Origin of the sequence: Sneathiella sp. (genome assembly GCF_047631475.1) — a bacterium.
Classification (GTDB): Bacteria; Pseudomonadota; Alphaproteobacteria; order Sneathiellales; family Sneathiellaceae; genus Sneathiella.
Genome location: NZ_JBLHZT010000001.1, coordinates 1 through 56,912, shown reverse-complemented (window position 1 = coordinate 56,912; position 56,912 = coordinate 1). Strand labels below are relative to the sequence as shown.

The 56,912-nt window shown below is 49.2% G+C and carries 57 protein-coding genes and 1 other RNA gene (1 of these 58 running past the window's edge); 22 read left to right on the top strand and 36 right to left on the bottom strand.

What is annotated here, in order from left to right:
- A protein-coding gene (astD, locus tag ACJAYR_RS00290) for a succinylglutamate-semialdehyde dehydrogenase (RefSeq protein ID WP_415234742.1) crosses the window boundary here: on the top strand, positions 1-1,364 show its 3' portion. It extends 106 nt beyond the left edge of the window; 1,364 of the gene's 1,470 nt are visible here — the last part of the coding sequence; its start codon lies beyond the left edge, outside the window; it ends in the stop codon at positions 1,362-1,364.
- Positions 1,361-2,710 (top strand): N-succinylarginine dihydrolase, encoded by a 1,350-nt coding sequence (astB, locus tag ACJAYR_RS00285; RefSeq protein WP_415234741.1) that lies wholly within the window; start codon positions 1,361-1,363, stop codon positions 2,708-2,710. Before astD ends, astB begins: the two co-directional genes overlap by 4 nt.
- On the opposite strand, the gene truA is transcribed toward astB, so the two are convergent.
- From truA to def, 3 genes are read right to left on the bottom strand one after another with little or no spacing between them, the layout of a single operon-like run.
- A complete protein-coding gene (gene truA, locus ACJAYR_RS00280; protein ID WP_415234740.1) occupies positions 2,698-3,441 on the bottom strand; it encodes a tRNA pseudouridine(38-40) synthase TruA in 744 nt (247 codons plus the stop codon). The genes astB and truA overlap by 13 nt on opposite strands.
- A complete protein-coding gene (gene fmt, locus ACJAYR_RS00275; RefSeq protein ID WP_415234850.1) occupies positions 3,441-4,355 on the bottom strand; it encodes a methionyl-tRNA formyltransferase in 915 nt (304 codons plus the stop codon). Before fmt ends, truA begins: the two co-directional genes overlap by 1 nt.
- A gap of 19 nt (positions 4,356-4,374) precedes the next feature.
- Complete coding sequence (def, locus tag ACJAYR_RS00270) at positions 4,375-4,896, bottom strand: peptide deformylase (protein ID WP_169543310.1); 522 nt, start codon at positions 4,894-4,896, stop codon at positions 4,375-4,377.
- Positions 4,897-5,018: 122 nt separating this feature from the next.
- Between def and ACJAYR_RS00265 the strand changes: the two genes are divergently transcribed.
- Positions 5,019-6,140, top strand: a complete 1,122-nt coding sequence (locus tag ACJAYR_RS00265) for a DNA recombination protein RmuC (RefSeq protein WP_415234739.1) — start codon at positions 5,019-5,021, stop codon at positions 6,138-6,140.
- On the opposite strand, the gene recR is transcribed toward ACJAYR_RS00265, so the two are convergent.
- From recR to ffs, 4 genes are all read right to left on the bottom strand, one after another.
- On the bottom strand, positions 6,137-6,739 hold the full coding sequence (gene recR / locus ACJAYR_RS00260; RefSeq protein WP_415234738.1) for a recombination mediator RecR: 603 nt from the start codon (positions 6,737-6,739) through the stop codon (positions 6,137-6,139). The genes ACJAYR_RS00265 and recR overlap by 4 nt on opposite strands.
- Before the next feature lie 15 nt (positions 6,740-6,754).
- Positions 6,755-7,078, bottom strand: coding sequence for a YbaB/EbfC family nucleoid-associated protein (locus tag ACJAYR_RS00255; RefSeq protein WP_169543312.1), 324 nt, complete (start codon positions 7,076-7,078; stop codon positions 6,755-6,757).
- A 12-nt stretch (positions 7,079-7,090) separates the two neighbouring features.
- Positions 7,091-8,929: a DNA polymerase III subunit gamma/tau gene (locus tag ACJAYR_RS00250; protein WP_415234737.1), complete on the bottom strand. Its 1,839-nt coding sequence runs from the start codon at positions 8,927-8,929 to the stop codon at positions 7,091-7,093.
- A 74-nt stretch (positions 8,930-9,003) separates the two neighbouring features.
- Positions 9,004-9,099: signal recognition particle sRNA small type (gene ffs / locus ACJAYR_RS00245), an RNA gene on the bottom strand.
- Positions 9,100-9,248: 149 nt separating this feature from the next.
- Between ffs and nudC the strand changes: the two genes are divergently transcribed.
- The gene (gene nudC / locus ACJAYR_RS00240) at positions 9,249-10,172 is read left to right on the top strand and encodes an NAD(+) diphosphatase (RefSeq protein WP_415234736.1); all 924 of its coding nucleotides are present in this window, start codon (positions 9,249-9,251) and stop codon (positions 10,170-10,172) included.
- A gap of 403 nt (positions 10,173-10,575) precedes the next feature.
- Here nudC and ACJAYR_RS00235 read toward each other — a convergent pair whose 3' ends face one another.
- The 3 genes from ACJAYR_RS00235 to ACJAYR_RS00225 form a co-directional block, all read right to left on the bottom strand.
- On the bottom strand, positions 10,576-11,136 hold the full coding sequence (locus tag ACJAYR_RS00235; protein WP_219821578.1) for a queuosine precursor transporter: 561 nt from the start codon (positions 11,134-11,136) through the stop codon (positions 10,576-10,578).
- Between the two features lie 101 nt (positions 11,137-11,237).
- Positions 11,238-12,104, bottom strand: a complete 867-nt coding sequence (locus ACJAYR_RS00230; protein ID WP_169543315.1) for a prephenate dehydratase — start codon at positions 12,102-12,104, stop codon at positions 11,238-11,240.
- Between the two features lie 53 nt (positions 12,105-12,157).
- The gene (locus tag ACJAYR_RS00225) at positions 12,158-12,913 is read right to left on the bottom strand and encodes a 3-deoxy-manno-octulosonate cytidylyltransferase (protein ID WP_415234735.1); all 756 of its coding nucleotides are present in this window, start codon (positions 12,911-12,913) and stop codon (positions 12,158-12,160) included.
- Positions 12,914-13,097: 184 nt separating this feature from the next.
- On the opposite strand from ACJAYR_RS00225, the gene ACJAYR_RS00220 reads away from it, so the two are divergent.
- The 8 genes from ACJAYR_RS00220 (at position 13,098) to ACJAYR_RS00185 (ending at position 22,984) form a co-directional block, all read left to right on the top strand.
- A complete protein-coding gene (locus ACJAYR_RS00220) occupies positions 13,098-13,646 on the top strand; it encodes a c-type cytochrome (RefSeq protein WP_415234734.1) in 549 nt (182 codons plus the stop codon).
- 23 nt (positions 13,647-13,669) lie between these two features.
- Positions 13,670-14,452 (top strand): inositol monophosphatase family protein, encoded by a 783-nt coding sequence (locus tag ACJAYR_RS00215; RefSeq protein WP_415234733.1) that lies wholly within the window; start codon positions 13,670-13,672, stop codon positions 14,450-14,452.
- 88 nt (positions 14,453-14,540) lie between these two features.
- Entirely contained in the window at positions 14,541-16,397 is a 1,857-nt protein-coding gene (locus ACJAYR_RS00210) for an extracellular solute-binding protein (RefSeq protein ID WP_415234732.1), read from the top strand.
- Positions 16,384-18,267, top strand: a complete 1,884-nt coding sequence (locus ACJAYR_RS00205; RefSeq protein WP_415234731.1) for an extracellular solute-binding protein — start codon at positions 16,384-16,386, stop codon at positions 18,265-18,267. Before ACJAYR_RS00210 ends, ACJAYR_RS00205 begins: the two co-directional genes overlap by 14 nt.
- A 9-nt stretch (positions 18,268-18,276) precedes the next feature.
- The gene (locus ACJAYR_RS00200; protein ID WP_415234730.1) at positions 18,277-19,386 is read left to right on the top strand and encodes a microcin C ABC transporter permease YejB; all 1,110 of its coding nucleotides are present in this window, start codon (positions 18,277-18,279) and stop codon (positions 19,384-19,386) included.
- The gene (locus ACJAYR_RS00195; RefSeq protein ID WP_415234729.1) at positions 19,386-20,417 is read left to right on the top strand and encodes an ABC transporter permease; all 1,032 of its coding nucleotides are present in this window, start codon (positions 19,386-19,388) and stop codon (positions 20,415-20,417) included. The genes ACJAYR_RS00200 and ACJAYR_RS00195 overlap by 1 nt, the downstream gene beginning before the upstream one ends.
- Positions 20,417-22,018 (top strand): ABC transporter ATP-binding protein, encoded by a 1,602-nt coding sequence (locus ACJAYR_RS00190; protein WP_415234728.1) that lies wholly within the window; start codon positions 20,417-20,419, stop codon positions 22,016-22,018. The genes ACJAYR_RS00195 and ACJAYR_RS00190 overlap by 1 nt, the downstream gene beginning before the upstream one ends.
- Positions 22,019-22,054: 36 nt before the next feature.
- A complete protein-coding gene (locus tag ACJAYR_RS00185; RefSeq protein ID WP_415234727.1) occupies positions 22,055-22,984 on the top strand; it encodes a 2-hydroxyacid dehydrogenase in 930 nt (309 codons plus the stop codon).
- Here the strand turns inward: ACJAYR_RS00185 and chrA are convergent.
- Entirely contained in the window at positions 22,981-24,348 is a 1,368-nt protein-coding gene (gene chrA, locus ACJAYR_RS00180) for a chromate efflux transporter (RefSeq protein ID WP_415234726.1), read from the bottom strand. The two genes, ACJAYR_RS00185 and chrA, sit on opposite strands and share 4 nt — an antisense overlap.
- 95 nt (positions 24,349-24,443) lie before the next feature.
- Positions 24,444-24,797, bottom strand: a complete 354-nt coding sequence (locus tag ACJAYR_RS00175; RefSeq protein WP_169543326.1) for a MarR family winged helix-turn-helix transcriptional regulator — start codon at positions 24,795-24,797, stop codon at positions 24,444-24,446.
- A gap of 108 nt (positions 24,798-24,905) precedes the next feature.
- Here ACJAYR_RS00175 and ACJAYR_RS00170 point away from each other — a divergent pair, with 108 nt between their 5' ends.
- On the top strand, positions 24,906-25,520 hold the full coding sequence (locus ACJAYR_RS00170) for a LysE family translocator (RefSeq protein ID WP_415234725.1): 615 nt from the start codon (positions 24,906-24,908) through the stop codon (positions 25,518-25,520).
- Positions 25,521-25,535: 15 nt separating this feature from the next.
- On the opposite strand, the gene ACJAYR_RS00165 is transcribed toward ACJAYR_RS00170, so the two are convergent.
- From ACJAYR_RS00165 to ACJAYR_RS00130, 8 genes are all read right to left on the bottom strand, one after another.
- Positions 25,536-26,915: a leucyl aminopeptidase family protein gene (locus ACJAYR_RS00165; protein ID WP_415234849.1), complete on the bottom strand. Its 1,380-nt coding sequence runs from the start codon at positions 26,913-26,915 to the stop codon at positions 25,536-25,538.
- Positions 26,916-27,032: 117 nt separating this feature from the next.
- Positions 27,033-28,085, bottom strand: a complete 1,053-nt coding sequence (locus tag ACJAYR_RS00160) for a TAXI family TRAP transporter solute-binding subunit (protein ID WP_415234724.1) — start codon at positions 28,083-28,085, stop codon at positions 27,033-27,035.
- Positions 28,086-28,211: 126 nt separating this feature from the next.
- Positions 28,212-29,150 (bottom strand): response regulator, encoded by a 939-nt coding sequence (locus ACJAYR_RS00155; RefSeq protein WP_415234723.1) that lies wholly within the window; start codon positions 29,148-29,150, stop codon positions 28,212-28,214.
- A 9-nt stretch (positions 29,151-29,159) separates the two neighbouring features.
- Complete coding sequence (locus ACJAYR_RS00150) at positions 29,160-29,558, bottom strand: PilZ domain-containing protein (RefSeq protein WP_415234722.1); 399 nt, start codon at positions 29,556-29,558, stop codon at positions 29,160-29,162.
- Between the two features lie 195 nt (positions 29,559-29,753).
- The gene (locus ACJAYR_RS00145; protein ID WP_415234721.1) at positions 29,754-30,242 is read right to left on the bottom strand and encodes a GFA family protein; all 489 of its coding nucleotides are present in this window, start codon (positions 30,240-30,242) and stop codon (positions 29,754-29,756) included.
- A gap of 178 nt (positions 30,243-30,420) precedes the next feature.
- Positions 30,421-31,125: a hypothetical protein gene (locus ACJAYR_RS00140; RefSeq protein WP_415234720.1), complete on the bottom strand. Its 705-nt coding sequence runs from the start codon at positions 31,123-31,125 to the stop codon at positions 30,421-30,423.
- A 17-nt stretch (positions 31,126-31,142) separates the two neighbouring features.
- Positions 31,143-31,760, bottom strand: a complete 618-nt coding sequence (locus tag ACJAYR_RS00135) for a hypothetical protein (RefSeq protein ID WP_415234719.1) — start codon at positions 31,758-31,760, stop codon at positions 31,143-31,145.
- A gap of 177 nt (positions 31,761-31,937) precedes the next feature.
- Positions 31,938-32,120 carry a hypothetical protein gene (locus ACJAYR_RS00130; protein WP_415234718.1) on the bottom strand — a complete coding sequence of 61 codons (183 nt, stop codon included), beginning with the start codon at positions 32,118-32,120 and terminating at the stop codon, positions 31,938-31,940.
- Between the two features lie 393 nt (positions 32,121-32,513).
- Here ACJAYR_RS00130 and ACJAYR_RS00125 point away from each other — a divergent pair, with 393 nt between their 5' ends.
- A complete protein-coding gene (locus ACJAYR_RS00125) occupies positions 32,514-33,116 on the top strand; it encodes a substrate-binding domain-containing protein (protein WP_415234717.1) in 603 nt (200 codons plus the stop codon).
- Here ACJAYR_RS00125 and ACJAYR_RS00120 read toward each other — a convergent pair.
- The gene (locus tag ACJAYR_RS00120; RefSeq protein WP_415234716.1) at positions 33,113-33,586 is read right to left on the bottom strand and encodes a MarR family winged helix-turn-helix transcriptional regulator; all 474 of its coding nucleotides are present in this window, start codon (positions 33,584-33,586) and stop codon (positions 33,113-33,115) included. The genes ACJAYR_RS00125 and ACJAYR_RS00120 overlap by 4 nt on opposite strands.
- Positions 33,587-33,791: 205 nt before the next feature.
- Positions 33,792-35,960 (bottom strand): malate synthase G, encoded by a 2,169-nt coding sequence (locus tag ACJAYR_RS00115; protein WP_415234715.1) that lies wholly within the window; start codon positions 35,958-35,960, stop codon positions 33,792-33,794.
- 131 nt (positions 35,961-36,091) lie between these two features.
- Between ACJAYR_RS00115 and ACJAYR_RS00110 the strand changes: the two genes are divergently transcribed.
- Positions 36,092-36,907 carry an IclR family transcriptional regulator gene (locus ACJAYR_RS00110; protein ID WP_415234714.1) on the top strand — a complete coding sequence of 272 codons (816 nt, stop codon included), beginning with the start codon at positions 36,092-36,094 and terminating at the stop codon, positions 36,905-36,907.
- On the opposite strand, the gene ACJAYR_RS00105 is transcribed toward ACJAYR_RS00110, so the two are convergent.
- Complete coding sequence (locus ACJAYR_RS00105) at positions 36,838-38,085, bottom strand: ATP-binding protein (RefSeq protein WP_415234713.1); 1,248 nt, start codon at positions 38,083-38,085, stop codon at positions 36,838-36,840. The genes ACJAYR_RS00110 and ACJAYR_RS00105 overlap by 70 nt on opposite strands.
- 157 nt (positions 38,086-38,242) lie before the next feature.
- On the bottom strand, positions 38,243-39,580 hold the full coding sequence (guaD, locus tag ACJAYR_RS00100; RefSeq protein ID WP_415234712.1) for a guanine deaminase: 1,338 nt from the start codon (positions 39,578-39,580) through the stop codon (positions 38,243-38,245).
- Between the two features lie 201 nt (positions 39,581-39,781).
- Between guaD and ACJAYR_RS00095 the strand changes: the two genes are divergently transcribed.
- Complete coding sequence (locus ACJAYR_RS00095; protein ID WP_415234711.1) at positions 39,782-40,900, top strand: acyl-CoA dehydrogenase family protein; 1,119 nt, start codon at positions 39,782-39,784, stop codon at positions 40,898-40,900.
- Between the two features lie 20 nt (positions 40,901-40,920).
- Here ACJAYR_RS00095 and ACJAYR_RS00090 read toward each other — a convergent pair whose 3' ends face one another.
- Both ACJAYR_RS00090 and ACJAYR_RS00085 read right to left on the bottom strand, forming a co-directional pair.
- Complete coding sequence (locus tag ACJAYR_RS00090; protein WP_415234710.1) at positions 40,921-41,844, bottom strand: DMT family transporter; 924 nt, start codon at positions 41,842-41,844, stop codon at positions 40,921-40,923.
- Positions 41,834-42,427: a nitroreductase family protein gene (locus ACJAYR_RS00085; protein WP_415234709.1), complete on the bottom strand. Its 594-nt coding sequence runs from the start codon at positions 42,425-42,427 to the stop codon at positions 41,834-41,836. The genes ACJAYR_RS00090 and ACJAYR_RS00085 overlap by 11 nt, the downstream gene beginning before the upstream one ends.
- A 114-nt stretch (positions 42,428-42,541) precedes the next feature.
- On the opposite strand from ACJAYR_RS00085, the gene ACJAYR_RS00080 reads away from it, so the two are divergent.
- The 4 genes from ACJAYR_RS00080 (at position 42,542) to ACJAYR_RS00065 (ending at position 46,683) form a co-directional block, all read left to right on the top strand.
- Positions 42,542-43,057, top strand: a complete 516-nt coding sequence (locus ACJAYR_RS00080; RefSeq protein ID WP_415234708.1) for a MarR family winged helix-turn-helix transcriptional regulator — start codon at positions 42,542-42,544, stop codon at positions 43,055-43,057.
- A gap of 489 nt (positions 43,058-43,546) precedes the next feature.
- Entirely contained in the window at positions 43,547-44,506 is a 960-nt protein-coding gene (locus ACJAYR_RS00075; RefSeq protein WP_415234848.1) for an ABC transporter substrate-binding protein, read from the top strand.
- 73 nt (positions 44,507-44,579) lie between these two features.
- Positions 44,580-45,479 carry an ABC transporter permease gene (locus tag ACJAYR_RS00070; RefSeq protein WP_415234707.1) on the top strand — a complete coding sequence of 300 codons (900 nt, stop codon included), beginning with the start codon at positions 44,580-44,582 and terminating at the stop codon, positions 45,477-45,479.
- Positions 45,472-46,683 (top strand): quaternary amine ABC transporter ATP-binding protein, encoded by a 1,212-nt coding sequence (locus tag ACJAYR_RS00065; RefSeq protein ID WP_415234706.1) that lies wholly within the window; start codon positions 45,472-45,474, stop codon positions 46,681-46,683. Before ACJAYR_RS00070 ends, ACJAYR_RS00065 begins: the two co-directional genes overlap by 8 nt.
- On the opposite strand, the gene ACJAYR_RS00060 is transcribed toward ACJAYR_RS00065, so the two are convergent.
- The 10 genes from ACJAYR_RS00060 to ACJAYR_RS00015 form a co-directional block, all read right to left on the bottom strand.
- Positions 46,680-47,519 (bottom strand): hypothetical protein, encoded by an 840-nt coding sequence (locus ACJAYR_RS00060; RefSeq protein ID WP_415234705.1) that lies wholly within the window; start codon positions 47,517-47,519, stop codon positions 46,680-46,682. The two genes, ACJAYR_RS00065 and ACJAYR_RS00060, sit on opposite strands and share 4 nt — an antisense overlap.
- A gap of 30 nt (positions 47,520-47,549) precedes the next feature.
- Positions 47,550-48,215, bottom strand: coding sequence for a class I SAM-dependent methyltransferase (locus ACJAYR_RS00055; protein ID WP_415234704.1), 666 nt, complete (start codon positions 48,213-48,215; stop codon positions 47,550-47,552).
- A gap of 101 nt (positions 48,216-48,316) precedes the next feature.
- Entirely contained in the window at positions 48,317-49,168 is an 852-nt protein-coding gene (locus ACJAYR_RS00050) for a glycosyltransferase family 2 protein (protein WP_415234703.1), read from the bottom strand.
- A gap of 32 nt (positions 49,169-49,200) precedes the next feature.
- Positions 49,201-50,100, bottom strand: coding sequence for an NAD-dependent epimerase/dehydratase family protein (locus ACJAYR_RS00045; RefSeq protein ID WP_415234702.1), 900 nt, complete (start codon positions 50,098-50,100; stop codon positions 49,201-49,203).
- 31 nt (positions 50,101-50,131) lie between these two features.
- The gene (gene rfbC / locus ACJAYR_RS00040) at positions 50,132-50,659 is read right to left on the bottom strand and encodes a dTDP-4-dehydrorhamnose 3,5-epimerase (RefSeq protein ID WP_415234701.1); all 528 of its coding nucleotides are present in this window, start codon (positions 50,657-50,659) and stop codon (positions 50,132-50,134) included.
- A complete protein-coding gene (locus ACJAYR_RS00035) occupies positions 50,656-51,894 on the bottom strand; it encodes a methyltransferase domain-containing protein (RefSeq protein WP_415234700.1) in 1,239 nt (412 codons plus the stop codon). Before ACJAYR_RS00035 ends, rfbC begins: the two co-directional genes overlap by 4 nt.
- On the bottom strand, positions 51,891-52,985 hold the full coding sequence (gene rfbG, locus ACJAYR_RS00030; protein ID WP_415234699.1) for a CDP-glucose 4,6-dehydratase: 1,095 nt from the start codon (positions 52,983-52,985) through the stop codon (positions 51,891-51,893). Before rfbG ends, ACJAYR_RS00035 begins: the two co-directional genes overlap by 4 nt.
- Positions 52,967-53,740 (bottom strand): glucose-1-phosphate cytidylyltransferase, encoded by a 774-nt coding sequence (rfbF, locus tag ACJAYR_RS00025; RefSeq protein ID WP_415234698.1) that lies wholly within the window; start codon positions 53,738-53,740, stop codon positions 52,967-52,969. The genes rfbG and rfbF overlap by 19 nt, the downstream gene beginning before the upstream one ends.
- Positions 53,741-53,808: 68 nt before the next feature.
- Positions 53,809-54,660 (bottom strand): glycosyltransferase family 25 protein, encoded by an 852-nt coding sequence (locus ACJAYR_RS00020; protein ID WP_415234697.1) that lies wholly within the window; start codon positions 54,658-54,660, stop codon positions 53,809-53,811.
- Between the two features lie 20 nt (positions 54,661-54,680).
- Positions 54,681-54,968, bottom strand: a complete 288-nt coding sequence (locus ACJAYR_RS00015) for a DUF1330 domain-containing protein (protein WP_415234696.1) — start codon at positions 54,966-54,968, stop codon at positions 54,681-54,683.
- A 141-nt stretch (positions 54,969-55,109) separates the two neighbouring features.
- Here ACJAYR_RS00015 and ACJAYR_RS00010 point away from each other — a divergent pair, with 141 nt between their 5' ends.
- The gene (locus tag ACJAYR_RS00010) at positions 55,110-56,426 is read left to right on the top strand and encodes an ArgE/DapE family deacylase (RefSeq protein ID WP_415234695.1); all 1,317 of its coding nucleotides are present in this window, start codon (positions 55,110-55,112) and stop codon (positions 56,424-56,426) included.
- A gap of 206 nt (positions 56,427-56,632) precedes the next feature.
- On the top strand, positions 56,633-56,912 hold a 280-nt coding region (locus tag ACJAYR_RS00005), incomplete at its 3' end, for a transporter substrate-binding protein (protein ID WP_415234694.1).

Sequence of the window (56,912 nt, the reverse complement as noted above, 5' to 3'; positions counted from 1 at the left end):
CGGGAACAGAGCAGGATGTTGATGATGCTGTAAAAGCCGCGTCACGGGCCTTTGAAAAATGGGCCCTGATGCCGCTTGCCGATCGCATAGAAATTATTCGCGCCTATCAAACAATTCTTAAGGAAAGAAAAGAAGAAATCGCCTCGCTGATCGCTTCTGAAACCGGCAAACCTCTTTGGGAATCCCTGACCGAAACTGCCACTATGATCGGAAAGGTCGATCTGTCTCTTTCTGCCTACGATGCCCGTACGGGCCAAAAAGAAACACCGATCCCCGGCGCTACCGCACGCCTTCGGCACAAACCGCATGGCGTTATCGCTGTTTTCGGTCCCTATAATTTCCCCGGACATCTCCCCAATGGTCACATCGTGCCTGCATTACTTGCAGGAAATTGCGTCATCTTTAAACCAAGTGAGCTTACGCCCGCTGTCGCCGAAAAAATGGTTCAATGTTGGGAAGAAGCCAAATTACCAAACGGTGTCCTGAACCTTGTACAAGGCGGTGCCGATACCGGAATAGCCCTCAGCAGCCATGAGGGCATCGACGGTTTATTTTTTACAGGGAGTTCACGGACAGGCAGTTTGATCCATTCGGAATTCGGCGGTCGGCCCGGGAAAATTCTAGCCCTTGAAATGGGCGGAAACAATCCATTGATCGTTACCAATGTTTCAGACGTCAAAGGGGCGGTGTATCACACGTTGCAATCCGCTTTTGTAACCGCTGGACAAAGATGCACCTGCGCCCGGCGGTTGATCTTACCCCAAAGCAACCAACGGAATTCCTTTCTGGATCAACTGACCCAAGCAACCCAGTCCATTCAGGTGGGCCCTGACAAAGCGGACAGCGTGCCCTTTATGGGAAGTGTGATTTCAAACAAAGCTGCAGATGGTATGCTTGCCGCACAGGAGAACCTTATTCGGCTGGGCGGCAAGCCGCTTGTAAAAATGGCCCGCTTAGAAGACGGAAAACCGTTCTTGTCACCCGGTCTTATCGATGTAACCGAGATTTCAGAATTACCAGACGAAGAATATTTTGGCCCGCTTTTACAAATCATCAAAACCGACGATTTCAAATCGGCTGTTCAAATCGCGAACAAAACACGTTTTGGTCTTTCCGCTGGTATTTTTACAGATGACCCCGCTGAATATGAAACCTTCCTTGCTTTATCCAAAGCAGGCATCGTCAATTGGAACAGACCGCTGACCGGTGCAAGCGGAGCAGCACCATTTGGCGGCATCGGGGCCAGCGGCAATCACCGACCAAGTGCCTTTTACGCCGCAGACTATTGCGCCTATCCTGTTGCCTCTGTAGAGGCAGACAAAGCCGACCTGCCCGAGACACTGACACCTGGGATCTCCTTATGACTTTGAGTGCAGAAATAAATTTTGATGGCTTGGTAGGACCAACCCATAACTTTGCCGGATTATCGCATGGTAATGTCGCGTCTACGAAAAACCGCGACGCGTCCTCTCATCCCAAGGCCGCGGCCCTTCAGGGCCTTCAAAAGATGAAATCCCTTATGGATGTGGGACTGATGCAAGGGGTCTTGCCGCCCCTGGAGCGCCCCCATATACCGACGCTACGGGCTCTGGGTTTCACCGGAACGGATGAACATATTCTCTCGACTGTACAAAAACAGGCACCTCATCTGTTAGCCTCAGTCTCCTCGGCTTCGTCCATGTGGGTGGCTAATGCTGCAACCGTTAGTCCGGCAGCCGACACGACGGATGGCCGTACCCATTTCACACCGGCAAACCTGTCCGAAATGTTTCACAGATCCATCGAACATCCGGATACAGGGCGCATATTGAAGAAAATTTTCTCGCACCCCGACTATTTTGCTCATCACGACGCCCTTCCGCCCGGCTCCTTCTTTTCAGACGAAGGGGCGGCGAACCACACGCGATTGACACCTTCGGCAGAAAGCCCAGGCGTTGAAATTTTCACCTATGGGCGCTCTGCCTTTGATCTTTCCACGCCTCGCCCCGCCCGATATCCTGCGCGCCAAACACGCGAGGCCTGCGAAGCCGTTGCGCGAAATCATGGGTTATCCGCAAACCGCACCCTTTTTGTTCAACAAAATCCGGCCGTTATTGACGCCGGTGTCTTTCACAACGATGTAATTGCAGTGGGCTCCGCAAACTGCCTCTTTTTCCATCAGGACGCTTTTTTAAACTCTGAAGAATTTATTCAAAAATTGAAACGCTGCTTTACTGGCAACCCCTTGTCTTTGATTGAAGTATCCCGAAAGGACGTGCCTGTAGAAGACGCTGTTGCAACCTACCTGTTTAATACGCAGCTGGTTCAGCTTCCCGGAACAGAGAACGACCTGCAACTGATCGCCCCGATGGAGTGTAAAAACAATAGCCGCGTATACGATTATCTGAACCATTTATTAGCGCAAAACACACCAATAAAAACGATCCACTATAAAGAACTTCGGGAAAGTATGAACAATGGCGGAGGACCTGCCTGTCTTCGGTTGCGGGTCAGCCTGTCCGAAGCAGAAAGAGACAGCCTACAGACACGTGTTCTTCTTGATAATGCACTTTATGAAGATCTGGTAGCATGGGTCCACAAACATTACCGCGATACCCTCAGCCCGGCGGATTTAGCCGATCCACAGTTGTTGCAGGAAAGCCGCGAAGCGTTGGATCACCTGACCGACATACTGAAATTAGGAAGCGTTTATCCGTTTCAGCTATCGTAATCCACATCCGTTAGATAAAGCCCGTATGCCGGAGCGTTGGGACCTGCTTTCTGCCGGTCCCGCGCATCCAGCGCTTTCTGCACATCGTCCTTGGTCCATTGACCGGTACCAACAAGTGACAATGTACCAACCATGGAACGCACCTGATTGTGAAGGAAAGACAGAGCGGACACGCGAACCTGTATTTCATCATCGAAACGCTGAACATCAAGTTTAGACAATGTCCGAACCGGTGATTTCGCCTGACAGGCGGCGGCCCGGAAACTGGTAAAGTCGTGGCGCCCGATCAGTATTTCGGTCGCCGCCTTCATCGCATCACTGTCCAAATCACGCTTTACATGCCACGCAAGCCCATTATCGATCGTCAAAGGGGCCCGGCGATTGATGATACGATAGAGATAATGCCGACCGGTCGCAGAAAAACGCGCGTTAAACTCGCTATCAACCTGACGACAGTCTAAAATGGCGACCCGTGCCGGTTTCAAATGCTGATTAATCGCGTTCATGACGGTTCTGGTCGTATGATCCCCTGACAGATCAAAGGTGGCCACCTGGCCTAAGGCGTGAACCCCGGCATCTGTTCGTCCGGCCCCTTGAATACGGATATCTTCACCGCAGAATTTAAAAATCGCTTCTTCGATATGTTGTTGAACAGACGGGCCATTTTCCTGCCGCTGCCAACCGACCAGATCGCGACCATCATATTCAATCGTGATTTTATAGCGAGGCATCAGGCGAGAACCTCACCTTTTGAAAGAGGGTAGCCATTGAGAAAGGTTTTTGTATCCATCGGGGATTTTCCAGCTTTTTGAAGCATGGTTAGCTTCAAGGCCCCTTCACCGCAGGCAACCTTCAGCGTATCATCCAACACTTCACCGGGTGTACCTGTACCGTCTGCCACTTCAACGTTCAATACCTTGATCCGCTGACCGTCGCGTTCAAAATAACAACCGGGAAATGGGCTTAAACCCCGAATATGACAGCTTAATTCCGTCGCAGGCATCGACCAGTTGATCACGGCTTCGGCCTTGTCTATTTTCTTGGCATAAGTGACACCGTCTTCATTTTGTACGCGCGGAACAAGGGTCCCTGTTGGCAGTTCATTCAGCGTCTCGACCATCAGCGTGGCACCAATATCAGCCAACGCATCATGGAGCGTTGCGGCGGTTGTGTTGGACTGGATTTCAACAGTCGCTTCGGCCAGCACATCTCCCGTATCAAGGCCCTCAGCCATTTGCATCACACCGACACCAGTTTGCCGATCCCCCGCCATAATCGCCCGTTGTATCGGCGCCGCACCGCGCCATCGTGGCAACAAAGACGCGTGCAGATTAAGACAGCCATATTCAGGCGCTTCCAATATTGGTTTTGGTAAAATCAACCCATAAGCCACGACAACTGCAACGTCCAAATTCAGGGCCGCGAACTCGGCTTGCGCCTCGCCTGAGCGCAAAGAAACAGGCGTTCTTACTTCTATGCCCGCCTCTTGTGCCAGTTTGTGAACAGGTGTCGGAACAACCTTTTTACCGCGTCCTGCTTTGCGGGGCGGCTGTGAATAAACACACACCACATCATGAGGGGACGCCAACAATGCTTTCAGAACTGTGCACGAAAAATCGGGCGTTCCCATGAACGCGATTCTCAGATTATTCATGCCCCGTATCCTAACTTGCCTGTTTTTTAATTTTGAGAAGCTTGCGTAAAATCATATTCCGCTTCAAAGCGGAAATGTGATCAACAAACAGAATGCCATCCAGATGATCCATTTCATGCTGAACGCACGTCGCGAGCAAGCCGTCAGCATGCAGTTCCTGAGTTTTACCATCCAGATCCAGATATTTGACCTTCACTTCTGCTGGGCGCACAACATCGGCATAATGCTGCGGTACTGAAAGACATCCTTCTTCATAGGAGGCGTCATCATCAGAAACCCATGTTATTTCAGGATTAATAATCGCGATCGGTTGTGGGTCTCCCTCTTTCGAGCCTTTACCGACGACATCCATAACCAAAACACGTTTTTGAACGCCCACCTGAATGGCGGCAAGGCCAATACCAGGGGCTTCATACATGGTTTCAAACATGTCATCGACAAGTTTGCGGATTTCATCGTCCACAGTCTCGACAGGAGTGGAAATTGTTTTAAGCCGCGGATCCGGCGCGGTAATAATGGGCAATAGGGCCATAGTCTTTAGACAGTCTTCACGTTACATTAAGCAGGGTGCATTTTCTCCCTTTAGGTATTACTCTGCTGGGCCTACGTCAAGGTTCTTAAGAAAAGCAAAAATTGTGGGCTGGAGGCCCTTCTATGGAATATTTACTGATTGCCGTTATTATTCTCCTCGTTGTTGTCACCGCTTTCATGGCTTTAAAACTGGCAAAATCGGAAAAAATGATCCACGGGGCGATGTCAAACAGTGAGAACCTGACCCGCCTGACAGAAAATCTTCTAAACCAGCAGGCTCAACTGGAAGGGCAGCTAAGACAGATCTCCGCCGATGGGGCAGCGAGCCGAAATGAAATCAACAAAACCCTCTCCGATCGACTGGATACGGTCTCGAAACGACTTGGAGACAGCCTCGAACAATCCAGCGAAAAAACCGGTAAGTCATTGAATGATCTACAAACAAGGCTGGCGATCATTGATAAGGCGCAAAATAATCTGACTGATTTATCCAATCAGGTCGTCGGACTGCAGGACATCCTCGCAAACAAGCAGGCGCGGGGTGCTTTTGGCGAAATTCAATTAAATGATCTGGTAAAATCGGCGCTGCCGCCTTCGTCATACGATTTTCAAGTGACCCTGAATAACGGGAGACGGGCAGACTGCCTGATCCGGCTACCCAATCCACCCGGACCGATTGTTGTCGATGCAAAATTTCCACTTGAAAGCTATCACTTGATCCGCAATGCAAAGTCCGAGGCTGAAATCCAAACCGCTAATCGTGCGTTTATTTCGGCGATGACCAAGCATATCAGTGATATTGCGGGCAAATATATCATTGACGAGGAAACGGCCGAATCTGCTTTGTTATTTCTTCCCTCTGAAGCCGTCTATGCCGAACTTCATGCCAATTTTCCGCAGATTCTGGAAAAGTCCTACCAGGCGCGGGTCTGGATTGTTTCACCCACCACTTTAATGGCGACACTGAATACTGTCCGCGCGGTTCTCAAAGATAGTCAAATGCGGGAACAGGCGGGTGTCATTCAAAAAGAAGTGGGCATCCTGATCAAGGATGTCGACCGTCTGGACAAGCGCGTGGACAATCTGTCCAAGCATTTCGCACAAGCCTCAAAGGATATTGGTGAAATTGAAACATCCAGCCGCAAAATTTCAAGCCGGGCTGAAAAAATAGAAGATCTTCAGCTTGGGGAAAATGATCAGGAAGATCTGCTTTCAAGCCCCCCTGACCGTCTTCAACAGAACTAGGCGTGAGATCGCCGGGATTTAAGGGCTGTTGCCAGCGTCCCGTCATCCAGATAATCCAGTTCACCGCCAACCGGCACGCCATGGGCCAAATGACTGACTGTCAGGGTTGGATTTGTATCTTCAATCCTTTCAGTCAAATAATGAGCGGTTGTCTGACCATCGACTGTCGCATTTAATGCCAGGATAACCTCTTCAACCGTCTCATCGCTCAATCGATTAAGCAGGGGTTCAACTTTCAGATCTTCCGGTCCAACCCCATCAAGGGCAGACAGCGTTCCGCCAAGGACCTGATATTGACCGGAAAAAACGCCAGCCCGTTCGAGCGCCCACAAATCCGAAACATCTTCAACCACACAAATGGTTTTCTTGTCCCGCGCCGGGTCTATACAAACCGAGCACGGATCAAGGGTATCCAGATTTCCACATTGGCCGCATGTTTTTACGTTTTCTGCCGCCGCCGACATTGCATTTGCCAATGGCATCAGCAGACTTTCCCGATGCTTTATCAAAAACAGGGTTGCCCGACGCGCAGAGCGGCTGCCAAGCCCCGGCAACTTGGAAAGCAATTGGATCAATTGATCAATTTCGGATGTGTTCATAAAATAACGACCAGCTTAAAAAGGCATTTCCATTCCGGGAGGAAGTTGCAACCCACCGGTCATCTCTTTCATTTTTTCCTGACTATAAGCCTCGACCTTGCTGCGGGCATCTGCATGGGCCGCTTTAATAAGGTCTTCCATGACTTCCTTGTCATCCGGGTCAACCAAAGATGGGTCTATTTTCAACCCTCTCATATCCCCTTTACCGTTCAATGTAACCTCAACCATCCCGGCGCCCGAAACGCCGGTCAGTTCATGGTCCTGCAATGCCTGCTGCATTTCAGCCATTTTGGTCTGCATCTCCTTGGCCTGCTTCATCAGGTTGCCAAGATTTTTCATGGGACTTCTCCGTTACTCACTATCATCATTGGGCGATATGTCACCGTCTGCCATAAATTCAAGACCCGGCCCTAAATCCCGGACATCCCGAATAGACGCACCCTCAAAAATACTTTTAACACTTTGGACAAGCGGATGCTTGTCAATCGCGGCAATCATCGCGGCCTTATCCAATGCCCGCTTTTCAGCGACGGTTGGCGCACCTTCGGCATTTGCCGATAAGGTCACGGACCACTTCTCGCCCGTGATCTCCCGCAATCTGATCCCCAAACGGGCGGCCAGATCGGCAGGCGCGCTAGGCGCAGGGCTAAATTCCAACACACCTTTTTCAAACTTGACCGGACGAACAAAATTGATGAGCTGGCTACGCAGCATCACATCACTTCGGTCATGCAGCAGGTTGACCAAATCCTCCATGTCAACAAAATCTGCCTCCCTTTTTAGGGGTTCAGCAGATTGCACGGCTGGCTCAGACACCGGTTCAGACGCGACAGGTTCAACTAATGACAAATGCGCACGGGGCGCCGTTGCCTTCTGATAGGCCTGTTCAGTTTGAGGGTTTTCAGACATTGCAGGTGACGCATTTGACACCGCCAGCGTTGCGGCGCCACCTGACCGCATCGACGCACCGGTTCCATGCCCGCCAGAGGGGGACGAGGGTTTTGCCTGCTGCGGGCTTCCTGCCCCATCCTGAATTTTCTTCGCCAGGTCTTCCGGCGAGGGTAAATCGCTCGCATAAGCCAGCCGCACCAAAATCATTTCGGCTGCAGCAAGGGTCATGGGTGCATTACGGACTTCATCCAATCCTTTTAACAACATCTGCCACGCCCGCGCCAGAGAAGGCATACCCAGCGCCTGAGCCATTTCCTGTCCGCGGGAGACATCACCGCCTGACATGGCGACGTTATTGGCAGCCTCCGGTGTTACTTTCAACGTAGTCAGCCAATGGGTCAACTCCAACAGGTCCTGAATAACAACCACCGGATCAGCACCGCTATCATACTGACTGCGTAAAATCGTCAACGCCTCGGCTATCTCGCCTTTTAAGATGGTTTCCAGCAAATCCAGCATGCGGGAGCGATCGGCCAATCCCAGCATATCCCGAACCTGCTCGGCAGAGACCGCCCCGTCTCCATGTGCAATAGCCTGATCCAACAAGGACAATCCATCCCGGACTGAGCCTTCGGCCGCACGCGCAATCAAAGCAAGTGCATTATTTTCAATTTCAGCATTTTCTTTCGCTGCAATCGTTCCGAAATAATCTGCCAGCATTTCCGCATCGACCCGCTTCAGGTCAAACCGCTGACACCGGGAAAGAACGGTTACTGGTATTTTACGAATCTCAGTGGTCGCAAAAATGAATTTCACATGTTCAGGCGGCTCTTCCAGTGTCTTCAGCAAGGCATTAAACGCGTTTTTCGACAGCATATGCACTTCGTCGATAATATAAATTTTATATCGGCCACTGACTGGCAGATAGCGCACCCCGTCGATCAATTCACGGATGTCATCTACACCGGTCCGACTGGCCGCGTCCATTTCCAGAACGTCCTGATGCCGATCTTCAGAAATAGCGATACAGTTTTTACAAACACCGCACGGATGGACCGTTGGTCCGCCGTCACCATCGGGTCCGGTACAATTCAGACCACGGGCGATAATTCTGGCCGTTGTCGTTTTTCCGATCCCCCGTGTGCCTGTCAAAACAAAGGCATGCGCCAGCCGCCCTGATTCCAAGGCATTGGACAGAGTTTTGACCATGGCTTCATGGCCGATTAGATCATCAAAATTTGATGGTCTGTATTTACGTGCAAGGACACGATACGCTGAATTGGAGTTTTCTTCTGACATTGGCGCAGCATATCAGACCCCGATCGAATTGATCAAAGAAATATACGCCTGTTTCCAATAAAATGTGGGGGTAAATAGAAGACTGACAACGACCCGCGCCGTAACTCGTTACGGCTGCTTCCTTCCGGACCTGACCGGGTTCGCGAGGGGCACGCCCATCGCCAGCCTTCCAACGCTTATATCTGATAAGTTCGTTAAAGAAGCAACCCCCTAAAGTATTTTTTTTGACGGCCATCAATATTTTTGGGTCTTTTCTGCATTAAAAGCCCTCATGATCATGATTGCGCGCCCGTAAAAGTTATGCGAGAGTTCCGCCATCATGACAAAACCACTCGTATTTACCGGCAATCGATTTGACCGGGCTGCCCAACATCGCGCTGATGCGAAATGGATGGCAGAAAAACAAAAACAACCATCCACACGGTACCTACCGCTTCACAACCTGAAAGCCTTGATTAATGTACCCGATGGCCCCTCCATCGACTGGCGCGGCTATGCGGATGTCAAAGAATTCATTGAGGCCGGAGCAACTTTGATTTTTTTGGGCATCGCCGATTTTTCCTACCATTTTGCTGTCGATGTCTCTGACATTGAGAACCCTAAACAGCCACCCAATTCAGATTGGGGGAAGTTTATTGACGTTCGCTCCATCTCTGCCCAGTTGCGTCCGGGCGAAGCAGGAGCTTTAGCGCAGGCACGCTCCATGATTTCATGGCATGACAATCACCAATTTTGTGCCGTCTGCGGAAATCAGACGATTTTAAAGGAATCAGGGTATTCCCGAAAATGCAGCAATGACGCTTGCGGCGCCTCTCACTTTCCCCGGACAGACCCTGTCGCCATCATGATGGTTACAAAAGGGGACAAATGCCTGATGGGTCGCGGCCATAATTTCCCGAAAGGACAATATTCCTGCCTTGCCGGATTTATTGAACCGGGCGAGACGATCGAGCAGGGTGTGAGACGGGAAGTCTTTGAAGAGACAGCGATCAAAACAGGGGACGTCACCTATCACTCGTCCCAACCTTGGCCTTATCCATCTTCCCTGATGATTGGCTGCTTCACAGAAGCCCTGAATGAAGAAATTATCCTGGATCCAGTGGAGCTGGAAGACGCCCGTTGGTTCAGCCGCGAGGAAGTCCGTGAATTGCTCAGAAAAGCAGGAACGCTGGAATCACCACGTGCGTCCCCTCCTCTCGCCATTGCCCACCAACTTGCTTTGGCATGGCTGAACGAAGGCTGATGATAAAATGGTGCATCGCAGCATGCTAGTTAAAAAGACCGGGATTTTTCTCCGGTCTTTTTTTTTGATCTGCGCATTTGCCATGAAATGAATCACTTTCAAACGAAAGCACCTGAAACTGAATTGAAAGTCAAAAATATATATCAGATGAACATCAAGTGCCTAAAACACACGCTTTCACTGCCCTGAATTTAAGCATCCTGCATACAAACGCAGCACAATTATTGTGAAAACGAATAAAATGAAAAAAGATGGGAAAAAGAGGAATTTGCACTTGCGATATGATTTCGCAAGTGCAATATAAAGTCAGTCAGCACACACACTGACAGCCCTAATTTAGGGCGTTTCCTCCCGACTTGGGCTGCGTTTGCGCGCAGCCCCTTTTTTTTGTCTGGTCGTCAGATTAGCGGCCAGTGCTGGCCAATGTCAACGGGTCTGTGAATTTTAACAAGCCACGGAACGGAATAATCAAAATTGCGACCATTGCAAGCTTGACCCCATAGTCGCCTAACGCCCAGGTTTCCCAAGGAAGACCAGTACCCGCAAAAGCCAGACTAAAGAAAATCAGGGTATCCACAAAAGAAGCGACAACGGAAGAGACCAGCGGCGCTTTCCACCACACGGCCTGCCGCAACCGATCGAAAAGAAACACATCCAGCAACTGCGCGATTAAAAACGCACTTCCGGAAGCAAGGGCAATCCGTTCATTTGCCAAAAGCAGCGACATTACAACCGCGGCAACAAATCCAACCGTCACGACAAGGCGCGCTTTGGCGGCGCCCAAGGCTCGGTTCGTAAGATCCGTGACCAAAAATGCAAAAGGATAGGTCAAGGCTCCCCATGTCAGCCAATCATTAATCGGAATTTCGACGACAATATTCGATGTTGTGACAACAACGGTCATCGCAATAACGCCCATGATCAGAAAGATGAGTTGCCCCCCGTTCATTTTTGCTGAATTCATAACACTTACCTTCACATATATACGAGTAACAGCCCGTGGTCGGCCGCTCAAATTTGAAAGCGCTTATATTCTCAATATTTGGGGAAAGCAAGTGACTTTCATCAAGCCTTTGAACTATATTCCCGCCTGTAAGAGTGGGCTGGATAAACACCCAGTACTTTTAGCTTGGCGCTAAAAAACTGCAGCTCCTCCAATGCCCGCGAGACATGAGCCTCATCCGGGTGCCCTTCAACCTCGATATAAAACTGGGCCGCTTCAAAGCTGGCATCCGTGATATAGCTTTCCAGCTTCGTGACATTCACGCCATTTGTCGCAAACCCACCGAGCGCCTTATAAAGGGCAGCAGGCTGACTACGCACTTGAAAAACAAGGCTCGTCATACAAGGCCCGGAACGTGGATCCGGATCCAGACGTTTACGGGACATAATTAAAAAACGGGTCGTGTTGCCCAACCGGTCTTCAATGCGTTCTCGGATGACATCCAGACCGTAGATTTCCCCGGCAAGGCTTGACGCCACAGACGCTTGACTTTTGTCCCCAAGCTCCGCAATCATTTTAGCAGAGCCCGCCGTATCATAATGAATAACCGGTTCGATCCCAAGCTCACGGGTGAAATTGCGAACCTGCGCCAACGCCTGTTCGTGACTATGCACTTGCTTGATATCTGTCAGCTTCGCGCCGGGAACCCCCAACAACTGATGCTGAACCGATTGAAAATGCTCGCCGATTGTGAAAAGACCAGACTCGGGAAGCAGATAGTGAATATCAGCCACGCGCCCACCCAGTGAATTCTCAATGGGGATCATCGCATATTTGGCCCTCTCTTCACGCACCATCGCGATGGCGTCCGCAAAAGTTTCTGTGGCGATCGCCTCCATATCCGGAAAAACATTCCGGCAGGACAAATGGCTGTAGGCTCCGGGCACACCCTGGAAGGCAATGGCATTTTCTGGTTCAGGCGTCGTCATAATATATTCCGGTCAATCTTGGGCAATCGGTGAAAGTTACAATTTAATCAGGGTCAGCGCGCGATACGAGCCTTAAACATCTCTCGGATACGCGCTAGATCTTCAGGAGTATCAACACCCAAAGGCACGGTGTCAACGAGAGCCGCGTCAATTCGCATTCCAGCCTCGAGCGCCCTCAACTGTTCCAGCTTTTCACGCATTTCCAACGGGGAGGGCGGCAAAGCGACAAAACGCGCCAAGGCGGCCCGCCGATAGGCATATATTCCAATATGATGATAGTGCGCCCCCTCTCCTCCCGGTGCTTTTAACCGACTGAACCATAAGGCGGGTCCTCGTTTCGCGCCTGGAAGCAGACTGACCACCGCCTTCACAGCACTCTCATCATCCAGTTCGGCAGGATCATTGATTTTAGCAACCAAAGTCGCCAGATCAGCGGCACTTTCCTCGACACTCTTTAAAGACGCGCGGATGGCGGACGGATCCAGCAATGGCAAATCGCCCTGCAGATTGATGATCACATCATGGGTTCCTGCCGGATCGAAAAGCTCTACGGCCTCGTGCACCCGGTCCGACCCGGAAGGATGATCCGGCTTGGTAAGAATTGCCTGCCCCCCGGCGCCAGTAACCGCATCAGCGATCTCCTGTTCAGCGCAGGCAACAAGTACCGGACCGATATCTGCTTCCTTTGCGCGCTCCAACACTTGCACGATCATTGGTTTCCCAGCGATATTCGCAAGTGGTTTTCCCGGCAATCGTGTTGACGCCATGCGCGCGGGAATAACGATGACAGGCTTTAATGCTTCGGCCATAAAGCTTCGAATCCTTCCTGAAAATCGTGTCGTTTCAGTTCATTGAAACGAATTACGAGTTGTCACAATTTAGCACCGATTATATACGTGTTGTACATTCGAAGCGAAACCCGTTAAATTCCACTCGCTTTTTTTTGCCGCGTTTGCTAGAGCTACGCCCAGAATATTTGAGCTGAGGTAAGCAATGAATTCTTTTGAGCTAAATAAAATAGCCGGCGCAGTCCTTGCAGGTGCCCTCGCTGTTGTTGTTGTCAACGCAGTTGCCGACATTGCCGTTTCCCCTTCCTTTCCGGAAGAAACGGCCTACGCGATCGACACAGGCGAAGCTGACGCCACGGCATCAACAGCCACCGCAGCTGTAGAAGAAGGCCCGTCTCTTGGCGTCCTTCTGGCCTCTGCAGATGTATCCAAGGGTGAAAAAGTCTTCAAAAAATGTGGCGCCTGCCACACGGTTGATGAAGGCGGTGCCAACAAAATTGGTCCGAACCTCTATGGTGTCTTGAATCGCGCGAAAGGTGCAGTCGATGGCTTCTCCTATTCAAGTGCGTTGATGGAAAAGGGCGGAGACTGGAGCTACGAATCTCTGGATGCGTTCCTGGAGAAGCCTAAAGATTACATCAAAGGGACAAAAATGTCCTTTAATGGTTTGAAAAAGCCAACTGACCGAGCCGATTTGATTGGCTATCTTCGGACGCTTGGTAAGGGCGATGTTCCGCTTCCAGCTGCCAACTAATAGCAGGATAAGTAGTCTAGTTTATGACTGAGACATGCCCCCCAGAATTTCTGGAACTTGCTCACCGGCTTGCTGATGCAGCCGGTGAGGTAGTGTCCCCTCTGTTCAGAGAAAAGATTGACATCATTTCTAAAGATGATGCCAGCCCGGTTACGATTGCGGATCGCAATGCCGAAATGGTCATGCGCGACATGATTGAAGCCGCTTTTCCAGAGCATGGCATCTACGGTGAGGAGCATGGTCAGGTCAGACTTGATTCTGAATATGTCTGGGTGCTGGACCCGATTGATGGCACCCATTCGTTCATTTCGGGCGTTCCAACCTTTGCAACCTTGATCGGACTTACCCGCAACGGCAAGCCAATCATGGGCGTGATCGATCAACCTATCGCGAAAGAAAGATGGGTTGGCGCCAACGGAAGAACTGAACTCAACGGCACTCAGATTAATGCCCGCAAGACGATCACCACCTGCTCAGAGGCCTCTTTGTTCTCTTGGGGAATTGAGTTGCTTTTCAGCGAACGGGGTGAGGATTACAAAAAGCTACTGGATACTGTGGCCCGCACACGGTTTGGCTATGACAGCTACGCCTACGGGCTTTTGGCGCATGGCTTTATCGATATCGTTGCCGATTTTGACATGAAACCTTTCGACTATTGCGCATTGGTTCCTGTTGTTGAAAATGCAGGCGGTGTTATTTCAGATTGGGACGGCAATCCTCTCACCTTGAATAACCCAGGCTATGTTCTTGCCTCAGCCAATAAAAGCCTTCACGAGCACGCCTTGTCTCTCCTCTCAGGAGTTTGACCCTCACTTTTTGCTTTTGACCTTGATGTCTGGGCCAATTCATCCCATGTTTACAGTCGATTATTAACAATCGACTGACAGGGAAATAATGGGAATTCTTAAAACTTCTGCTTTCGTCTTGATTTCCTTTTTCTGCGCGACGCCTTTTATTGCCGCAGAAACAGTTAAAACAACAAAATCGCACGGACTTTCATTAGCCGGTCCCCTTAAATATGGACCCGATTTCAAGCATTTGGAATATGCCAATCCAGATGCCCCGAAAGGCGGCACACTCCGTCTTTCCGCCATCGGTGGATTTGATAATCTCAACCCTTTTATTAGCCGCGGTCAATCTGCCAACGGCATTGCCCTGACCTTTCAAACGCTGATGACCCAGCCGAACGACGATCCGAGCACGGAATATGCGCTCGTCGCGCAGAGTGTCGAGGTTGCAGAAGATTTAAGCTTTGCGATTTTTAACTTGAACCCTAAAGCGCGCTTTCATGATGGTAGCCCGATTACATCTGAAGATCTGATCTTCAGCTTTAATATGGCCAAAGAAAAAGGGCGTCCGGTTTTTCGGTATTATTATGCCAATGTTGAAAAAGCAGAAGCGCTCTCTCCCACCCGGATCAAATTTCATTTTACCGGCCCGCCAAATCGCGAACTTCCACAGATTGTTGGGCAGCTCATGCCAATTCTGTCAAAAAAGCATTTTGAAACCCGCGAATTTGATGAAACCACGCTAACCCCCATTTTGGGGGCGGGCCCCTACCGCGTCAAGGAATTCGAAGCCAACCGTTACATTGTCTATGAGCGGGTAAAAGACTATTGGGGCGCAGACCTTCCGATCAATAAGGGGCGCTACAATTTTGACGAAATACGCTTTGATTTTTACAGGGACACCACCGTTCTGCTTGAAGCCTTCAAAGCCGGAGAATACGACTACCGCGCTGAAAATAGTGCAAAAAACTGGGCAACAGGATACGATTTCCCTGCCTTGAAAAACGGGCTTGTGATCAAAGAGGAAATCCCCTCCAAAAGCCCCGCAGGCCAGCAGGGATACGCGTTTAACCTGAGAAAAGAAAAATTCAAGGACCCGGTTTTACGAGAAGCCATGACCTACGCGTTTGATTTCGAATGGCTCAACAAGAACATCTTCTATGACCAATATATCAGAACCAACAGCTTCTTTTTTAATTCGGTCATGGCAGCGAAGGGTGAACCGTCAGCAGAAGAATTGAAAATTCTGGAACCCTATCGTGATCAGTTACCTGCCCGCGTTTTTGGCCCTGCCTACACGCCCCCTGTGACGGACGGAAGTGGCCGGGACAGAACGCCGCTCCGAACGGCCAAACGCCTGCTTAAAGAAGGCGGGTGGACCATAAAAAGCGGAAAATTGATCAATCCGAAAACCGGCAAGCCGCTGGAAATCGAATTTTTAATGTATGATCAGAACAGTTTGCGGATTGTTGGCCCCTTTATCAAAAACCTTCAGAAACTCGGCATCACGTCCACCACCCGGATTGTCGATACCGCCCAATATACCGAACGGTTACGTAATTACGATTTCGACATTGTCACAACCGTTTTTGGACAGTCCGTAAGCCCCGGCAACGAACAGCGAGAATATTGGGGAAGTGCCGCGGCCCAAACACCCGGGGGCCGGAACTTGATCGGCATACAAAATCCCGTAGTGGACGCCTTGATCGAAAATTTGATTGCAGCACCGGATTATGAAAGCCTTATCCCGGCGACCCGTGCGCTTGATCGTGTTTTGACCTGGAATTTCTATTTGATACCACAGTTCACCGCAGCCTATGACCGCCTTGCCTATTGGAACAAGTTTGGTAAAACTAATATCTACCCAAGTGAAGGCAACGATATTATGGCCTGGTGGATTGACCCGGAAAAAGAAAAAGCACTTCGGGAGGGGCTTAAGAAAATCAAGAATGCAAAAAATTAAAAGCAACATGCTTCGAATACCGCTTAAGAAAGCCGCACTTGTCTTTTGTCTGCTGCCAATTTTCGGATCAGTGTCCGTTGCAAAAGAAAAAATAACGCACGGACTTTCAAGCTTTGGTGATTTGAAATATGCATCTGACTTCAAGCATTTTGAATATGTTAATCCACAAGCCCCGAAAGGGGGCCTTATCAGGCTGCGCAATCTGAACAGTTTTGACAGTGTGAATCCGTTCATTTTGAAGGGAACCAGTGAAATATTGAACGCCGATATTGGCGGGGACGCCAATTTCAATTTTGCAAGTTTGATGACGCCGTCCAACGACGAACCCGATGCCGTCTATGGCTTGGTTGCAAAACACGCGGTTTTGGATGACACTAACAAATGGGTCGAATTTCACCTTCGTAAAGGGCCTGTCTTTCATGACGGAACGCCTATCACCGCATCCGACGTCGCCTTCACTTTTGAGGCATTGGTAAAGGACGGTCACCCTCGGTATCGCCAACTCTTTCGTGATGTTGAAACAGTGCAGGTTTTGTCTGACGATAAAATTCGATTTTCTTTTAAGAAAGAGGCTTTTACCCGGGGGCTACCTGTTTTAATTGGCCGTATGCCGATTTTATCGCAAGCCTCATTTGAAGAACGCCCGTTTAAAAAAACGACCCTTGAGCCGCTTTTGGGCTCGGGCCCCTATAAAATGGTCGCTGTCGAGCCCGGACGATCAGCGACCTACAAACGTATTGAAAACCATTGGGCCGACAAATTGCCTGTCCATGTAGGGCGCTATAACTTTGGCGAGATTAAAGTCGATTATTATCGGGACAGAACAATTGCCACCGAAGCGTTCTTCGCAGGCAACTATGATTTCAGAGAAGAATTCACCTCTCGGGTATGGGCAACCGAATATGACGGCAAACCTGCCGTTAAGAAGAACCTGATACAGCGTGATACATTAAAAAGTAAGGCGCTGACCGGATTTCAGGCATTCTTTTTCAATACCCGACTGGAAAAATTCAAGAACCCGCTTGTTCGTAAAGCACTGACCCGTATGTTTGACTATGAATGGACAAACAAAAACCTGTTTTATGGCAGCTATGACCGCCTGACCTCTGTCTTTGAAAATTCATCCCTGAAGGCCACAGGCCTTCCAACACAAGAAGAACTGGCTTTGCTGGAGCCTTGGCGCGCGCAGTTACCCAAACAGGTCTTCAAAGAGGCCTATATGCCGCCGATCACGGACGGGAGCGGTAAAATAAGGACGCAAATTCGCGCCGCACTCAAAGAACTCAAGCAGGCTGGCTGGACCATTCAAGACAAAAAACTTAAAAACGAAAAGGGCGAACAGATGTCCTTCGAGTTTCTTCTGTATGACACGGGTTTCACACGGATCATCAATCCCTTCATCCGAAATCTGGAAAGAATTGGCGTTGAAGCCAAGGTTCGTATACTGGATGTTGCAAGCTGGCAGAACCGCTTGCAGGCTTTTGACTTCGATATCATTACGCGGCGGCTTTCCCAATCGGCCTATCCCGGAACCGGTTTGAGGGACTGGTGGGGCTCGAAATCAGCAGATATCCAAGGGGGCTATAACCTCGCGGGTATCAAAAATGAAGCCATTGACGCCTTGGTCGAAGAGGTTATCAAGGCAGAAGATATTAAAACCCTGACCATTGCCGCCCGCGCCCTTGATCGCGCGCTGATGTGGGGTCATTATACAATCCCGCAATGGTATAAAGCGAGCCACTTCATTGCGTATTGGGACAAGTTTGGGCGTCCTGATAAAACACCCCCGGGATATAATCGGTCTGTTTTGGATACCTGGTGGATAGACACAGAAAAGGCAGCCGCCATTGACGCTGCCCTCAATCAGTAGAGGTTTACCGTGTTAGCCTATATTCTAAGACGACTTCTCCTGATGATCCCGACGCTGTTCGGCATAATGGTCTTGAATTTTGTTGTGATCCAGTTCGCGCCAGGCGGACCGATTGAACAGATCATCGCCGAAATACAAGGTACCGCTGTTGGGGCAACGTCGCGCATTGGAGGAAGCGGACAGGGGGATGTCTCTTCTGGCCAATCAAGCGCCACCGTCAACAGCGGGGGCGACAGCGCCTATCGGGGCGCGCAAGGCCTTGACCCTGAATTCATTAAAGAACTGGAAATCCAGTTCGGTTTTGATAAACCGGCGCATGAACGGTTCTTCCTGATGATAAAAAACTATGTGGTCTTTGATTTTGGCAATAGCTATTTCCGAGACGAAAGCGTTTTTAATCTGGTTCTGGAAAAACTGCCGGTGTCTATCTCGCTTGGTCTTTGGACAACCCTGCTGGTGTATCTGATCTCTATTCCGCTGGGCATTAAAAAAGCCGTTCGGGATGGCAGCCGTTTTGATCTTTGGACCAGTAGTCTGGTCATTATCGGGAACGCCATCCCCAGTTTCCTGTTCGCCGTTGCACTCATCGTCTTCTTTGCTGGCGGCTCATATCTGGACTGGTTCCCTTTACGGGGCCTGACGTCTGAAAACTTTGATGAATTAAGCCTGTTTGGAAAAATCATCGACTATTTCTGGCATATTGCGTTGCCTGTAACAGCCATGGTGATTGGCGGCTTTGCAGCCCTCACACAGCTTACAAAAAATTCGTTTCTGGACCAGATCAGCCAACAATATGTTTTGACAGCAAAAGCCAAAGGCCTATCCGAACAACGGGTCCTTTATGGCCATGTGTTTCGTAATGCCATGTTGATTGTCATTGCCGGGTTTCCAAGTGCCTTTATTGGCATCCTGTTTACCGGCTCTCTTCTCATTGAAGTGATCTTCAGCCTTGATGGTCTTGGCCTGCTTGGGTTTGAGGCTGCCCTAAACAGAGATTACCCGGTAATCTTTGCAACCGTGTATGTGTTCGCCCTGCTTGGTTTGATCATGAACCTGATTGGCGACATCACCTACACCCTGATTGATCCTAGAATTGATTTTGAAGCGAGGGATGTCTGATGTTCACTCTCTCTCCAATAAACCAGCGACGCCTGGAAAATTTCAAATCAAACCGCCGGGGATACTGGTCGATGATCCTGTTCCTCGGGTTATTCGTTCTGTCCCTGTTTGCCGAAGTCATCGCCAATGACAAGCCGTTGCTGATTTCTTACAAAGGCGATTATTTCACGCCCTTTGTGGTCGAATATCCGGAAACGGCTTTCGGCGGGGATTTTGAAACGGAAGCCGACTATCGGGATCCGTTCGTCAGCGAACTGATCGAGGAAGAAGGCGGCTGGATTCTATGGCCGCCGCTTCGATACAGCTACACAACAATCAATTATGATTTGAGCTCTCCTGCTCCCAGCCCACCGGACGCTGAGAACTGGCTGGGTACAGACGATCAAGGACGCGATGTCCTCGCCCGTGTCATTTATGGATATCGGATTTCAGTTGCGTTTGGGCTGATCTTAACAATTTTGAGCTCGATTATTGGAGTCGCTGCCGGAGCCGTACAAGGGTATTTCGGCGGAATGACGGACCTTATTTTCCAACGGTTTCTTGAAATCTGGGGCGGCATGCCAAGCCTGTATATCCTGATCATTCTGGCCGCGCTGATCGAACCGACATTTCTTATACTTCTGTTTTTGTTACTGCTTTTCAGTTGGCCCAGTCTGGTGGGTGTTGTCCGAGCGGAATTTCTAAGATCCAGAAACTTTGACTATGTGCGTGCAGCCCGGGCCTTGGGCGTACGGGACAGTGTGATCATGTTCAAGCATTTGCTGCCAAACTCCATGGTTTCCGCCCTTACGTTTCTTCCCTTTATCCTGACCGGATCAATTGTAAGCCTGACATCGCTTGATTTTCTGGGGTTGGGGCTCCCACCCGGGTCTCCGTCTTTAGGGGAATTGCTTGCGCAAGGTAAAGCCAATCTTCAGGCTCCCTGGTTAGGGATTACTGCCTTTTTGACTTTGTCGATCATGCTGACCCTCGCCTTTTTTATGCAAGAGGGAATTCGTGATGCATTTGACCCCAGAAAGACATTTGAATAATGGCCTATGTCAGCGTTAAAAATCTGGGGATCTCCTTCAAAGTAAAAGGGCAGGATGTTCCGGCCGTTACAAATGTGTCGTTTGACATAAACAAAGGAGAAACCCTCGCTCTTGTCGGAGAGAGTGGGTCCGGAAAATCCATCTCGGCCCTGAGTATCCTTCAATTGCTTCCCTATCCATTGGCAAGCCATCCTACCGGCTCCATTCTGGTGGAAGGAGAAGAAGTTGTCGGCAAACCACAAAAAGAAATGCAGTCCATTCGAGGCAACAAGATTTCCATGGTCTTTCAGGAGCCCATGACGTCCCTCAATCCCCTTCATAGCATTGAGAAGCAGATTAACGAGACCCTGTTGGTTCACAAGGGCATGAGCCAATCGGAAGCCGGAAAACGCGTACGCGAGTTATTGGATCTGGTCGGGTTGGAGGCCACGGAAGAACGGTTGAAGGCCTACCCTCACCAGCTTTCCGGCGGGCAACGCCAACGGGTCATGATTGCCATGGCACTGGCCAACGAGCCCGATCTGCTCATTGCTGACGAGCCGACAACCGCACTGGATGTGACCATTCAGGCTCAGATCCTCGAATTGCTGCTGGATCTTCAGAAACGCCTGGGGATGGCTATTCTCCTCATTACACATGATCTGGGCATTGTTCGGAAAATGGCCAAGGATGTGTGCGTGATGACAAACGGTACGATTGTAGAAGCCGGGCCTGTTCAGCAAATATTTGAGACCCCACAGCATGACTACACCAAAATGCTGTTATCAGCGGAACCAAAGGGTCTGCCCGTTACCAAGGATCGGAACGCGCCGGAAATCATGCGCGGCAATCATCTGAAAGTCTATTTTCCTATCAAGGCGGGTTTATTGAAACGCACTGTTGATCATGTAAAAGCTGTAGATGATATTTCAGTCTGTGTTCAAGCGGGACACACTGTGGGGGTTGTTGGCGAAAGCGGGTCGGGTAAATCAACCTTGGGCCTTGCATTGCTGCGTCTGATCCGTTCTCAGGGAGACATCCTGTATAATGGGAAATCCATTCAAAACGCCGACTGGAAAACCTTGCGCCCGTTACGGTCAGAAATTCAGGTTGTGTTTCAGGACCCCTATTCCAGTTTGAGCCCCAGATTATCCGTTGGACAAATCATTGAAGAAGGGCTTCTTGTTCATTACGGTCGCGGTGATGCCAAAGAGCGACGGGCCTTGATCGGCGAAACCCTCAAAGAAGTTGGGCTAGACCCAGATGCGCAGGATCGCTATCCCCATGAATTTTCGGGTGGGCAAAGGCAAAGGATCTCTATTGCCCGGGCCTTGATCCTGAAACCCAAATTCATCATTCTGGACGAACCAACGTCTGCACTTGATATGTCCGTTCAAGCGCAGATCGTTGATCTATTGCGGGACCTGCAACAAAAACATAACCTTGCATACCTGTTTATCAGTCATGATTTGAAGGTCGTGCGCGCCCTAGCGGATACGGTTATTGTCATGAAAGATGGAAAAGTAGTTGAACAAGGCCCTGCGGATCAGATATTTGATAACCCTGAAACACTTTATACCAAAGCCCTTATGAAAGCGGCTTTTGATCTCGCCACCCTATAAGATCACGAACAACAAACCTCACGGAGAAAAGTGACCATGGCGCTACTCTTTCACAGTAAAATCAAACGCAACGACTGGTGGCGGGAAGAACTCTCCAAAAAAGTCCCGGGACTGGAAGTACGATTTTATCCTGACATCGGAAATCCCGATGACATTGAATTTGCGTTGTGTTTTGCCATGCCTCATGGGGTTTTGGGCAAGCTGAAGAATCTTAAGGCTGTGTTTTCTCTAGGTGCGGGCGTCGATCATATTTTTGAAGACCCAGACTATCCAAGACATGTTCCGATTGCGCGCGTCGTCGATCCTGAACTAACCGACCGGATGAGCGAGTATGTATTACAGCATGTTCTCAATCATCACCGGTACCAGCATCTGTATGACGAACAGCAGCGCAAGCATTTCTGGAAAGAAAAACATGCCCCTGCTGCCCGCAATCGAAAGGTTGGTATTCTTGGGCTTGGCGCCCTTGGAACCGGTTCTGCTGAAACCTTGAAAAAAATGAACTTCGATGTTGCCGGTTGGTCCAGAAGCCCCAAATCAATCGATGGTGTCACAACTTTTCATGGCCCGGAACAACTGGACGCCTTTCTGGCGCGCACAGAAATCCTGGTATGCCTGTTGCCCCTGACTGACGAAACCACTGGAATTCTGAACAAGGATCTGTTTCAGAAGTTGCCTGAAGGGGCCGCCCTCATTAATCCAGGTCGCGGACCGCATCTCAATGAGCAGGAACTGATTGACGCACTGGACAGTGGACATTTGTCTGCGGCGACACTGGATGTCTTTCACACGGAGCCACTGCCAGAGGAAAACCCTCTCTGGAGCCACCCAAGAGTGCGCGTAACCCCACATGTAGCGAGCATTGCGTCCCCCGGACGGGTCACCGAATTGGCTGCAAAGAATATTGAGCTTGCACGGGCTGGAAAACCTCTGCTCAATCAGGTCGATCCGGACAAAGGCTATTAAACAAGTCCCGTTAAATGCAGGACAACACCGGAAAGCGCTGCCACTACGATCAGTGGCAGCAATCCGATTTTAAATCGAAAAACAGCAAGAAGGGCCAATCCGAAAAATATCGCGGCCAGACCGTTGAACGTCGTAATTTCCGGATAACTCAGCGTTAGAATACCGACATTAAAATCAACGACCCGACCAAACAGAACATGCTGTAAAAACCATATTGCAAGATTAACAATCACCCCAACAACAGCAGCGGTTATGGCGGACAAGGCGGCGGCCAAAGCCCTGTTTTGACGGATTTTCTCGACATAAGGAGCTCCTAGAAATATCCAGAGAAAACAAGGCGTGAACGTCACCCATGTCGTAAGCATTCCGCCCAGCAGACCGGCCACGGCAGGAGACAAGCTGCCAGGCTCGCGATACGCACCAAGATATCCAACAAACTGGGTCACCATAATTAATGGCCCCGGCGTAGTTTCCGCAAGACCCAGCCCATCCAGCATTTCGCCAGCCTGTAACCAGCCGAAATCAGTGACAGCGGCTTGTGCAACATAGGAAAGAACGGCATACGCACCGCCAAAAGTGACGACCGCCATTTTACTGAAAAAGAAAGCAATCTCAGTGAAAACATGATCCGGCCCGGCAAACAGAAAAAGGATCAGCGTTGGCGTTAGCCAAAGGCACAAAATGATGAAAGCTGTCGTTAGATAAGGGGCAAGTCGGTGAGCTGGAAGTGGTATCTCCTTGGTCTCGTCCTGCGGTGAAGGAGACGTATGAAACGCATTTAACTCTGTTTTTCCGGCGATATATCCCAATAATCCTGCGCACAGGATAATTGCTGGAAACGGGACGGAAAAAGCAAACAACGCGACAAATGACATCACGCTAATGCCAACTTTAAACCTGTTTGTCAGCGCTTTCGATCCAATTTTCACGATGGCCTGAAGGACAATTGCGAGAACAGCGGCCTTTAGCGCAAAGAAAAGTCCATCCACCAACCCGCTTTCACCAAAGGCGGCATAGATCCAACTTAAGACCATCATTGCGACGGCACCCGGCAGCACAAAGAGTAAACCGGCTGTCACACCACCGATTACCCGATGGGTGAGCCAGCCCGCGTAGATAGTCAATTGTTGAGCTTCCGGGCCCGGCAGTAACATGCAAAAATTGAGAGCATGTAAAAATCTGTCTTCGCTCAGCCATTTCTTTTCTTCGACCAGCAAACGATGCATGACAGCAATCTGTCCGGCGGGGCCTCCGAAACTCAATAGCGCAATTCGAAGCCAAACAATCAAGGCTTCAGAAAATCGCACAGAAGGCACAATATCATCTGACGAAATATTTGACGGAGGCACGTCGGCTTTGGCCATAACGCTGGAAACCTGATAAAAAATTGAACTGTGATAAACAATACATGCCTTCGCCATATGACAGGAAGAAGACAGGGCGCAAGTTTAAATCCGTCTTATTCAGCGAGATGATGCCAGGCAGATTGTTCAATTACTTCGGAAAACTCGCTCAGATAAACAGATCCTTTGACAGTTCGTGCCACGGTTATCGATCGCTTATCCCGTTCATCCGGACGGCGTTTCAAAAGGTCCAGCTTGCTGAGCGTATCAAGTGCGCGGGTTACAGCCGGTTTGGAAATTTTCAAATGCGCCGCCAATCCACGAACTGTATGGGGCGGAGGGTCCAAATACACGATGAGCATTATCGCCATCTGGCGTGCGGACAGATCCGGGCCATCCCGCCGGATTAACTCCGTAAGGGATTGCTCCCATAATTTCAGAACCGCTTGTGTATTGCTATGTCCCTGCATTGTTGAATGGTGCCACATCTGTTTTCATTACGCAAGCGAAACAGAAACATCCTTGCTTTTTTACGGCAAATGGAAAAGGGTCTACGGGTCGCAAAAAAGGAATAAAAAGTGAGTCCTGAATTTTTGATAACGTCGTTTATTGTCGTTCTGGCACCCGGAACAGGCGTTTTATATACCGTTGTGTCCGGCTTATCCCGGGGGGTTGCGTTTTCCATTGCGGCCGCCTTCGGCTGCACTCTTGGAATATTGCCCCATCTCTTGGCAAGCATCATCGGATTGGCGGCATTGCTTCATACCAGCGCCCTTCTTTTTCAGGGCGTCAAATATGCTGGTGTGGCGTATCTTCTTTATCTTGCTTGGAAAACCTTGCAGGATAAGGGCAGCTTGAGTTTTACAAATCAGGAAGCGAACCGAAAAAGCGCAATTTCAACCATCTTTACCGGTTTTGCGATCAACTGTCTCAATCCCAAATTGTCGATTTTCTTTTTGGCCTTCTTGCCTCAATTTGTCCCCATAAACAGCCCCTCCCCAACCGGCATGATGGCTGGCCTCGGGGCCATTTTTATGGTGATGACTTTTGCCGTTTTTATTCTCTACGGTGTATTTGCCGCCCAGTTAAGACATCAAATCACCAGTCGACCTAATGTTTTGGTGTGGTTTCGGCGAGGCGTTGCCGGGGCCTTCACGGCCCTCGGCGCAAAACTCGCCTTCACGGATCAGTAACTCACTGATCCTTTCTTAGCGGGCATACCGTTCTTTGAGATAGGAATAAACAGCGCGGATCGCGAAGGCTTCACCGCCAATCGGACGACCTGCGCGGGCGCGATTGTTATACGCCATGATATCAAAATGAACCCAGCTTTTGCTTTTCTCAACAAACTCTTTTAAAAAAAGCCCCGCTGTAATTGCCCCCCCAAAACCGGTAGAGCCACTATTGTTGATATCAGCAATTTTGCTGTCGATCAGTGATCTATATTCCGACCAGAGAGGCAACCGCCAAACAGGATCATTAACCGCTTTTGCGTGCTTTTCAATCCCGTCAAACAGGCCTTCATCATCCGTGAATGTTGCTGCCAATTCAGTACCGACGGCAACCCGCGCAGCGCCTGTCAGCGTAGCAAAATCAATTAATAGATCAGGCTCTTCCTCGTCCGCTGCCGTCATGGCGTCGGCAAGAACCAATCGACCTTCGGCATCCGTATTCCCGATTTCAACAGTTTTCCCGGACCGACTGATGAGAACATCCCCGGGGCGATACGCATTCCCTGAAACAGCGTTTTCCACAGCCGGTATCAAAACGCGCAACCGGACGGGCAAATTCGCATCCATAATAAGATGGGATAGCGCAAGGGCCATTGCAGCACCGCCCATATCTTTTTTCATCATCAGCATCGCCGCCGAAGGTTTAAGATCCAGACCACCTGTATCAAAACACACACCTTTACCTACGATGGTCACCTTTGGTGCATCGCTGTCTCCCCAAACCATATCGATCAACCGCGGGGCCTCGGAAGAGGCGCGGCCAACCGCATGAACCATCGGGTAATGATAGGTGAGCAAATCATCCCCTACGATATTGGTCTGACGCGCTTCAAACTCTCCAGCGATTTGAGAAGCTGCCGCTTCCAAGGCACGTGGCCCCATATCGGATGTTGGGATATTGACCAGATCGCGGGCTAGATTGGTCGCGAAAACCAGTCTTTTGATTTCGTCAGCATCGGCATTTTCAGGCATCACCAGCGTGGCAAATGTGGCTTCGCTTTTTTTATAGCGATCGAAGATATAGGTCCCAAGCGACCACCCTGCGGCAACTTCCGTTGCGAGGCTCGCCTCCAGCTCCATAGCAAGATGATAAATGCCTTCCGGTAGGCTTTCCGGTAAACCTGCAAGTGACCAGATATCCCAGCTAGTCGTTTCTTTCACTAAAACAACTGAGTTAATCGCGCCATCATCCCCAGGAATAACCAGATGCTGCCCTTCTTTTCCGGTAAAACCATTTGCATCAATCCAAGTCTTCACGCGGTCAGATTGACCATCACACCAGCCCGAAAAAGCGTCTGGTGCAACAAGATTAATCGGAATTGAGGATGCAACCTCGTCTTGCGTTACATGCGGGATCACAATTATCTCCTTGTCATTTTTTTATACATTTATAGAACACCGCCAACACAGCATGATCGGCTGGGATCTTTACCATTTTACACATTATGTCATGAGAAAATAAATCAGGATGAATTAGCCGTCCTCTTCGGACCGGATTTCCATATAGAATCTTCGCGCGCCGGAATGAAGAAGATCACCAACCCCCTCCAAGGCCGTTTCCAGCCGGATCAACCTGCCTTTTGCATGCCCCCCATCCAGAAGCACACGGTTTCTAGGGTGCCACAACGCCCGGGTTATGGCGTAAACCAGATCATCTTCCATCTTGGCACTAACGATCCATTGCGTACTCACCGCCAGAGTTTCAACTTCCCCTATTCCAGTATATGTGCCTGCAGGAATATCACTGGTGGAAAAGAACGGATGGGCCTGAATAAGGTCCTGTGCTTCTTTCCCTGTGATTGGTAAAAGGTCTACAAGTCCATTTGACGCAAGTTCCGCAACAGCCGTTGCCGGATAGCCTGCGACAAAAAAGAACGCATCCAGCTTATTTTCCTGCAAAAAACGGATAGATTTATCAGGATTAGCGGTGACCGGAATATAATCTTTTTCACCGATTTTATAAGCGGACAAAATCGCCTTGGCATTTTCGCGCGTGCCCGATCCGGACAAATCAATGGAAATGCGTTTTCCCTTCAGGTCCGCAACGGTCTTGATATTGGCTGCTTTTCTGACGACCAAATGAACATTTTCAGGGTAAAGGTTGGCGATAACGCGCAGATCCTTCTGCGCCTGTTTGTTCCCTTTAAAGACGCCTTGTCCCTTGGCCGCAGCGTGAACGATATCAGACTGTGCCAAACCTGTTTCCAGATTTCCGGATAAAACACCTTTAATATTGGCAACGGAACCGCGCGTGGTTTGCGCCGCGGCAATCAAACCGGGGACCCCACAACTTCCGCCGTCTTCGCAGGAACGACTACCGGGCGGTCCTGTAATTGTCGTACCGATAAGTGTACCAATCGGGAAATACGTGCCTGACGTTGAGCCTGTGCCGATCCTGAAAAACGTTACTGACTGGGCCGGAGCGAGAGCGGTTAATGCAGACATCCCCAATATAAAACTAAGACAAAAAATCCCGATGACAGACCTGCGGCGGCACCCTTTTTCCTGTCTTGTTTTTTCAGTCATACCTGTTTTTTTTCCACTTCCCAATTTGGCTTTTACACCAATACATTTCTAGCCCTGTTTATAATATAGGTCGACCGAAATCCGGAAAGTAGTCCATATTGGACAAATTCCCGCTCATTCAGAGAATTATTGACTAGCTGTTTTCAAAATGCTCGTTAAATCCTGGATATCAAATGCCAGATCCGCAGACTGGCGTAATTCTTTGCATGCTTTGTGAATGGCAAATGGAATTTGCATCATCAGTTCCTGTTCCTGTTCTTTCAGATCCTCATTAGAAGTCAATAAACGGCGCAGCAGATCCCGCAACGCATCACAAAATGCCGCAACATGATTAAACTCACTTCCGACAATTCGTCTCTCCAAATCTTCGTTCATACTCAGCATGTCCTTGATCAGTTCCTGACGTTCCTGCAATTTACTGGGATCTGCCGCCAACGATAGAATTCGGGAAGAATGATGAAGGAACAGTTCGGTATAAATCGTAATCTTTCGATCATTCACCGCTTGAAGAGCATGTTTGATATTCTCCGGCGTGGCATCTAACTCCGGTTTATTCTCAACCTTGGCCTGAAGAGAGTTAGGGACCACCATCTGCGACACACGGGACATCCCCCGGACGATCTGACGTCGTTCTGGTCCAATATAGTCACTTGTCACAATAAACGGCTTTCTGGCCGTCACCAGCCCGCTTACGCGGTCTCGCAGATGGGCGTTCGACATCGGCCGGATGATCAGATCATCCGTCCCGGAATCAATCGTGCTGTGCACAACATCGGGCGACGCATCCCAAAGCGTCACGATCACATTGACAAAAGGGTTATGACCGATCGCGTTATGGCGGATTTTCTTAATGAGATCACACGTATCCTCGCCAACACTGCGGCTGTCTCCAACGATCAGATCGAAATGCTTCTTTTCCAATCGCTCCATGAATTCTGAATGATTGCTAACCGCCTCAACTTCACCAAAGCCGATATTCAACAAAGCAACGCGCGTATTATATCGCATGGAAGATTGCGAATCCAAAAGAAGCGCTGATGCCGGTTGAAAGCGATGATCAAACATGAATAAGGGTTACGCTTTCGGTAAGATCCGCGTTAAATGAGCAAAGATTGTATCTGGGTTGTCGACAAATTGAATGCCCACCCGTGTGTGATCCTGCCAAACCACATTGCAGCGGAACATCCCCAATTTCGGGATATGAAGTTCAAGATCCGCTTTTTCGAAAATGGGCTCGCTCAAGTCGACTTTTGCCCCGTTTGCAGAAATATCCCGAACAACGCCCGTTATTTCCCGCACTTCACCTTTCAGAGTGACCTGATTGAAGCACATCTTCAATTTGGCTTCCCACACAACACGGCTGCGCCGGAAGGCCCTGTTTTCCGCGTATACTGTCTCACCAGAAGCACCAGCGGAAGCGCGCTCACTTTCCAGTTTCGACAGCATTTCCTGAATATCTTTGCCAATAATCATCTACTCTTCTCCGGGCCAATAAGCCCTTTGCTTATGCCGCAAACAGACTGACAGATCATTTAAACCGAAATAGATTAATAAAAGGCAAAAACAACTGGTTTGGAGGATGAGAACACCCGGTGCAAAACACCAAGGTTCTATTGCTCTGTACCTTCAAAGCCCTGCAACCAACGCGAAAAGAACCGACCAATGGTACTATTCAGTGTCAATAATATGAGCTTCAGCAAAGATCGTCGCGGCGTTCGGAGCACCGTCATTTTCGGTTGCGTGCTTTTTGAATGTGTCGAAATGCGGCGGTACAACAGTGCCCCGCAGCGCCTCTCCCAAGAAAATATGCTTGGCATTTTCCGGCGTTATTTTCAGCCAATTGGGGTCATCTAGAGTTCCGCCGTAAACGCCGATGACGCCATCAAATCGTTCGAAAGTTAAAAACAACTTGGTCCCGCAATTGTCACAGAAATGAATGTAAACTTCCTTCCCGCTGCCCTCAGATAAATGTGTGTAACGCTTTGGTGTCCCCAGAGTTATCTTGAAGTCCGCACTTTCAAATATCGGCTCCACCAGATAAGCCGAACCAGTGGCACGCTGACAGAATTTACAATGACAAATGGTCGTACGGGCCGGTTGCTTTAACACTTCGTATCGAAGCTTTCCGCATAGGCATCCACCTTTGGCATTCGTCATTTTCTGGCCTCCTGACCGTCAATTTTCTGACGATAGCACAGGTTTGCCAGAACTTCTCACTGCAGTATCAGATCTGAAAGAAGTTCTCGATCAAGAAAAGGTTTCGCATGCATTTGGGGAGGGTGCCACTAACCTATTGGGAGAAAACAGAAGCTTTCACTTTAAAGACTTCCGATTGCTACCAGCCCGCGCAACGGGACTGTACCTGTTGATAGCTTTTCGGTGTGTCGATCTTCAAATTGGCTTTTCTTTTTTGTTTTTGAAACTCTCGAATAACCGGCTTCAAATCATGATAAAGTGCGTTTTCCATCGAATCTGCGGCTCTCTGCACCGAACTGGAAAGGACAGGACGCAATCCTTCGGCGATTTTTTGCAATGCGTCATCAATCATTTTCGTGAAGTCTTGCTGAACCGCCATATTGATCTTCATATGTTCCTGTTCATGCGCCAGAACGACCTTGAAATTACAGCTCCCCGGCTTGTATTTACGGTCAATGAAAATCTGCGCCTCTCGCATGCCATATTTGAAATCGATTTGCGTCAGCCGCACGCAATAACGGCCATCGGCCAGTTTTCTTCCCTGAACCTTCAGGCTGAATTCGTACCCATCGTTTGTATAGGTCAAACCGCGAAGCTGTCCTGCCGTTGTTGGCTTGAAAGCACCCGTGCGGTTGGCGATACGCTTGATTTGCGATGAAGATTTATTGGTTATGAGCGCTGTTTTGGCGTTTGTCAGAAGAAGCCGGATTTCAGGTTTTTTGTAAGTGTCTCTGCATTGTCCGGCAGATAAAGCGCGCGCTTGAGGTAGGGGCATGAGCAGGGCACACGCGATCACCGCGCTAATCCAAAGAATTTTTGCCTCTGAAACATACCAAATGTTCATAACTTTACCGTACCAGATTAATCGAACAATGCATCAATATCAGACTGGTCCAATAGCTCGCCGCCAGAAACTTCGATAACCTCCGACGTCGGTTTGGGCTGTGGGCGAGCGGGTGCCGCGGGCTCAACCGGTTTCTGCTGGTCCGTCTGGGTCTGTCGCTGAGCGTCTTTATTAGCGGCGGTTTTTTCAGCGACCTGCCCGTTTATTATACCACCAATTCGGTCTATCAGCCCACGAATTAACGAGCATTTCGCCGCAATAAACTCACGCTTTTCAGGAGTTTGTAATTGATCACGATCACGATCAAGAGATTTTTGCAGCAGGCTTAGCTGCTTATTCAGGATTTTGACATTACTCTCAAACGGTACGCGATATTCAGGCGGCGAAACATCATATGCATCAATCGCCAACTCTTTATCTGCAATCCCACTCTCGCGGAAATGATCCCGGTAATGTTTAGGCAGCCATATCAGAAAATCGTCCAGCATTTCAGGCATATCAGCTACCAATTCAGCGAGCATCAAGGCCTCGTTAAAATGGTTCAGATAATCTGTCGCCAATAAAGACACGGCGTTGACATTCGTGCCAATCGCTTTCGCCCTATATCGTTCTAACTGACTTATTGTTTCCGCCATACACACTATCGCTATACTTACTTTCGAAAATATTTTTGTGTCTAGCGTATCTTAGGATGAGAATCTTAAATAAAAGTGAGGAACAGCCTATCGTTCCAATAAATTCTAATTAATACTTTAAATAACATGCGTGTAGACGAACAATCCAAACAGCATTTAGGCAACCTCAACAAAACACTATTTTTGTACGAGCATAAGCGCTTCATTTTGCGCAGTTTCCTGCAAGCCGCCCTCGTTATTCAGAAGTAAAACCGTCGACAGAAGGAGCATCAGTGTCAATACAGCGGCAGAACTCAGGAAACGAGAGTAGCAGGTTTTAATTGAGATCGTATTTCCAATATCTTTGAACATCAGCTGCATTATGCCCTCCCAATAAGTTAGTTGATGACATAGAAAGTAACGCACTTTAAAAGTGAATAACAAGCGCATTGATTGAAAATAAATTTCCAAAATGCACGATAAAAGTTTAAATTGTAGGCTTAATGCCTCTTGCCCGACATAACCTACTATATCTTGAGGGCCGCTGATCATACCATCATATAGATTTTTAATTTTTTCTTTAGCAACTATTAGTATGTTGAAAAAAATATGGCGGAAAAGCCGAATCGCCAATGCAATTCGGCTGAAATTCAAGATCAGGATTCCACTGCAAATGATGTATGGGTTGGAACCAGTATAGAGAAACGATCCGCAAGACCAGCAAGACAGGTCTGGTGAAGCTGGTCCGCCTTAATAATTGTACCCTCTGGCCCTGTGCGAATTACAGCCGTAGAAAGCCTGATCAATCAAATCATCATGCCGTCATTGTCGGAATTTCAGGAATCCCACCCGAATATCGAGCTTTCGCTTATTGGCAGTAGTGAAAATCTGGGTATTGATCGATTTGAAGCTGACATTGCTGTCCGTCTGGCCCGCCCCACAAGCGGAGCGATGACAATCCGAAAACTGGCCGATATCGGTTTTTCTGTCTACCATCACAGAAGCCATAACGATAAGGCGCCTGACACCGACGCCCCTGTCTGGGCTGTTTATGATAAAATATATGAAGACCTTCCCGAAATGAAATGGATCCGAACCAATTGCCCAGATGCCCATATTGGCCTTCGATGCCCGTCAGCGGCCTCGATCCTGAACGCCGTTCTGCACACTAAAATGTCAGGTATCCTACCCTGCTTCATGGGAGACGCCCATCCAGACCTTATCCGTCTCAGTGGCGAAAAGCCGATCCTGTACCGGGAAGCCTGGATTGCAACGCATCCGGATCTTTACCAAACCCAGAGAATACAGGCCGGTTTTGACTGGCTAAAAGCCACATTTTTCGCTCAACAGAAAAGACTGCGGGGGTTTCGATCTTAAAGGATGTCCTGAAACTTCTTTAGCAAGGTAATCAGTTGCTGATGATTGCGGGCCCCTAACCCATCGATAAACTTTTGTTCCATTTTGACCACCTGTTCCCTTAAAACTGCAAGTTCCGTCTGGCCTTTTTCAGTTAAGGACACAGCATATGCGCGTTTATCGCGTTCAACCGGTTCGCGGGTGATCAAATTGTTTTTTTCAAACTGATTTAAAATTGGTACCAGCGAGGAACGGTCCAAACCTGCTGCCCAAGCAATCGCGGACTGGGTTCGGCCGGGATTTTGGGCAATAATTTCCATGACGGAATATTGCCCTGTCAGCAGCTTTACGCCGGATTCTTTCAAAAAACTACTTTGCGCCGCCAACACTGATTTCCGCATAAAATAGCCGACATTTGTTTCTAGTGGGCCAAGCTCCATAGCCTTATGTGCAGACTCTGATGTTTTCTTCTGACGACTCTTTACGCTCAACTACTTGCTCCCAATGCCCCATTTTCCCGCCGCTCAGTTTCGCCTTGAAACCCCTTATTTCATTTTTTTCTGGGGTTCAATGAAGCGAAACTGAAACGCTATTCGGATAGCATATACATTTATCAGTAGTGTTGAAACACAATTTGCAACACCTATAAATAGCATTTTTTAGGAACAAAAAATCGGAGCGCTACAAAGCAAGGCTCTATTGGGCCTTCGCTATCAACCGGCATGCATGCAGGATCGGCTCTGTATAGCCACTTGGCTGAACCCGCCCTTTAAAGACCAGATCACAGGCCGCTTTAAAGGCGATGGAACCATCAAAGTCTTCTGCCATTGGCTGGTAGATCGGATCACCCGCGTTCTGATCATCCACAACTGCGGCCATCCGTTTCATAATCTGCATAACCTGATCTTCTGTACAAATGCCATGATGTAGCCAATTAGCGATATGCTGGCTGGAAATGCGCAGCGTGGCCCGATCTTCCATCAGTCCCACATTATTGATATCCGGAACCTTTGAACATCCAACGCCCTGATCAACCCAGCGCACAACATAACCCAAAATACCCTGAGCGTTATTTTCGATCTCTGCCGTGATTTCGGCATCTGACAAATTCTGACCAGCCATCAGAGGCGGCGTTAGAATATCATCAAGGCTTGCGCGCGGGCGATCTGCTAATTTCGCCTGACGGGCGGCAACTGAAATGGTGTGATAATGCATCGCATGCAAGGTCGCTGCTGTCGGCGAAGGAACCCAGGCACAGTTTGCACCGGCCATCGGATGCCCGGTTTTAGCGGCCATCATTTCTGCCATCTCATCGGGCTTCGCCCACATTCCTTTACCAATCTGGGCATGTCCGGGCAGACCCGCAGTCAAACCGATATCCACATTCCAGTCTTCATAGGCAGCAATCCATGCCTCACCCTTGGCATCATCTTTTCTCATGAAGGGGCCCGCTTCCATACTGGTATGGATTTCATCACCCGTTCTGTCCAAAAATCCCGTATTAATGAAGAAAAGCCGTTCAGATACAGCGCGAATGCATTCTTTCAAATTAACGGTTGTCCGCCGCTCTTCGTCCATGACGCCTACCTTCAAGGTATTCCGTGCAAGACCGAAACCATCTTCAACTGCCGCAAAAAGGTCGTTCGTAAAAGCAACCTCTTCCGGGCCGTGCATTTTGGGTTTCACAATATAAACACTGCCAGCCCGACTGTTTCTAAGACCTGACGTTTTTTTGAGGTCATGCAGCGCGCAGGCTGTTGTCATAACCGCATCCAGAATTCCTTCTGGCACTTCCCGTCCGTCTTTGTCCAGAACGGCCCCGTTTGTCATCAAATGCCCGACATTCCGAACCAGAAGCAGGCTGCGGCCATGCAGAACAATTTCTGAGCCGTCTTTGCCCGTATAGACACGGTCTTCGTTTAATTTTCGAGTGACAGACGTCCCGCCTTTTTCGAAGTTATCGGCAAGATCACCTTTCATCAGGCCCAACCAGTTCCGATAAACCAGAGCCTTATCCTCAGCATCAACAGCAGCAACAGAATCTTCACAATCCTGAATGGTCGACAGTGCCGATTCTACCAACACATCTTTCACATTGGCGGGATGGTCCTTACCAACTGGATGGGCAGCATCAATTTGAATATCCAGGTGCAAACCATTATTTTTCAACAGGATTGAGGTTAAATGCCCATCTGTTATATATCCAACAAACTTATCTGGATCGGCAAGGCCAGTTTTCGAGCCATTCAGCAACGTGACCTGCAACTCACCCTTGCTGTCGAGGGCATATTCTTTTGCATCTTTATGCTGACCGGTCGCCAATGGGGCAGCATCGTCCAGAAATGTTGATGCATATTCGATAACCTTTGCCCCGCGCGCAGGGTTATAACCCCCGCCTTTTGTCGCGCCGTCATCCTCCGAGATGACATCGGTGCCGTAAAGCGCATCATACAGACTTCCCCAACGGGCATTTGCCGCATTAAGGGCATATCGCGCATTCATAACAGGGACAACCAACTGCGGCCCGGCAACGGATGCAATTTCAGGATCAACGTTATCGGTTGTCACCTTGAAATCATCGCCCTCAGGCACAAGGTAGCCAATTTCCATCAGAAAAGCTTTATAGGCTGCCGGGTCCGGGGCTTCGCCTTTTCGGGTAAGATGCCAGTTATCAATCTTTTCCTGCAGGAGTTCGCGTTTTTCCAGCAATGCCCGATTTCTCGGTGCAAAATCGTTGAGAATTGTTTCCAGAACCTGCCAGACCTTTTCCGCCTCAAGATCCAGACCAACGATGATTTCATCTTTCACCAACGAGACTAATTCTTCTGCAACCTGCAACGTTCCGATCTGCATGCGGTCTGCCATTGCGAACCCTTTCTTTGACATAGTGGGCGTCACTCAAATCGTGAGCCAGTAAATTTCACCCATATTGACAGTTTCTTTCTTTCAGTGGAATATAAATTGGAAATGTTTTCACAATACGGAATAATCGACCTATGGCATCCGAAACCAGCCCGACAAAATCCCGTACCGGCCAAGTCCAGTCTCTGACCAGAGCCTTAAGCGTGCTAAATGTCATTGCGGAAAATCCACCCGGCATGACACTCACGGGTATTTCACGTGCCTTGGGTCTTGCCCCCTCAACCAGCCATCGACTGCTAACCACCCTTCAAGAAGAACGTTACGTTCAATATGATCGCGATAGCAGTCATTGGCAAATTGGCATGCAGGCCTTTGTCACCGGCAATGGTTTTCTTTCCTCTCGCGACCTTGTCAGCGTCGCGCGCCCTTTCATGAGAAGAATGATGGAAGAAAGCGGGGAAACCGTTAATCTTGCGATTAGCGAAGGCGATGATGTCATTTATATGGCCCAGGTGGAAAGCCGCGAAATGATGCGGGTATATTCAAAACCGGGCAATCGGGTGCCTCTTCATTGCTCCGGGGTCGGCAAAGCCATCATGATGCTTATGGATGACACCGATATTGACAGAATAATATCCCTTCGAGGACTTCCCAAACTAACAGAGAAAACGTTCACTGACAGCGACCGGTTAAAAAGGGAGCTCCTTCAAAGCAGGCGCCAGCGTTTTGCGATCGATGACGAAGAGCATGCGGTGGGCCTGCGCTGTGTGGCCAGTGTAATTTATGACGAATATGCAGAACCATTAGCAGCGGTTTCCATTTCCGGTCCGGCCGCCCGTATTTCTGCAGAGCGTCTTCCCGTTCTCGGCCAAACGGCCTTTCAATTTGCACAGGAAATCACCGCGGCTTTGGGCGGCAGAACACCGGCGGACGTGGCAGATGTTAAATGATGCCATTCCACCCGTGCGTGCGGAACGACGAGGCGGGCTGTCGTTCCGGCATCAGACTCGCTGATCAACTGAAACGCCATCTGGTGCAACTCTGCCAGCGCTTTCACAATTGGTAACCCCAATCCGGTACCCTGTGTTTTGTTATTGATGTCCGTTCCAGCCTGTGCAAATGGCTCCAGCATCTTGGAAGTCATGGCTTTGGGGATCCCCACACCCGTATCAATCACGTCGATTTGCAAATCACCGCTTTGCAGTTCCTCGCACTCAACAAGAACCGTCCCGCCCGGCGGTGTATATTTGATCGCATTTGAAATCAGGTTCAACAGTATCTGTTTAAAGGCTCTTTCATCTGCCCGTAAGATCGGCGTTCCCACCTTACACTGACAGCCCAGATGAACGCCTTTTTCCACTGCCAGAACATGGCACATCTTGACCACGTTCGCGGTTAGACGGTTCAGGTCAATTGAATTTTCTTGAAGCTCGTAACGCCCCGCTTCGATCTTGGACATATCCAGAATATCGTTAATCATGGAAAGAAGATGACGCCCACTGTCCAGAATATCCTGCGCATAATCCTTATATCGCGGCTCTGCCAATTTACCGTAGGCCTCAGAGGCGATCAGTTCAGAAAACCCGATAACCGCATTCAGCGGCGTTCTCAGCTCGTGACTCATATTTGCCAAGAACTGGGATTTCATCTGATTGGCCTGTTGTGCCTGTTGACTGATTTTGACAAGATCTGCATTTCTGATACGCGTTCTTTCTACGCCGGCTCGCAACAAAGACAGACCGGTTCCCATCCCCAGATACAATCCATCCCTGATAATAACGAAACCTGATAAAAGAGCTTGCGGATACCCGTTTGCAATACATCTTTCCACATCATCCAGCGGGGTCTGCACATCGACAATCAATGGATTGGTATCCATGAGTTCGCTTACCGGCCGCTTCCCATAAACAGCATGACCATATTGGGTTGCCATTTTTATGATCAGCTCGTCTCTGGAAATGACCCCCACCGGAACCCCAGAACGTAACACCGCCACACCGCGAACGGTTTCGCGTTGACGGAAAAACTCAGCCACATCCCGACATAGCATCGTTTCCTGCACTGGCGAAACATCCTGCAGGATTTCCAGCATTGCGGGCCGGTGCCAGTGTTTTTCTTGCCTACTCATCGCAACCCTCTTACGCCATCACACTACTCAAGAGGGTGTACGGTAGGGCCGCAAAGGTTAACAAAGCCCGACAGAAAAATGACAGTTTGATGAAATCAGGCCAGTCCGGTGCGACGCCGGTCACACAACTGGTAAAAGGGTCGTGAACGGCAGTTTTTTAAAGATGTGTAAACGACATTTTTTTCGTTTCCATGCTTCGTTCCGCCGCCAGCGCCCCCCCGACATATGTTGCCCGAACCGCATCCGCTGGCGCCAACGTCATTAGGACAAACAGAATTTCATGCAAATCAGCCGCATATTTCAAACGGTGGGCCAATAAATCCGTTGCCTTCAAATCGATAACCACCATGTCCGCCTCCATCCCCGGGGCAATCGAACCGATTTTATCATCAAGATAAAGGGCCATCGCAGCCCCCCGTGTTGCCAGATAGAAAGCCTGCCAGGCTGTTAGGGCTGAGCCGCGCAACTGGGCAACCTTATAGGCCTCCCCCATCGTGGAAAGCATCGAAAAGCTGGTCCCGGCGCCCAGATCAGTTGCCAGCCCCACCCGTACCGGCCGTTTTTCATCACTGGCTTTTTTAAGATCGAACAAGCCGCTCCCCAGAAACAGGTTTGACGTTGGACAATGAGAAATCGCCGCGCCAGCTTCATGCAACCGCTGAAAATCGCTTTCACTCAGATGAACCCCATGACCAAAAATGGCGCGCGGGCCAACATGCCCGAACTGATCATAAACATCCAAATAGTCTTTATGCCCCGGAAACAGATCACGCACCCATTCTATCTCGCCTTTATTTTCAGAAATATGTGACTGCAGATATGTGCCTGGATGTTCCTGCCAAACCGCCCCAGTCATTTCCATCTGTTCAGGGGTACTTGTCGGCGCAAATCGGGGGGTTACGCTATATAAAGAACGGTTGTTACCATGCCACTTTTTAATCAGCGCCTTTGTTTGATCATATCCGGTCTGCGCCGTATCCAGCAATTCTGCGGGAGCATTTCGGTCCATAAGAACCTTGCCTGCGATATTCCGCATTCCTGCCTTGTTGGATTGCTCAAAAAAAGCATCAACTGACGCGGGTTCAACCGTACAAAAAACAGATGCCGTCGTTGTTCCGCTTGCAAGCGCTTCTTTTAAAAAAAGATTGGCTGTCAGCTCAGCATGCGCCTTATCCCCAAACTTCTGTTCTGCGACAAAGGTGTATTTGTTAAGCCAATCGATCAACTGCTCCCCAAACGCGCCGATAATTTCCGTTTGCGGATAATGCACGTGACAATCAATAAAGCCTGGAAGAATAAGCGAGTCCCGATAATGGACAACATTCACATCGGCGGCCAACGTTTTTAACAGCACTTCTGCCGGGCCGACCTGCTGTATTTTGCCGTTCTCCATAACGACCAAACCATCGGATTCATAGAACAGGAAATCCTCTGTCGCAGTAAAAAACGGATTATCCCGAAAGGAAACAACTGTTCCGCGAATGGCACATTTCATGATTTGCCCCAAGGCTGATAAAAATACAAAGATCCATCAGTGGACCCAACAGACAATACTATCTGATTTTAGGCCTTAAACGCAGGGCTTTTTTACAGATCCATGAGTTCTTGCCATAGGAATTGGCGATTTTTTCTCCATGCGGAAAGTTTGATGACATTTATTCAAGAAGCTTTTAGGCTAAACCGAAAAAGGTGATTGATGAACTATTCCACACCAAAGCTGGCAGAACGTGTTGCCTGCTATACGCAAGAGGTCATTCTTCCAAATATCCTGAACTGGGAAAAAAACCGAACAGCCGATCGGTCTTTCCTGACGGCAGCGGCTGAATATGGACTTCTAGGGTTGGAAACCCCACTCGACACAGGGGGGTTAGGGGGGAGTTTTCTGGACAAGGTTGCTATGGCACGGGAAATGTCTCAGGCCTCAATGGCCGTCACCTTTGCCCTCATCAACAGTCAGAATATTGCAGCCCGGCTCAGCGGAAGCTCCGTATCCCGACATGCCGAAGAAATTGCACCGCTTCTAAGGTCCGGTAAGCTGGTCGGATGTACCGCCCTTACAGAACCCTCCGCCGGAAGTGACTTCGCAGCCATTCAGACATCCGCCACGAAAACAGCAGGAGGATGGATTTTAAACGGCGAGAAAGCCTGGATTACCAACGCCGCCCATGCAGATATTATCATGCTCTACGCCCAGACAGATCGAAATAAAGGCTGGCGCGGCATTGCCTCATTCCTGATTGACGCCAGAAACCCGGGCTTTAAGCGAGGCGACTGTCACGACATTTTGGGGGGCCATTCAATCGGTGCTGGCGGCTTTTCCCTTACGGATTATTTTGCGCCAGACGAAGACAGACTCGCCGCGCCCGGGGATGCTTTTAAATATGCTATGACAAGCATTAATGGTGCCCGCACATATGTTGCGGCGATGTGTGCCGGGATGCTTCAAAATGCCCTGGATCAGGCCATCGCTTATGGAAAAGAAAGAACCAGTTTCGGGCAGCCATTATTGCAGCATCAGGGATTGAAATGGACTTTGGCAGATCTTGCGACAGAACGGGAATGCCTTGATCTTTTAACTGCAAAAGCCGCGCACCACATCCACACCGGCGCCGATGCGGTTTTAAGTGCAGCCCATGCCAAAAAATATGCAGGAGAAATTACAGTGTCCGGCATTACAGCTTGCATTCAGGCTATGGGTGCCAATGGACTAAAGGCCGATACGTTACTTGGACATCATTTAGCCTGCGCGAAAATTGCCGCCTATACAGATGGCTCAACAGAAATGATGAAAGAAAGAATTGCCGCTTTCTTTTGATCGCGGCAATTCTGGAAGGTTTACTCTTTCATTTGAGCGACAACTGTTGTTGCAATACCAAGTGCAATCACGGCCGCCCCAACCCAGGTTAGCAACGCATAGCTCTCGCCCAACAAGAGGGTCGCGGCAATCAACCCGACCGCAGCAGCAACATACCCTAACTGGCTCAGAAGAACCGGCCCCCCTTTTTGCTGCAATCTGAAAAACACGGGAAATGTCAAACCACCCACAACAAGCTGGGCAAAAGCGGCCCAAGGAGACAGCGCCAGATCACCAAGTGGAACGGACCCATCGACCGCAACCATCAGCAAAAGAAACACGGCCACTGAAAATAAGTGGCTCCAAAACGCCAATGTGTCAGGTAGTGCTCCGTCTGGCCAATCCATTGTACGATAGATATTGCCACATGCCAGCGTCATCGGAATGGCTAGTGCTGCCAGAAGCCACATCACAGGTGGCGCTTCGGGTGCAGACCCTCGGGTAATGCTTACGATTGAAGCGCCGACAAGGCCTACGGCAATACCCATCAATCCAATTTTACCCGGTGTTCTTAACCGAAAGACCGTTGCCAGCGAAAGTGTAAAAACCGGAGACAGGGCGAACATCAAACCCGTATAGCCTGATCCGGCATGCGGGATCACACTAAACAGCAGAAGATTGGGGATAATGAAAGAAATCACCGCTGAAATTACGATATAGCGGACCATTCGGCCCCGTGGCCAAGCAAGGCGCTGTTTGAGGCTGAGCACAGGAAACAGGATGATACAAACACCAAGCGATACCAGCATTGCCCAGAGCATGGGGGATACCCCTGCTTCCCCGCCAATTTTACCCAACGGAAAATTCAGTCCAACCAATATTCCAGTGACCAAAAGCAGGACCGCCGGGTTTTCTGATAAAAGTTTTGGACCTGAATGGGCGGCCTCTGGCACCTTAGCTGTCATCAGAATATAGTCCTTCAAAAGCAAGTTCCTGTACAGTCATTCTTGAACTAGGCATCTCGCGTTCCTGCAAAAATTCCGGCAATAGCGAAACTGACGCTCGTTTTCCAATTGCAACAACTGCCTCGAGCTGAAACCTGTCTGGTAAATTCAGTGTCCGAACCGCTGTTTCTACATTCTGGATGGCCATCGCATGGACAGAATATCCTGAAACGGTTGCCTGCAATGCCATCTGTGCCCATGCAGCACCTGTATCAAAACTATGGGTTTGCGACGGCTTATCATCGGCGTCGTCGCGGGTGATTATCCGGTCAGATGCGATATAAACCAATGCAGACGCGTTTTTCGCCCATCCCTTATTAAAATCATCCAGAATATCCAGATGTCCCTGCCAATGTGCATCATTCCGCCGGGAATAGAAGAAACGCCAAGGCTGGATATTATATGCAGATGGGGCCCACCGGGCCGCCTCAAGGATTGTGAGCAAATCAGACTGGGGCATCTCAGCCTGATCAAAAGAGCGAGGGGACCAACGGTTCATGAAAACGGGATCAATTGGATATTCAGAAACACGGGACTGGAACATGATAAACTCCTTCACTTCCACAATTAATTCGATTAGTTTGAAATAAGATAATTTGATAACAGATATTTTGAAGTCGAATAATTCGATATCGAACTATATGGAAGATACCCCGTGATGAGTCAAGAGCAAAAAAACCGGACGCCCGCAAAAAAACAGGAAGGTTCAACAACTGAGAGCATCGTCACACAATGGAATAGGGAAAGACCGGACCTTGATGCGTCCCCAATGGCGGTGTGTGGAGATATATGGCGGGCCGGTATTCGCCTGAACCAGGCAGTAATCGAAAATGCATCCCAATATGGTCTGGATTTCGCCGGTATGGACGTGTTGCTTACTCTCCGCCGGCAGGGAAAGGGCGAAACATTAACGCCCAAAGATCTTGCGAAGGATATGATGCTGTCAACCGCGGCAATGACTAACAGACTGGACCGACTGGAAAAACGGGGCCTAATTGTTCGCAACAGCGATCCTCAGGACCGACGAAGCCTCAAAGTCTCGCTCACGGACGAAGGGTTTGAAATGGCAGACGAGCTGGTCACGACCCACACAGCCAGAGAAGCAGAATTGATAAAAAAATTAAGTAAAGAAGAACAAAAACTCCTGCAAAAGCTCCTTTCAAAGGTTGGATAAACACGCGAGCAGGACGACTTTTCCGTCAATACCTTCTGACGGCAATCCTAACATCACCTTCCGTTTTTTCAGCTTGTTCCGAGCCCGGTCTTTTTACAACTGAATGTCTCTGTCATTTTGCACCTGTAAAACAGGCCTTAAACCATCCAAGTAATGGCGTAATAAACAACAGAAAAAATAATAATTCCGTTTTAAAACAAATAAACAAAAAGTAGAAAACTTTTTAAATACTTCGAAGATTATATTTTTAAATAGATCTACAAGAACAAATCAACCGTTTAACTCTTACTTGTTGAGGATTATAAAAACCCGACAAATTTTCTGTGATACTATTTGATTTTTTCCCTCTGATCGATATCATTACGGACAAGCCTTTCCACTATAATCGTTCTTTTTCTTGTTCGTTATTTAGAAACGAAGCAAGAGACATGAAATTGGGAGATACAAATGAAACGCGTACTGGGCGCCGCCCTTTTAGCCGTAGGTTTTATGGCATCGACAGAAGCAAGTGCAGCCTGCGGAAAAATTACGATTGCCGATATGAACTGGAACTCCGCCAGCCTGATCGCCAACGTTGACAAATTCATCCTGACCCATGGTTACGGCTGCGAGGCTGAACTCGTACCGGGGGATACCATGCCAACCGGTACATCCATGATGGAAAAAGGGGAACCTGACATCGCTCCGGAACTGTGGAGTAATTCCATGAAGGAAGCGCTGGATAAGGCTGTCGCAGAAAAAACGCTTCGCATTGCGGGTAAATCATTGTCCGATGGCGGTGAAGAAGGCTTCTGGGTTCCCGAATATATGGTCAAAAAAGACCCAAGCCTTGCAACAATCGAAGGTGTTTTGAAAAACGCCAAAATGTTCAAGCATCCAGAAGACCCCGACAAAGCGGCCTTTGTTGGCTGTCCTGCTGGCTGGAACTGCCAGATCAGCTCTGGCAATCTCTTCCGCGCCATGAAAATGGCGGATGCCGGTTTTGAACTGATTGATCCGGGTTCAAGTGCAGGTCTGTCCGGCTCTATCGCAAAAGCATACGAGCGCGGTGAAGGCTGGTTCGGATATTATTGGGCGCCAACGGCGGTTCTTGGTAAATACAAAATGGTAAAAGTCGATTTTGGCTCAGGTGTTGATTTCGAACATTTCACCAATTGCACAACCCAAAATGACTGTGCCGATCCAAAACCGACAATGTACCCCCCTTCACCTGTTCACACAGTGACAACAGAAGCGTTTGCGGACAAAGCTCCTGAAGCTTACGCCTACCTTACGCGTCGCTCTTTCAAAAACGCTCAGATGAACAGCTTGCTGGCATGGATGGAAGACAACCAGGCCGAAGGCGATATCGTTATGGAAGAATTCCTGAAAAACTACGAAGACACCTGGACACCATGGGTGTCAGCTGAAGTTGCTGCGAAAGTTAAAAAAGCACTCTCCGAGCTTTAAAGACGCCAAGCCCCTGATCTTCGGATCAGGGGCCATTCAAATATTTTTGAAATAATATCGGACCCCCCCTCACATGGCAGATGCTTCTTGGCTGACTGAATTTCCAGCAATGGACCGACGCGACCTGACAGCAATCAAAAAAACGCTGGATGGCGCGTATCGAGAATTTTCCCGCAGTTACGGGGATATTATCGAAACCTTCTTTGACCCTCTCCTCTATTTTTTGGTCTGGTTTGAAAAACTGCTCATCAACACTCCGTGGTGGTTGATGATCATTATCGTAACGGCCATTGTGCATCTCTCCGCACGATCCTGGAAACTATCCGCTGGCGTTGTGGTAGCCTTTTCCCTGATCGGATATTTCGGTATGTGGGACAATACAATGCGCACAATGAGCATTATTTTTGTCTGCACTCTGTTGTCGATTGTGCTCGGCATTCCCATTGGCATCGCCATGGCCCGTTCCAACCGGGTACAGGCTGTGGTCACACCAATTTTGGACGTCATGCAAACGATGCCCGCCTTCGTTTATCTTATTCCGGTGGTCATGCTGCTTGGTATCGGTAAAATTCCGGGTGTTATTGCCGTTGTCATTTACGCAATCCCGCCCGTCATCCGGCTGACCAATCTGGGTATACGGCTGGTTGACAAGGAAGTGTTGGAAGCGGCTACTGCCTATGGGGCAAATTCATCGCAACGCCTGTGGAGCGTTCAGATGCCGCTAGCCATGCCTACAATTATGGCCGGCATCAACCAGACAATTATGATGGCGCTTGCCATGGTGGTGGTTGCATCGATGATTGGCGTAAAAGGATTAGGCCAACCGGTTCTGAAATCCATTACAAACCAGTATTTTACTTTGGGTCTCTTTAACGGGCTTGCCATTGTTGCATTAGCGATCATTTTCGACCGCGTATCGCAAGCCTATGCCAAGAGAACTCAAAAACACATGGAGGGCATGCATAGTGACTGAGCCACTGATAAAAATTGAAAACCTGTACAAGGTTTTTGGTTCAGATCCTAAATCTGTCATGCCCCGCGTTCTTGAAGGGCAGTCAAAGGATGATATTCTAGCCGCAACTGGCCATACAGTTGGCCTTAAAGATATCAATCTGACCATTGGGCAAGGCCAGATCTACGTGATTATGGGTCTGTCAGGATCCGGAAAGTCCACTTTAATCCGCCATCTAAACCGATTGATTGACCCGACGGAAGGGAAAATTCTGGTGGGCGATGTTGACGTCATGAAACTTGGCAAAAAAGAATTGCAGGATTTCCGCCGTCATAAAATGTCCATGGTTTTCCAACGGTTTGGGCTCATGCCTCATCGCACTGTTCTTCAAAATGTAGCCTATGGCCTGAAAATTCAGGGCATCGACAAAAAAGAACGGGAAGAAAAGGCGTCAACCTGGCTGAACACTGTTGGTCTGGAAGGGTATGGTCAACAATATCCGTCCCAGCTTTCAGGCGGTCAGCAACAACGTGTAGGTCTGGCGCGCGCCCTGTGTACAGATGCTGAAATCCTTTTAATGGACGAAGCCTTTTCAGCACTTGATCCGCTAATTCGCAGCGAAATGCAAGATCAGTTGATCGACCTGCAGGAAAAACTGCACAAAACCATCGTCTTCATCACCCATGATTTGGACGAAGCGTTGCGGATCGGGGACCGGATTGCCATCTTGAAAGACGGCGAACTTGTTCAAGAAGGACCGCCTGAAGAAATTCTTCTTCATCCAGCGACCGACTATGTCGAGGCGTTTGTTAAAGACGTTAATCGCGCCCGCGCCCTGACGGTGGAAAATGTGATGAAACCACCCGGATCGCGCATTACGTCCTCGACGATCGACATTGCGTTGAAGCAGATGTTGAAATTCAAGGACGACTACGGCTACTACGTGAACGAGGATGGATATCAGGGCGTTGTTTTGCAAAAAACACTGGAAAACGCGCTTAAAGACGGAAAAACAACGCAAATCAGTGATGGTATGTTGGAAGAGGTTCCGTTGATTTCACCTGAATCCGCGTTGGAAGAAATCATTCCGGAAACCCTGAACGCAGATTATCCGTTACCGGTGGTCAGTGAAGAGGGAGAATTGCAAGGTCGCTTATCCCGAAATTCACTTGCCGAGGTTTTAGGCGGCGAACAGCAAAACCAGAACACGCAGGAAAAACCCTAGCGCAGCGGCTTTTTCTTTTCAAAAAGCCGGCGCAAACGATGACGGATTTTATGACGCTTCAACGGATTGGCTTTGGACGGTTTTCCCGTCCAGGCCAAGTCATGTAGATATTCCTTGGTCCAGTTGTCGCCTTGCTCATACGCTTGTGTGCGGTTGTCGCGCACAAGCAGCCCCTCTTGGCGTTTACTCCGGTAAATACCACTTTTCGGCCAGTCTTCCTCAGCCCAGATCCCGCCCTTGTTATCCGCAAGATAGAGCTTTTTTCCCATCCCCTTGACTTGCCGGGAAAGGCCATCGACCCCGGACTCAACTGCCCGCGCCGTGTCTTTATCATACACATCGATAAACGTGACCTCGGCCATTATAGCCGCCGGGATCAAAAACGCATTTGTTCGAATATGCGGGTTTGGGAAGGGTGGGTCTGTCTCAGAAGAGCTTTCCCAACTGCCTGTCGCACCAACAATTCCTGCATCCGGAAACTGTTCGAAACCAGAAAGTAATATGGAGAGCCATCGGTCGCAGTCAATTTGACTAAAAGAGTTGAGGAAGCAGAAATAGGGGTAAAAAAGGGTGCGGCTTACCTTGATATATGGATCCAGATCAAGGCCACCATCTCCGGCATAGTCAAACCGGACAAAGTGCGTATCCTTGAGGATTTCCAGATAGGGCGCATCTTCCCCCGGTTCAAAATCCTTGAAAATCAGCACCAGATCGTGCGCAAGCGGATCAGGATGTTGATGGTAGGATTGCAAGAAGGCCTGAAACGGTTTCAGGCCATTTTTCTTGCGGATCAGATGTACGACAGCCACTGATGGATTATTTTCATGCTTCATCATATGGACTGCCATACAAACTGTCTGGATTGATCAGGAGAACAGATTAGCCACCTTTTTGCGCCATCCCGTTTTAGGACCATTAACCGCCGTATATTTCCAAACAGAAATACCAAAACGGGTATCAAAATTGGCCAGCATTTCGAAATCCGGATCTTTTTGAAGTTCTTTGAACACACGAACGCAATCAGGAACCGCCCCCGTATCGTGGAAAACGAATGTGCAACCATCCTTCACGATTTCTTTTGCAAGTTCGATATCCTGCATCAGACCTTTATAGCTGTGATCACCATCGATGAAGGTGAAATCGATCTGCCCCTGATAGGGAAGAAGCGCTTTTCGGGCTTCTTTGATATGAGAATCCATGATCAGTTCAAGCACAAGGTTTGTTTTAACCGTGGGCTTAATACGCTCCCAATGAACAAACGCTTCATGCTCGCCAATATCAAGCACGATTGTTTTTTCAACCGGATAATAGTCTCGAAGGAATTTCGTTTGGCCGCCTGATGCAATACCAATATCCAGACTGAATTTTGCTGGCGGCATTTTAGTTGCCATGAAATGTACGAAATCAGCATATTCATCTGGATCTTGCTGCAGGTACAATCCATCCTTCTTTTCAGGAAAATGGAAAAAGGCCTCATCTGAAGACCCTGCATCAATGATAGCCTGCTTGATTTGATCGCGTGATATGTCCACTTTTCAATGCCCGTCCGACTGTATATGTCAATAATTTACTCTTGAATTGATGTTCACCTATAAACAAACAATCCCTTATTTGCAATAAACTTGCCTTGTTTTTAGGGTTTGCGTAAACGCAATAATATTCGAAGCGTTCGTGAGAACTTTTCTGTTCGGCTGCTGGTAAATTTCAATAGATAGACCGACATCCAAAGGGTCTGGAAAAAACCGATTTTACAACGCTTTAACTGCCTTAGGCAAAAGCGATAAAAATCTTTCGCCAGTCTGATTTGAGCCGCGGCTGTCTTTGGTCGAAAAACACTACTGGAAATGCCGGTTTCCCGCTGGAAAAAAGTGGTCGAATAATCGGTTGTAATCGTGCCCTTCAGGGCAAACGGGAACAACACAAGATAATCCCACGCCCAGACATGCGGATAAGTATCCAGGACCTGATCAATCGCCGTTTTAACGGCATTCCGCCGGAACAGGCCATACATCCAACTGGCGTGAGACGATTTCAGCAAATACATTCGTGTGAACAGCCGCCCGTCAAACCCGTCATAATCAAGTTCATGCCCGGCTATTCGCTGCCTTGTGCCATTGTCCTGCACTAACCTTGCAACCGCCAGTTCCGCATCCTTGTTTTTATCCAGCGCTAAAGACAGCCTTTCCAGATAATGATCATCAGACCAATCATCATAAGAGCGCCAAAGAAAATACTCTCCTTCAGCCTGATGAAGAACAAACTGAAAATTTCGCAATGGACCCAGATTTTCTGGCTGCGTGAATAGTTTAATCCGGCCGTCTTTTTCTGCAAAGTCCGCAACGATCTCTTGCGTTCGGTCAGTTGAACCGTTGTCAGAGATAATGATCTCGAAATCAGTGTGTGTTTGCTTCAGCAGGCTTTCGAGCGCTTCTGCAACATATTTTTCCGCATTGTAAAGCGGCATACCAATTGAGATCAGGGACACAGTTCAGCACTCGTTTTTGAATTTGTCATAGATCAGCGGCTTTCCAGATAGGATTTAAGTCCTTGCTCAAAAGATCGAATGTCAGCGTCATTTAAAACTGATTGTAACCGCTGGATATCGCCTAGAACGGATACGGATGCTGTCACCTCGGAGGCGCGTTTCTGTAACGCAGGTATTAAATCCTGTTTACCCAATGCAGATGCACAGGTAAGTGCAATTTCGTCTGGAAGCATGGCAACACCGGATCCGATATTGACGGCCCCCTCCAAGTCGCTTGCCAGAACACGACTAAAAGCCGTGGCAACATCTGCAACATGAATGAGATCAATCGCCCTGTCCGGTATCTGAAACATCGGGATTTCATCATTTTTAATAGTGGAATAGATATGCGAGACCAGCTTTGCCGCCGCTTCATCCGGTCCATAGGGAAAAAAGACCCGTCCCCAGACCACCGAAATATCTTTTGCAATTACTTGGGCCATATCATGAAACGCGCATTTTGAGGCAGAATAATAGGTTTTTGGATGACGCGGGCTGCGCTCCTCGTGAAGGGGCGCAGCACCCCATTTATATTCTGCGCAGCTACCCGCGAGCATGGCTCGTTCGCCCCCCGCCTCGACAAAATTTTTCAAAAGATGCGCACTGGCTGAAACCCAGTTAAAGTTATCGGGTGAATGCCAGAATTTTCCGGGCGTCGCCTCCCAGGCCAGATGAACCAGATGACCGGGTTTATGGGCCGCAAGAAATTCAGATACAGCATCAGTATCCTGCAAATCCAGCTCAAAATATGTCAGACCGTTCCGCACCGAAACCTGCGGCGCGGCCGTACGCCCCACTGCCAGTACGTCATAGCCTTCGTTGAGCAGCCTGCTCATCACATGGCGGCCCAGATATCCTGTCGCGCCGGTAACCAGACATTTCTTCAAGGGCATTTCCCTTCAGCAGGCATTTGAACGGCTCATCTTATTCCATAAACGATAGGGCCTGATCCTTTGCAGAAACGACGCGGGGTGTCGCAGGCCATTGAATATTAATTGAAGGATCATCCCACCGAATGCCCAAATCATGCCCGGGCTCAAATTCAGGGCTCATCTGGTAACTCACCTCGGTATGTTCTTCCAACGTCAAGAACCCATGAGCGCACCCGGCCGGAATAAAAAAGCCACGACCATTTTCCCGGCTAAGCTCTACTCCGACCCACTGTTTATAGGCCGGTGACTGAGGCCGTAAATCAACCGCCACGTCGAATAACCGCCCAGATGTGCAGCGCACCAGTTTGGTTTCTTCAAACGGCGGCGCATGAAAATGTAGCCCCCGCAATGTCAGGCTTTCCCTATTATAGGAAATGTTACTTTGCACAGGCAAAAAATCCAGCCCATGATCCAAAAACTCCTGACGGCAGAACGTGCGGGTAAAATACCCCCGTTCATCTTCATGCCGTTGCGGCTCCAAAAGCCATGCGCCCGGAATTTTTGTTTCCGTAAAGATCATGGCAATAGGTGCAAGGTCGGAACAGGGATTGCAAACCGCCCGCCCCATTCTGAAATATGGCTCATATCCGCAGATATTTCAGCTGCCAGGTTCCATGGCAGGATTAGCACATAATCCGGTTTTTCTTCCGCAATATGCTCGGTCGCATAAACGGGAATATGGCTCCCCGGCAACAAAGTGTTCTGTTTTTCCGGATTACGATCCACAACAAAGGAAATCAAATCCGTCCCCACATTGCAATAATTCAGCAAGGTGTTCCCCTTCGCCGCCGCCCCATAGGCCGCAACTTTTTTACCATCCGCTTTCGCGTCCTTTAAAAAAGCCAACACAGACCGCCGTGTCTCTTCGACTTTGGGGGTGAAACCTGCATAGGCGTCCAGTGTCGCCATTCCGGCTGTGGCTTCTTTTTTGCGAACAGACCGCAAGCCTTCACCATCAGGATAAGCCGAACAGTCAGACTTGCAGGCATAAATTCTGAGCGACCCGCCATGGGTGGAAAGTTCTTCAACATCAAAGACCTTCAAACCATGGGCTGCCAAAATCTTTTCAACCGTAACCAATGACAGGTATGAATAATGCTCGTGGTAGATAGTATCGAATTGTACTTTTTCGATTAAATTCAGCAAGTGTGGGAATTCAATCGTCAAAACGCCTTTGTCTGCCAGCAGAATGGTAAAGCCTGAAATAAAGTCATTAATATCGGGCACATGGGCCATAACGTTGTTGGCGGCCATGAGATCCGCTCGCAGTCCTTGCGAGGACAACCGTTCGGCTGTTTCCTTCCCGAAAAAAGCCACCTCGGTTTTTACACCGGATTTCTCAGCCGTTTTGGCCACATTCGCCGCGGGTTCAATTCCAAGAACCTGCACCCCTTGCGCAACAAAATGCTTCAGAAGGTAGCCATCATTACTTGCAACTTCCATGACCATAGATGTGTCCGTCAGACCGAGCATATCTATCAATTTCACTGAATATTGGCGAGCATGTTCAACCCAACTGTCTGAGAAGGATGAAAAATACGCATAGTCAGAGAAGATATCTTCTGCCGGAACGGCATCTTCAACCTGCACCAAAAAGCAGTTACCGCAAACCCGCGCATGTAACGGATAGGATTTTTCGCTGGCAATCGCTTCTTCATTTTTCAGATAGCTATTGGCCAGAGGCGTCTTGCCCAGATCTACAAATGTTTGCGTCAGGTCGCTGTTACAAAAACGGCACTGCAATCCATCACTCATGTCTTTTGGCTTTCATAGTCTTCAATTTGCGACAGGGTCATCTGAGACATATCCTGACCGCCCGTGTAGGCTGCATACCATGCAACTGTTTTTTCCAGTGTTTTTTCAGGCTGCCATCGTGATTGCCAGCCCAAGGCCGATTTAGCCAAGGAAACATCCAATGCCAAATAGGATTTTTCTGGTGGTTGTTTCATTTGATCAAGATGCCAGTCTGAATTTATACCGAAAGCGGCCTGAACTTCGGCTGCAATCTTTCCAACTGTAATCACCTCGCCGCCGCGCGGCCCAAAATTCAGCGCGGATGGCAACCGGTCCGCATCGTCGAACCATAATTGCTGTAAATAGGTTAAATATCCAGAGACAGATTCCAGAACATGCTGCCAGGGCCGCGTTGCTTCCGGGAACCGGAGGGTAACCGCCTGCCCCTGTTCAGCGGCCCGCCAGATATCCGGGATCAGCCGATCTTCCGAAAAATCTCCGCCGCCAATCACATTCCCGGCGCGACCCGTTGCAATCTTGACAGGCCGGTCGGCAAACAGGCTTTTGGCAAGGGACGCAGTAGCAATCTCACATGCCGCCTTCGAGGAAGAATAAGGGTCATCACCGCCTAATCGGTCCTCTTCGGTAAAGGCATGTCCGTCATCGTTATTCTGATAGACTTTATCACTGGTCACAATAAGAACCGCCTTCACGGCCTCACAGGGCACAAGGGCATGCAATAAATTCACTGTCCCCATGACATTGATTTCATAGGTTTCGACCGGTTCCCTGTAGGAACGGCGCACCAGCGCCTGTGCCGCCATATGAAGAACAATTTCCGGGTCCGCATCTTTCACTACTTTTGCCAGCGCTTCACGGTCCCGAATATCCAGAATATGTGACGTGATCGGCAACGGTTTAACAACCGTATCGAACAGCGAATGGTTCCCTTCGGGCGGCAAAGAAACACCTGTTACTTCTGCGCCCATGCGGTTTAACCAAACGGCGGCCCACCCGCCTTTAAAACCAGTATGGCCGGTTAGTAAAACCCGCTTGCCCTTCCAGAATGTCGGATCCACCAACCTGTCAGTCATCAGGACCAGATCCGCCACGGGGCCTTACCGGACGCCCACAGCTCTTCCAAATGATTACGGTCCCGTAACGTGTCCATGGGTTGCCAAAAGCCACCATGATGGAAAGCGGACAATTGACCATCTGCTGCAAGACCAGACAAGGGAGCATCCTCAAACGGCATGGCGTCTCCCTCGATACGATCGATAACAGAAGGCTCAAGGACAAAGAAGCCGCCATTTATCAAACCGTTGTCACCTTTTGGTTTTTCGACAAATTCCGTGACCGCGCCGTCTTTAATAATCGTCGCGCCGAACCGGCCGGGAGGCGCAACCGCTGTCAGCGTTGCCTCGCGGCCCTGCTCCTTATGAAAAGCAATACTGGCACTAATGTCGACGTCAGAAACACCGTCCCCGTATGTCATGCAGAAGGTCTCACCGGGCTCCAGATGATGGGCAACCCGTTTCAGACGGCCCCCGGTCATCGTATTGGCACCGGTTTCCACAAGCGTCACCTTCCAAGGCTCCGCCTTGGCATTGTGATATGTAATCTGATTTGCCTGTAGGTCGAACGTGACATCGGACCGGTGGAGCACATAATTGGCGAAATATTCCTTCACCACATAGCTTCGATATCCCAGGCAAATAATAAAATCAGTAACACCGTGATGCGCATAGATTTTCATGATATGCCAAAGAATAGGATTGCCCCCGATTTCAATCATCGGCTTTGGCTTCAGGTGGGATTCTTCAGAAATCCGAGTTCCTAATCCACCTGCAAGAATTACTGCTTTCAACGATGCCCCTCCAAATATGCGTCATCAGCTTTGGTCATTTCTAACCATTCTCCAACAAAATATCCACCTCAGATTCCGGCGTTGGAGCTCTTTGCGTCCTTGCGGGACATAAGCCAGTAGTGAAAGCGCTTCCCAAGACCATTTTCACATTTAAACCAAAACCGAAATAATGGAAAAACAAGACGGGTCAGGCCGGTCACGGTTGCTTTCTTTTCAAAACGCCCCTCACCAATGGTTGACGGCACATCGAAATCCGCAGCAACGGGCGAAGGCTTGGTCACCAGAACGTTCAGGCCAGTTTGCCATCCACGCCCCTGTAAAGAGTCAATTGGCAGCCAGTTTCGTTCCGTATGCCGGACCATTTCTTCCGCGGCATGACGGGTCAGAAGATACGCGTAGGCACCCCCAGGGGTCGCCTGTATTCGGGCCAGCTCATAACCGGGATTAAGAGGTCCGAGCACCCGGTGCGCCCCTCTGAAAATTTTATCCCAGTTCAAAAACCGGATCATGTCCCACGCCACATCAGTCGCCAGAAGGCTTTCAAGAACCTGAGGAAAATCAGGCTTGAAAAAAGTGTCGTCTTCCAACACCAACGCTAGGGGAATATCTTCAGCCACCATTTTTTGGCAAACACCGCGATGTGAAAGCAGGCACCCAATTTCACCAGATGAAAGGTCGCGGCCAAAATGCAGGCGTCTTTTCCGACCATCATATTCTGGCGCCTCATGGGCGTTAAATGAATGACCGTCAACGGCCTCAAAAAACTCATGACGCAGCCCGAGGGCATTTAGCCTTTCGGTCATCACCTTACGTCGGTCCACATCCTTCGCACGATTAATTACAATAACCCGGATTTTATCTGAAAGCGCGTTGTTCATCATGGGCCTTTTATAGGGAAGTGCATCAACCAGAACAACCACAATACCCGCTTTGGTGCCCGTCAGGCACCTTCGACAATAACGATTTCGGCAATCCCGGCCTCTTTGCGATGGGCTTTTGCACGCTGATAATCTTCCGAACGATAACAGGCAAGCGCCTGCTCCATGCTGTCAAATTCAATCACAACATTCCGTGGGCGCCCCTCCCCTTCCAGCTGCTCCGCCGGACCGCCACGGGCAAGCACGCGGGCATTAAATTTCTTAAAGGCTTCGGACGCACCCGTTGCATATAATTGATAAGGGTCCGGGTCGGTGACTGTGACATGCGCGATCCAATAAGCTTTTGGCATAAAATCTTTCCTGTATTACTGCTCTCCAATTTCTGAGCTGCCAGTATCAGGCCAAAGGCCGCGTTTGGCAAACCGCAAAAAATCTGTTTTACTCTTAAAAAACAGCGCCCCCATTGGCCAGCAAAAAGAGGCATGATCGATATGATCCCCACAGAGACTAAGAAAAAAATCATTACAGCCGTCGACAGCCTCTTTGATCAGCAGATTGAATTTCTGCAAGACCTTACCCGCCACCCTTCAACCCGCGGCAACGAACAATCTGCTCAACATTTCATGGCAGACACCCTGCGAACCAGAGGGTATGAGATAGATCAGTGGAATGTAAATGTTGACGATATCGCTCATCTCCCAGGATTCTCACCGGTCATTGGAAATTACGAAGACGCCATTAATGTTGTGGCCACTCATCACTCTCAGCAAAAAACCGGCAAATCACTTATTCTGAACGGTCACATTGATGTCGTACCCGTTGGCCCGCTTGATATGTGGGACCGCCCACCTTTTGATCCTTATATTAAGGACGGCTGGATGTACGGTCGCGGGGTTGCGGATATGAAAGCGGGTATTGCTTCAAATCTTTTTGCTCTGGACGCTCTCGCTTCGCTTGGCCTCGCTCCCGCCGCAGACGTCTATTTTCAAACAGTTGTTGAAGAAGAATGCACAGGCAATGGCGCGCTTGCCTGCCTCCAACGCGGTTATTCGGCGGATGCGGCACTCATTCCAGAGCCACTAGGTGAAACGCTTACCAGCGCCCAGATCGGCGTTATCTGGCTTCAGGTCCATCTCAAAGGACGCCCCGTTCACGTTCTGGAAGCAGGGTCAGGCGCCAATGCAATCGAAGCTGCCATCCCCCTCATTTCTGCGTTGCACCGATTGGAAGAACGCTGGAACCGGGCTGAAAACAGACATCCAGCCTATGCCGCACACAACCATCCTCTAAATCTGAATATTGGAAAGATTGAAGGCGGTGACTGGGCAAGCTCTGTGCCTGCCTGGTGTGTGTTCGATGTTCGCATGGCTATCTTCCCGGGTCAGGACATCGAACGTGCTAAAAATGACCTTGAAGAGACCCTATTGTCCGCGGCGAACGAGAGTGATTTTCTTAAAAAGAACAAACCCGACATAATTTATCACGGGTTTCAGGCGGAAGGATACTCGCTGGCTGATCACAATAACGAAAATACCCCCCTTGCCATATCCGCGCTTGAAACCGCTCACCAATTCGTGACCGGAAAAGAACTTCCTTTTGTTCCAACAACCGCAACAACAGATGCCCGCTTTTTTGGCCTCTATGCGGATATACCTGCCCTCGTCTACGGCCCGAACAGTGATGCCATCCACGGCTTCAACGAACGGGTGGAGCTGGAAAGCATGCGGCGCATTACCCAGTCGACAGCGTTGTTTATTGCCGACTGGTGCGGACTGGAACAAACCGACCCGTCTTTGCCGCAATTTTGATCGCACAATTTTTAATCATGATTAAAAATTAATCAACCGTGCTTAAAAATGCACCGAAACGCTTCATACAAATTATATAACATTCTAATTAAAGAATGGTATTTTTAGCATTGATTACAAAGCCTTAGAAGAAATTAACAAATAATAAACATTTTGGCACAGCTTTTGCGGATTACTCCTCATTACAACAGAAATGGAGAAATCACGTGTCATTCAAACTGTCTCGCTTCGCGACAACCCTAGCAATCGGCGCTAGCCTGCTCACAGCCACTGTGGCCAAAGCCGACGATGAAACTATCAAGGTCGGCGTCCTCCATTCTTTGTCCGGGACCATGGCCATCTCAGAAACCACGCTAAAAGATGCCATGCTGATGCTCATCGAAGAGCAGAACAAAAAAGGCGGCGTTTTAGGCAAGAAACTGGAACCTGTTGTTGTCGATCCGGCTTCCAACTGGCCACTTTTTGCAGAGAAGGCGCGTGAACTTA

What these genes read in the sequence shown, in the direction of transcription:
- astB (WP_415234741.1), top strand. Translation starts at nt 1,361, where the DNA reads ATGACTTTGAGTGCAGAAATAAATTTTGATGGCTTGGTAGGACCAACC.
- truA (WP_415234740.1), bottom strand. Translation starts at nt 3,441, where the DNA reads ATGCCTCGCTATAAAATCACGATTGAATATGATGGTCGCGATCTGGTC.
- def (WP_169543310.1), bottom strand. Translation starts at nt 4,896, where the DNA reads ATGGCCCTATTGCCCATTATTACCGCGCCGGATCCGCGGCTTAAAACA.
- ACJAYR_RS00265 (WP_415234739.1), top strand. Translation starts at nt 5,019, where the DNA reads ATGGAATATTTACTGATTGCCGTTATTATTCTCCTCGTTGTTGTCACC.
- recR (WP_415234738.1), bottom strand. Translation starts at nt 6,739, where the DNA reads ATGAACACATCCGAAATTGATCAATTGATCCAATTGCTTTCCAAGTTG.
- ACJAYR_RS00255 (WP_169543312.1), bottom strand. Translation starts at nt 7,078, where the DNA reads ATGAAAAATCTTGGCAACCTGATGAAGCAGGCCAAGGAGATGCAGACC.
- ACJAYR_RS00250 (WP_415234737.1), bottom strand. Translation starts at nt 8,929, where the DNA reads ATGTCAGAAGAAAACTCCAATTCAGCGTATCGTGTCCTTGCACGTAAA.
- nudC (WP_415234736.1), top strand. Translation starts at nt 9,249, where the DNA reads ATGACAAAACCACTCGTATTTACCGGCAATCGATTTGACCGGGCTGCC.
- ACJAYR_RS00235 (WP_219821578.1), bottom strand. Translation starts at nt 11,136, where the DNA reads ATGAATTCAGCAAAAATGAACGGGGGGCAACTCATCTTTCTGATCATG.
- ACJAYR_RS00230 (WP_169543315.1), bottom strand. Translation starts at nt 12,104, where the DNA reads ATGACGACGCCTGAACCAGAAAATGCCATTGCCTTCCAGGGTGTGCCC.
- ACJAYR_RS00225 (WP_415234735.1), bottom strand. Translation starts at nt 12,913, where the DNA reads ATGGCCGAAGCATTAAAGCCTGTCATCGTTATTCCCGCGCGCATGGCG.
- ACJAYR_RS00220 (WP_415234734.1), top strand. Translation starts at nt 13,098, where the DNA reads ATGAATTCTTTTGAGCTAAATAAAATAGCCGGCGCAGTCCTTGCAGGT.
- ACJAYR_RS00215 (WP_415234733.1), top strand. Translation starts at nt 13,670, where the DNA reads ATGACTGAGACATGCCCCCCAGAATTTCTGGAACTTGCTCACCGGCTT.
- ACJAYR_RS00210 (WP_415234732.1), top strand. Translation starts at nt 14,541, where the DNA reads ATGGGAATTCTTAAAACTTCTGCTTTCGTCTTGATTTCCTTTTTCTGC.
- ACJAYR_RS00205 (WP_415234731.1), top strand. Translation starts at nt 16,384, where the DNA reads ATGCAAAAAATTAAAAGCAACATGCTTCGAATACCGCTTAAGAAAGCC.
- ACJAYR_RS00195 (WP_415234729.1), top strand. Translation starts at nt 19,386, where the DNA reads ATGTTCACTCTCTCTCCAATAAACCAGCGACGCCTGGAAAATTTCAAA.
- ACJAYR_RS00190 (WP_415234728.1), top strand. Translation starts at nt 20,417, where the DNA reads ATGGCCTATGTCAGCGTTAAAAATCTGGGGATCTCCTTCAAAGTAAAA.
- ACJAYR_RS00185 (WP_415234727.1), top strand. Translation starts at nt 22,055, where the DNA reads ATGGCGCTACTCTTTCACAGTAAAATCAAACGCAACGACTGGTGGCGG.
- chrA (WP_415234726.1), bottom strand. Translation starts at nt 24,348, where the DNA reads ATGGCCAAAGCCGACGTGCCTCCGTCAAATATTTCGTCAGATGATATT.
- ACJAYR_RS00175 (WP_169543326.1), bottom strand. Translation starts at nt 24,797, where the DNA reads ATGCAGGGACATAGCAATACACAAGCGGTTCTGAAATTATGGGAGCAA.
- ACJAYR_RS00160 (WP_415234724.1), bottom strand. Translation starts at nt 28,085, where the DNA reads ATGACTGAAAAAACAAGACAGGAAAAAGGGTGCCGCCGCAGGTCTGTC.
- ACJAYR_RS00155 (WP_415234723.1), bottom strand. Translation starts at nt 29,150, where the DNA reads ATGTTTGATCATCGCTTTCAACCGGCATCAGCGCTTCTTTTGGATTCG.
- ACJAYR_RS00150 (WP_415234722.1), bottom strand. Translation starts at nt 29,558, where the DNA reads ATGATTATTGGCAAAGATATTCAGGAAATGCTGTCGAAACTGGAAAGT.
- ACJAYR_RS00145 (WP_415234721.1), bottom strand. Translation starts at nt 30,242, where the DNA reads ATGACGAATGCCAAAGGTGGATGCCTATGCGGAAAGCTTCGATACGAA.
- ACJAYR_RS00140 (WP_415234720.1), bottom strand. Translation starts at nt 31,125, where the DNA reads ATGAACATTTGGTATGTTTCAGAGGCAAAAATTCTTTGGATTAGCGCG.
- ACJAYR_RS00135 (WP_415234719.1), bottom strand. Translation starts at nt 31,760, where the DNA reads ATGGCGGAAACAATAAGTCAGTTAGAACGATATAGGGCGAAAGCGATT.
- ACJAYR_RS00130 (WP_415234718.1), bottom strand. Translation starts at nt 32,120, where the DNA reads ATGCAGCTGATGTTCAAAGATATTGGAAATACGATCTCAATTAAAACC.
- ACJAYR_RS00115 (WP_415234715.1), bottom strand. Translation starts at nt 35,960, where the DNA reads ATGGCAGACCGCATGCAGATCGGAACGTTGCAGGTTGCAGAAGAATTA.
- ACJAYR_RS00110 (WP_415234714.1), top strand. Translation starts at nt 36,092, where the DNA reads ATGGCATCCGAAACCAGCCCGACAAAATCCCGTACCGGCCAAGTCCAG.
- ACJAYR_RS00105 (WP_415234713.1), bottom strand. Translation starts at nt 38,085, where the DNA reads ATGAGTAGGCAAGAAAAACACTGGCACCGGCCCGCAATGCTGGAAATC.
- guaD (WP_415234712.1), bottom strand. Translation starts at nt 39,580, where the DNA reads ATGAAATGTGCCATTCGCGGAACAGTTGTTTCCTTTCGGGATAATCCG.
- ACJAYR_RS00095 (WP_415234711.1), top strand. Translation starts at nt 39,782, where the DNA reads ATGAACTATTCCACACCAAAGCTGGCAGAACGTGTTGCCTGCTATACG.
- ACJAYR_RS00090 (WP_415234710.1), bottom strand. Translation starts at nt 41,844, where the DNA reads ATGACAGCTAAGGTGCCAGAGGCCGCCCATTCAGGTCCAAAACTTTTA.
- ACJAYR_RS00085 (WP_415234709.1), bottom strand. Translation starts at nt 42,427, where the DNA reads ATGTTCCAGTCCCGTGTTTCTGAATATCCAATTGATCCCGTTTTCATG.
- ACJAYR_RS00080 (WP_415234708.1), top strand. Translation starts at nt 42,542, where the DNA reads ATGAGTCAAGAGCAAAAAAACCGGACGCCCGCAAAAAAACAGGAAGGT.
- ACJAYR_RS00075 (WP_415234848.1), top strand. Translation starts at nt 43,547, where the DNA reads ATGGCATCGACAGAAGCAAGTGCAGCCTGCGGAAAAATTACGATTGCC.
- ACJAYR_RS00070 (WP_415234707.1), top strand. Translation starts at nt 44,580, where the DNA reads ATGGCAGATGCTTCTTGGCTGACTGAATTTCCAGCAATGGACCGACGC.
- ACJAYR_RS00060 (WP_415234705.1), bottom strand. Translation starts at nt 47,519, where the DNA reads ATGATGAAGCATGAAAATAATCCATCAGTGGCTGTCGTACATCTGATC.
- ACJAYR_RS00045 (WP_415234702.1), bottom strand. Translation starts at nt 50,100, where the DNA reads ATGCCCTTGAAGAAATGTCTGGTTACCGGCGCGACAGGATATCTGGGC.
- rfbC (WP_415234701.1), bottom strand. Translation starts at nt 50,659, where the DNA reads ATGATCTTTACGGAAACAAAAATTCCGGGCGCATGGCTTTTGGAGCCG.
- ACJAYR_RS00035 (WP_415234700.1), bottom strand. Translation starts at nt 51,894, where the DNA reads ATGAGTGATGGATTGCAGTGCCGTTTTTGTAACAGCGACCTGACGCAA.
- ACJAYR_RS00015 (WP_415234696.1), bottom strand. Translation starts at nt 54,968, where the DNA reads ATGCCAAAAGCTTATTGGATCGCGCATGTCACAGTCACCGACCCGGAC.
- ACJAYR_RS00010 (WP_415234695.1), top strand. Translation starts at nt 55,110, where the DNA reads ATGATCCCCACAGAGACTAAGAAAAAAATCATTACAGCCGTCGACAGC.